The organism is Bacillus sp. ISL-47 (genome assembly GCF_018613175.1).
Classification (GTDB): domain Bacteria; phylum Bacillota; class Bacilli; order Bacillales; family Cytobacillaceae; genus Cytobacillus.
This window is the reverse complement of record NZ_JAGGQS010000048.1, coordinates 57,672-115,342: the sequence shown is the minus strand read 5'-3', so window position 1 is coordinate 115,342 and position 57,671 is coordinate 57,672. Positions and strand designations below refer to the sequence as shown.

Sequence of the window (57,671 nt, the reverse complement as noted above, 5' to 3'; positions counted from 1 at the left end):
TGTATCCTGATATTTCTGTTGTGCAATTTCCAGTATTTTTTGCAAAGTCTCCAGTTTATCGACCGCTGCTTTCAGATTGGCCTGGTATGCTTCAATAGACCGCAGATTTTCCGGTATCGTTTCAGTCATCCTTGTCAAGTTGCCTTTCTTTTCAGCATGGAGAATCGCGGTATCATTTATATGACTTTGCAGCGAGTCTATTTCTGCAGCCAGCACTTCCTTGTGTTGATGAGATTTTTCCATTTCTAAGGTGCATGCTTCCAGCCTGGTGCTCTTTTTCTTTAAATCATCCTGAATGTTTAAGAGATCCTTTCTTTGAGCAAGAAGAGTACACTTAATAACCGGAAGCTGTTCCTCTTCCAAATCTGGCTGATGTTTTTGTATGAGTTTAAATAGTTCACATAAAGCATTTTCAATAGATTTTACGTTTGATTGAGATTCATAGAACGATGACTCTGCTTTCGCTTTATCAGCTTCGATTTCAGCAGCCTGCCGTTTTGCTGCTTTTAAATCTTTTTCATCAGGAATATCCGTTTGCGATACAGCCGGATTAGGATGATGATCTGAGCCGCAAACCGGACAGGCTTCACCATGTTGCAGCTGATTTGCCAAGATGGATGCTTGTCCATGGAGCCATTTACGCTCCAACTCCTCAACAAGCATTCTGGCATCTTCCAGCCTGGATGTTGCCTGTTCAAAGTAGCTTTTCTTTTTTTCAAATACTTCGAGAGCTAGCAAATACTCGCCCTGCTGTTCTTCATATTTATGAAGCCGTTCTATTTCTTCAGTCATTTTTTCCAGCCGCCGGTCATTCTCCATAAGCTTTAAATGACACTTTTCAATATTCTGTTTTTCCTCAGCCAATACTTGAATTTTATGTTCAGAGTTTTTAATTGCTTCATCCTTATTCTTTTTTTGAAGACGGAGGTTTTCCAGCTTTTCTTCAAGCAAACGAACTTGCTTTTCTACTTCCGCATAAGAGTGGATATCCTCTTTCATGTTTTGCAGCCGGTTAACATTCTCCCCAGCTTGCTTTCTTTCATCTTCACGTTTCTTTTCAGCTTCCCATCTTTCTTCGTTTTCCGCTAATAGGCCGGCTAAGGAAGTAATGCTTTTCTTAAGTGCAGTAAGCTCCTCATTTGAAAGGTCTAAATCCTTTTTTATTTCGTGGCAAAGCTGCTCCTGCTGGCTAAGCAAAGCTGCTTTCTGTGCAAGCGAAATAAGTTTTTCCTTCCCTGCAAATTGTTCTTTTAACCCATCCAGATCATCTTTCCTTAGTTTCAGATCTTCTTTTGCCTTCAGCTGTTTAACTATGGTTTCAGCTTCATACAGCTTTTGCTGCAGATTGTCTCTTTTTTCTTTCTGCTTCTTGCCAGCATCCGTTAATTCCTCTAACCCTTCCGACATATGCACAATTTCTGCATTTACAAGAGGCAGCAAGATTGTGTCATTTACACTGCCAGCTTCCAAATATGCCTTAAGTTCCTCATTAAAAACTGCCTGCACCTGGAGTAAAAGCTGATCACGAAGCTTTACTTGGTCTTCAACTGTTCTTTTTAGCTCAGAAGCATACTCTTTTAGCTTTTCTTCAATCCGCTTATAAATCTGGGTGTGAAATAGCCGCTGAAGGATTACTTCCTTTTCCTTGCTCTCCGAGGTAAGAAGTTTCCTGAATTCACCCTGAGGGATCATCAGGATTTGCCTGAATTGGTTGCTGTCTATAATCATGATTTCCTTTATTTTTTCATCGACATCCCTGACATTGGACGCAAGAAGCTGCCGGCTGCCATTTTCATCATAAATGTAGAGTTCTGCTTTGGCACTTACTGTTGTTGTCCCATCGCCACGTTCTTTTTTCTTTTCCTGCTGAGGCGATCTGGTAATGTAATATGCTTTATTTCTTAATGTAAATTCAAGAGAAACTTCAGTCAGTGTTTCGTTTTTGGCAAACTGACTTCTAAGTTCTGGTCCATTGCGGTCCTCACCGCTTGCTTTTCCGTAAATCGCATAGCTGATCCCATCAAATATGGTCGTTTTTCCGGAACCAGTCTTTCCAGAAATAACAAACATCGTCCGGTTTCCAAGCTCTGTAAAGTCAATGTGCTCACTGTCTGCATAAGGGCCGAACGCTTGCATCTTTAATTTTAATGGCCTCATTTCAGAGCCTCCTCCCTCAGCACTTTTTCAATCACATCAGTCATTGCCTGTTGTTTATCTTTTGTAAATTCAGAAGTAGTCATCTGCTCGTAAAACTGCTTGAAAAGCTCAAGCTCTGACTTTTTCTCTTCCTTCATAGAAATGAAGGAGTTTTTTTTCTTCATATCTGTAATTGAAATCTTCCGTTCAAGGTGAAGTACATTTGGATACACCTGCCTAAGCTTATTGATCGGATCCAGTAAAGCCCCTTCATCCAAAAGTGTGATTTTTAGATAGTCATCCAGATTCTGTTTTTCATAGAATGATGGATCCATCAGCTCATCAAGATGGCCTTCGATTTCTCTTAAATCTTTTTTAGGCTGTAAGGATCGGGTACGAAGATCAAAATCACCATTTTCTTTCATTTCAATAATAGAGATCGACTTTTCCTGTTTCGCCTCAGAAAAAGAATACTTTAAAAGTGAGCCAGAATAACGGATTTTGTCATGTTTGATGGCATCAGGACTATGCAAATGCCCGAGTGCTGTATACGAAAAAGGATCGAAGCAATTAGAATGAACACAGCCTGAACCACCGACAGAAAGAGTCCTTTCCGAGTCGCTCGTCGCCCCTCCTAGTACAAAAGCATGCCCAACTAAAACATTGGGTTCATTTGGGTTCAGAGATTCTTCTATTTTCCCGACAATCGACTTCATAGCATCGTCATGTGAATGGACTCTGTCGTCATCAAGCAAATGCCTGACCATGCCTGGTTCTGCATAAGGTACAAGGTAAAAGTTAACACCATCTATATGTATAGGCCTGAAATCATTTACCAGCTTTCCTGATAAATAGAATTGGCTCTGTCTGTACCACGAACTGCCAAAGGAAAGCCTTTCGGCGCTGTCATGGTTTCCGCCAATTGCTACTACTGGCGTTTTAAGTTCTACATTTATTTTAAAAAGAATTTCATTTAATAATTCAACAGCATCAGTTGGAGGTACAGACCGGTCATATAAATCTCCAGCGATAACAACAGCATCCGGCTTTTCTTGTTCAACCACTTCAACAAATTGATTTAAAAAATGGCGCTGGTCTTCCGTCATGTATACTCCATGAACCAGTTTACCTAAATGCCAATCCGCAGTATGGATAAATTTCATATCAATCACCCTCTATTCCTACCATGATTAAATATATACAATGTTACCATTATAGCAAAACAAAAATTGAAGTACTTCTGCAAAATAAGGAAACTAAACTAGCAGAACATTCGTTCTTATTATATCAGGAAAAATTTCCAATAGATAGATTTTCAGGAAAAATAATAAGAGCCTATAACCTAGGCTCTTATATCTTTCATTATATATGATTCTTCTGGAACAACCTTTAACCCCGCGGAGCAGATTCCTCCAATGTGCTATTCTTTACCTCTTCATGCACTTTTAGTTTGGGGAAATTAATAAGAATGGCGATTACACCAGTGATTCCAATTAATAGTGGATAAATTGAGTATGGCATAATGCTCACCGGCGAAATTGCAGCGAGACCGGAAGCTGCCAGCATCTGTCCGCCATATGGAATAAATCCTTGTACGAAACAAGCGAAAATATCTAGTATACTTGCAGATTTACGCGGATCTATATCATATTGATCCGCTATATTTTTAGCCAGGGGGCCTGCAATGATAATGGAAATGGTATTATTTGCAGTAGATAGATTGGTAAGTGAAACAAGCGATGCAATACCAAATTCAGCACCCCTTCGAGAGTTTATTTTGCTTGTAACTATGTGCAGCAAATAATCAATTCCCCCGTTATAGCGAATAATCTCAACAACTCCGCCAATTAGGATAGCTATGATTGCAAGAGTTTGCATTCCTGCCATCCCTTCTGCAATCATTTGCAAGAAGGAAACCAGCGTGTAGCTTCCGTCAGCAATCCCAATCAGCCCTGCGAGCAAGACCCCGCCGCTTAGAACAAGAATAACATTCATTCCTAACAAAGCAGCAGAAAGTACCCCCAAATATGGAACCACTTTAAGCAAGCTATAATCCTGGCTTGTTACCGCACTTTCCTGACCAGCTGTTAAGAACCCTAGAATTATAGCAGTTGCCAGAGCTGCAGGCAGCACAATTAAAAAATTTACACGAAACTTATCCTTCATTTTTGTCCCTTGGGTCCGGACTGCTGCAATAGTAGTATCAGAAATCACAGAAAGATTATCACCAAACATGGCACCGCCAATAACAGCAGCCATTGCCAAAGCTACGGATATATCGGTTTCAGCAGCCAGTGCAACACCTATTGGAGCAAGCGCAACAACTGTACCTGTTGAAGTGCCCATTGATAGAGAAATAAAGCAGGCGATAATAAAGATCCCAACCATAAGCATATTTTGCGGCACATAGGATAATGCCAAGTTGACTGTCGAATCAACTGCCCCCATTCCTTTAGCCGTTCCCGAAAATGCACCTGCCAGTAAAAAAATTATAGCCATCAAAACAATATTGGGATTTCCAGCCCCTTTCGTGAATATATCAACCTTTTCCATAAATGGAGTCTTCCTGTTCATGGATAGGGCAATTCCTGCTGTTATTACCACAGCCACAATAATTGGAACTTTTTTAAAATCACCTGTTGCAAGGCCGCTCCCAATAAAAATCAGAAGGAATGCCAAAAGCGGGAGTAAAGCCCATGGGTTACCATTTTTGTTTGTTTTCATACTAATCCTCTCTCCTTAATTGGTTTTAATGACATAATAAAAAGACCTCTTCAAACAAGAAGAGATCTCTGCTATATTACAGTCCCCTCTTATCTGCCAAGCATAATGCTTGCTGGATTTGGCACAGCACTCACATGAGCCCGCTGCCGAGACATCTTAGGGCCAGTCCCTCCGTCTCTCTTGATAAGTTAAAAGTTATGAAGTTATTATTACTAACTCATGTCTGAAAATTATACAGGAAATTGATTAAAGTTCAAGCTTTTTTATATGCAATTTTAAATTTTTCTATTGATTTCCCATCAAGGTAACCACTTTCCCCGGCCGGTCCTGAGCCTCCTCGGCGCAGTGAGCCTGTGGGCTCATCCTTTGATCAGCACTCCAGCAAGCTTTTGAATAAGCAGCCTTGAATAAATATCGCACGAAGGAAATCGAATACATTTTCGGGCATCTAGAGCCTTCCGCCCCAATCAACAGGGTGCTAAAATCAACTTTTGGCTTTAACACAGCGTTTTTATAAGAAATCCTTGCCTGCTCTAAACTACACAAAAAATTAATAATTTTTTCCTTAAAATGAAATACTAAGGAAAAAAGGAGTGAAAAGATGTTCGATCGAAAGGTAATTCGTTTTTTGGTTGGAAGCACAATCTTATCCAGTATATTCAGTATCGGGATTGTGATCATGACCATTCTTCATCACTTACGAATACAGGAATTAATACTAGATACGAGGAGAAGCCTGCAAAACACCAACTCAGATTAAAGAAAAAGCCGCGAATAGTTAGCGGCTTCTTTAATTCCCACAATTTTTTATTGTGTATAAGATTCCAAATTAGTGCAGGTCCTGGGAGTGCGGCTGGGGATGTCCTTCTTTAAGTTCCTGGAAAATATCATTTGACTGCTGCGGGACAGGCTGCACAGGAGACTGTAAAATCATCCAGCCCATTAATCTTTTAAACTCGCCTGCTGTTAAAGGCTTTGCATCATCCATTAATTCGTATCCAAGCTGGCCATTAGGTTCAAGTGTTGCCATTTTCACATCTGAAATTTTTGTAATTCCGTTCGTCCTCAGTCTCATTTCCAATTGATCAGCAGTAAATCGGAGTTTTCTCATATTTGCGGGCTGAAGCTTCCCATTTTCAATTACGATTTTGGATTTGCCGGTTATAAACTTTTCTATAAAGTTAAACTTTACCTGCAAATACTCCATTAAAATTAATGATCCAATAAAAATGGCTGCAGCCACAATAGTTTTCCACACACTTGTCTCAATAATTGGCTGAATAATGATGGAACCAATTGAAATCATAACAACTGTTTGGGCAAGTGTCATTTGCGAAATAGATTTCCTGCCTGCTATGCGCAGCAACAAGACTCCTGCAAAAACTAATAGTAATGATTGCCAGGCAAAATTCATCCTGTAAATCCACCTTCCTTTTTCTTTTAGGATGTGGTAAAAACCGGACTAATATGCAATCTTTGCAAAAATAAAACAGCCTGGCCAATGGCCAGGCTGTTTTTCTATGGGTCTGTCAATTATAGTTTAGTTACGTTAGCTGCTTGAGGTCCACGAGCACCTTCAACAACTTCGAAAGAAACTTCTTGGCCTTCTTCTAAAGATTTGAAACCTTCAGATTGGATAGCAGAGTAATGTACGAATACGTCGTTTCCGTCTTCACCTTCGATGAATCCGAAACCTTTTTCAGCATTGAACCATTTTACTTTACCGTTTTTCATGAAAAAATCCTCCTATTGGCTTCAAAAAAGCCATGTGTAAATTCACCATATACACGCTTATAACTTTACGTTCATTACTCATCCAGACCATTGCCTAACGGTTGAAGAAGCAGCTAGCAAAATATAACACGATGCATAACGGCTGATTTAAATTTAGCACTATTAGATAGGAATGTCAACTAATTGCCATCCGAATGAAAGCACTATCAATAGGTCTGCAGCATGTTTAGCAAACAGGATTTGATCTGTTGAAGGTAAGTAATTTACCGCAGTAGATTCTTATTCAAACATGAGGAGAAGATTTGAATTTTTTTCCTTATTCAAATAAAGACTCTCAAATCTTCAATTTAAAATAGATGCTGAAAATCGGACAAGCAAACAAACGCCTTGGTAGAGACATTCATATAATACAGTGATATCACTTAGGAGGTGATTAACATGAACCTTTTTGATTTTTTGAGCCAAAATTATTATATGCTGGTCCCAGCATTATGGGTGATCGGGTATGCGCTGAAGCAAACACCCTCCGTTCCTGATTGGTCTATACTTTGGATCCTTGTCATTATCTCAGTCACTATTGGCAGTTTCGCATTTGGATTTTCAATAAACGGAGTCATTAATGGAATCATTGCGGCAGGAGTGGCAGTTCTCGGCCATCAAATGATGAAACAAACAATAGAAGGAGCTTCTGTGAGAAGAAAGAAATAATGTTTTTGATGTCCTCGTTTTGAGGACTTTTTTAGGCTGGGCATCTTGCATTTTATATTCATTTGACCCAGGAATGGAATCCTTTTATAAATATTATACCTGTCTTATAGCTATTTCCTATGTAATTGCATATAAAAAGAAGTTCAATCCTTTGAGGCTGAACTTCTTTTGGGAATATCTATATCTATTTTAAACATGATAAGACATTTTCAATATTTTCTTCAGTCATTTCCTGTGCTTTTGAGAAGCTATATACATGATTGGAAGACCAGTAATCGTAAAGCCGGGCAAGATCATTTCGATCATATACTTTATTTTCAAAAGTGCTGAAAAAATAAACAAGAAGGACATTAACGACATTAGGAGGCAGCTGCCTTCTATTTGCCAGAGTCCCCAATGCGATTTTTTCCAGCCCTCTAATATTGCCTCCTGTTAAATGCTCTACCATTTCAAGTGGGGATGCAGTTTCACAAAATTGCACAAAATTAGGGTCTTTTAATAGATTTATCATAGGTCTCTCCCCTTTACTATCTTCTATTTATACACTTACGGCAGAGAACTATAAACCCTTTTAGGTATCTTGTATCGAAAATGATACAAATAGGGGTTATTTGTTATATAAATGTTACTTGATTTTCTATTAAATCACCTGGGATTAAAGCCGGAGAAACCCTCCCTCGGAATGAATAACCTGTCCTGTTATCCACTTGGCATCCTCACTTGCAAGAAATGCTGCCAGATTAGCAACATCTTCAGGCTGGCCAATTCGTCCCATTGGAAACTTAGGCAAAAGGTGGTTTCTTATCTCTTCATTCATCCAGGTCGAATCAGTAGGACCCGGATTAATTGCATTAACCGTAATCCCCAAATGAGCAACTTCAACAGATAAAGAACGGGTAAATGCCGAAATAGCTGCTTTGGTAGAAGCATAGGCCAATTCACCAGGCATTGGACCTAGCTCCTGGCCGGAAGTCATGTTAATGATCCTTCCATAGGTTAAATTCCAGGAGGGGAACCTTCGAGCAAACTCTGCACACAGAAGAAATGTAGTTCTCATATTAACAGCATAATGCGCGTCCAGTGTTTCCCAATCCAACTCCATATAGCCGTCACGAGTTGAATGAGCAGCATTATTCACAATAATCGAGGGCTCGCCCAAATACAAGACCACCGAGTCAAGAACTTTCTCTGCGGCTCGGACATCTGATAAATCAAATTCCAGCCCTTTGCAGCTAACACCTCTACCCATAATATCCTTGCAAAATTCAGCTTCCCAGCCGGGAGCCGACTCCCAGTAAGTAAAAAAAATATTAAAATTATTCAAAGCAAGCTTGCGGCATATGGCCGCACCAATTCCTCTATAGCAGCTGACTCCAGTCACTACTGCATGCTTTTTATTTTGACTTGTCATTAAGTGTTCCCTCCATTTAGGGCAAGCTGTGATATTTAAGTCTCGGAGATGAAATTTGAACACAAAAAAGCAGATACACAACAAGGTATCTGCTAAGTGACAGGTTTTTGGACTCCATATCACCCATTCCTTGTATCATCATTTATTTAAAAATAGACAGACCTTTCCCCATTGTATTTAAAGAAAAAGCTATCTATTCAAATTCATTATGATAACAAGTTCAGCCACATATGGAATCTCAATTCCCCTTCCGCTCATCTCCTATTATGAGGATATCTATAACAATTATTAAAAGCAACTGATTTTTTTCAACAAGAGTTCATTTGGATGGGTTCCTCATAATTATTTTGTTTCACGATGCAAGGTATGTTTTTTTATCCGCGGACTGTATTTCATTAATTCAATCCTGTCCGGATTGTTCCTCTTATTTTTTGTTGTTATATAATTACGGTCACCCGTTTCTGTGCATGCTAATGTAATTTTTACTCTCATATTATTTCCTCCTTTTTTATAAATGGAAAGCTGGAAGCGGGTCAGTAAGCTTACTCCAATCTGTCTTCATCTCTTGTTCTGTTAGTAAGCATTTGTCAAGGCTTGACTCAATTTCTTCTTTATTCATGTCTATTTCAATTAAAACAAGTTCTATCATTCGGTCTCCAAAATCCTCATCCCATTTTTCAAGCAATTCCGGTTCCTCTTCAAGAATTTCAAGCCTTTCTTCTTCCGGATAGGCTGCAACCCACTCACCCGCTCCCTGCAATGTTATAGATGGGCCAGCTTGTGACAGCAATCCTGCCATATTATTCCGGGATGCCAGCCATATGAAACCTTTTGCCCTCACAATATCTACAGGCCAATCCTCCAGCCAATGCATAAATCTTTCCGGATGAAACGGTCTCTTTCTTCTATAAACAAAAGAGGAGATGCCGAATTCCTCTGTCTCAGGAATATGCTCTTCATTCAATTCCTTTATCCAACCTGCTCCGTGGCTCGCTTTCTCAAAATCGAACGAGCCAGTATCAAGGATTTCTTTCATATCTACTTCTGAATGCATGGCTTCAATAATTCTTGCATCAGGATTTAGCTTCAGTAAAACTCCTTTGAGTTCAGCCAAACTTTCTTTATCTACTAAATCTATTTTGTTTAAAACCACTACGTTGGCAAACTCGATTTGGTCGATTAATAGATCAACTACTTCTCGCGTATCATTTTCATCCGTTCCCTGTTTTCGGTCCAGGAGGCTTTCACCGGAAGCAAAATCATGCCAAAATCGATTTGCATCAACAACTGTAACCATTGTGTCCAGCCTGCATCTGTCAGAGAGATTTATTCCAAGTTCTTCATCAATATAAGTGAAGGTTTGGGCAACCGGAATAGGTTCTGAGATCCCTGAAGCTTCAATTAAGATATAATCAATCACCCCGTCCTTTACCAATCTTTCAACTTCAATCAGTAAGTCTTCTCTCAGGGTACAGCAGATACAGCCGTTCTGAAGCTCGACCAGCTTTTCATCTGTTCTTGTAAAGCCGCTCTTTTTTACCATGGAAGCGTCAATATTGACTTCACTCATATCGTTTACAATGACTGCAATTTTTTTATCGCCGCGATTATGTAATACATGGTTCAACAATGTTGTCTTTCCTGAGCCTAAATAACCGCTCAGAACAGTAACAGGGATTTTATTCACTTTCCTTCCTCTCCTCCTTTGAAAATAGTACTCATTACGATTTAAACTCTATAAGCATTAAATAATTCTTTGTGATGCCTGCCTTGCTCCCACGATATTCCTTGCAATCGGCCCCCATTTCCATCTCTGCCAGCGGCCCGGAAACATAAAGATGGGGACACCATTGAAGGATTTTATTAACGATTAGATTTCTTTAGCATGCAGTTGGCACTTGTACATCCATGGTTCCCTCCGCCAATTACCACCTATTTATACAGAAGGACTCACTTATTTAACAAATCGTAATTGTTACGGTTTACAGTTTAAATCTTAATAGAAATTTAAGCTGATTGCAAGCAGCAATTTAAAAATATTTTCCCCTCCATTTCTCCTAACCTCTCAAAATGTTCATATTCCCATTTACAATTTCATAGAATTAATATAAAGTTTAAAACGAAATCATTACGATTTTACATTTAGGAGGAAGTCATGATTCGAATATTTCGCAGCCATATTATCGATATTACAGGCATTTTTTTATTGGCCATTCTAGTTTATCTCATATCTTTCAGTTCAGGCCTTGATCTTTCTTTAGAAATTCCCGCCTCTCTACTAAACCTTAATGTTATTTTTATAAGTATTCTAATAGAAGCCCTGCCTTTTGTATTGATTGGTGTTTTAATAGCCGGGTTTATCCAGATATTTATTACAGAAGAACATATACAGAGGTGGATTCCGAAAAATAGAGCTGCAGCTGTAGTCATGAGCTGCGTAGTTGGGGCTCTATTTCCTGCCTGCGAATGCGGTATTGTCCCTATTATTCGCCGGCTCATTTCTAAAGGCGTACCTGTATATGCGGCAATTGGCTTCATGCTGACAGGGCCGCTAATTAATCCCATTGTAATTGCCTCTACATACATGGCTTTTGGAAACGATCTTAAAATGGCAGGTCTTAGAATGGGAATGGGTTTTTTAGTTGCCATTATCGTTGCTTTTGCAGTGAGCTTTAAATTTAAGTCAAATCAATTGAAGGATTCAATTCATTTAATCAATCAACATAGTAAAGCAAAAAAAACTTCATTCATAGACCAGGTTTGGTCCATGCTGACCCATTCCATTGATGAATTTTTTGATATGTCTAAATATTTAATTATAGGGGCTTTTTTAGCTTCAATTGTACAAGTCTATATGCCAGCAAAAGTATTCCTGCAAAGTGCCGATGACCCTGTTGTATCCTTGCTCATCATGATGGGTTTTGCCTATATTCTATCTCTATGTTCAGAAGCGGATGCCTTTATTGGAGCGTCCTTTAGCAGTATTTTTCCAAGGTCATCAATATTGGGCTTCCTTATTTTCGGACCAATGATTGATTTTAAAAATACCATTATGATGCTTAGTGTGTTTCGATTGAAGTTCGTCCTTGGAATATTAGCACTCACTGCTTCGGTTGTATTTATCACTTTGCTTATTTTTCAGAACGTTATTTAAGGGGGATTACGATGAAATTTCATTTTCAGCAGGCATTAAGGGCATTAATCCTGTTGGCTTTTTGTGGACTGATTTATCAACTTCACCATACAGGTGACATAACTAAATACATTAATCCAAAATACACTGGATTAAGCCAATCAGCATCGATTCTGTTCTTAATCTTGTTTTTTATTCAGATTACTAGAATTTGGACTTCAAAAAAAGAAACCGGGAATCATGATCATCATAGCCATTCATGCTGTCACAACAATCATGATCATGATTGCTCTCATGATCATGGAGATTCTCCGTTTACAGTAAAAAAACTGCTATCTTACTCAATAATCGTTTTTCCGTTAATGACAGGTTTTTTCTTGCCGGCTAAAACGCTCGATGCATCCATTGCTGATAAAAAAGGAGGACTAGCTATACTTGGGAATCAAAATAAAGAGGATGCCGGACAAGAAAATTTTGATAATATAGACGAAAGTTCAGCAGATGATTTTGAAGAATATTCCCTTGAGGATAATTTAGAAGATTTCGAGGAACAAATTGAACAAGACCCATCTGTTTATGAAGGTGAACAGGAGATTTCTAAGGAGGAATTTGAGCAATTAAAAAAGGAGTTAAATTCAAGCTCTGTTATAAAAATGGATGATTCCGTTTTTGGTTTGTACTACGAGGAAATCAGTAAAGATATCAATAAGTTTAAAGGCAGAGAAATTGAATTCCAGGGATTTGTTTATAAAGAAGAGGGATTAGATTCCAATCAGCTGGTCGTTTCAAGGTTTTTGATCACTCATTGCGTGGCGGATGCGAGTATGATTGGTTTTCTTTCAGAATTGGAGGATGCACCGAAACTTTATGATAATATGTGGATTAAAGTAACTGGGGTAATTGATACCGCAACCTATAATGGAGCAGAACTTCCACTTATTAAAATTAAAAAATGGGAAGAAATTGAGGAACCATTTATACCGTACCTTTACCCTATTAATATCAGGATACTATAAAAAACAACTTCTAAAAGAGACTTTGATTAGAGTCCCTTTTTTCTTTTCTTTAAAAAATAATTTATAATTAGTCAACTATCTGTAAAAATATACATACCTTATTTTTAGATAATGAATAGGTCTTCACTGCACTTTGATTAACTAGTCCTGCGGAAAACCTTTTTATATGGAGGTAATAATGGCAAATTCAATTTCCAGACAACATGAGTATCAATCAAAATTAAGTTTTAAAGAGACCCATATTGCAATTAAAAGCTGCAAAGATTATTTTGAAAGCAGCCTGTCAGAAAGCCTTAATTTATTAAAGGTATCAGCCCCCATAATCCTTAAAGAAGGAAAGGGATTAAATGATAATTTAAATGGTGTGGAACGGACTGTTTCTTTTGATGCTATCGATCTCAATGAAGAAAAAATTGAAATCGTTCAATCGCTTGCTAAATGGAAAAGAGTGGCACTAAGCGAATATGGATTTAACATTGGAGAAGGACTTTATACAGATATGCATGCGATTAGGCGGGATGAATCATTAGATTGCCTTCACTCCATTTATGTGGACCAATGGGATTGGGAAAAAGTCATTTCTCTGGAGAAGCGAAACTTAAGCACTTTAAAAGAAGAGGTTCAAAAGATATATAATGTCTTAAGAAAAACTGAAAAACATGTCCACCAGCTGTACCCTGAACTAAAACCCATGCTTCCTGAAAAGATTTTTTTCATTAGGTCAGAGGAGCTCGAATACTTATATCCAGATAAGGATCCAAAAGAAAGAGAGGATATCATTGCAAAAAAATATGGCGCTGTCTTCATCATGCAAATTGGAGGCCCAATGCCATCAGGAAAAAGCCATGACAGACGCTCTCCCGATTATGATGATTGGACATTAAATGGAGATATCATCCTATGGTACCCCTTATTAAATAGAGCAATAGAGTTGTCTTCAATGGGAATTAGGGTAGATAGAAGAGCCCTTTTAAAACAGCTGAGAATATCCAAAGATGAGCACCGCAAAACCCTTGACTACCACCAGGCTATTCTTAATGGAAGTTTACCTCATACAATTGGCGGCGGAATTGGCCAATCCCGCCTCTGTATGTTCCTGTTGAAAAAAGCCCATATTGGGGAGGTCCAGGCTTCCGTTTGGAACGAGACCATCATGAAAGAATGCAAGAAAAGGAATATATCACTTTTATAAGAAGAAAAAGGGCTTTCCTTTTATAGGAGTGCCCTTTTCATACATTCACCTATTTTAGCATTACAATTTGAAGCGAGAAACAACTACTTGCAGTTCTTCGGCAAGTCTTGCCAGCGAATCAGCAGATGAAGAGACTTCTTCCATTGTGGCAAGCTGCTCTTCTGTTGCTGCGGATGTTTCCTGTGAGGCAGCTGCATTTTCTTCGGATATCACTTTCACATTGGTAATCACTTCAATGATTTGACCACTCAGGGCTGAAAGCTCTTCGACAGAGGCAGAAACCTCCTCTACTTTGCTGGAAACATCCCCCATTGAATCGGCAATTTCTGAAAAGGCAACACTAGCTTCACTAGTATCTTCCAGCCCTTCCTTTACCTGCTCATTTCCCTTTTCCATTGCTTTAACTGCCTGCCGGGTTTCCTCCTGGATCAACCCAATCATTTCCTGAATTTGATCAGCAGATTGCTTGGAGCCTACAGCCAGTTTTCGGACTTCATCAGCCACGACAGAAAAGCCTCTTCCATGCTCCCCTGCTCTGGCTGCTTCAATAGCAGCATTGAGAGCAAGCAGATTTGTCTGCTCTGCAATATTAGTAATAAGCTCTACAATATTGCTGATTTCTTTGGAACGGGTTTCAAGTGTATGAATATACTGAGTGGCATTTCCCACAGAAGTATTTATTTCATTCATCTGCCTTACTACATTATCAACTGACTTTGTTCCTTTTTTTGTAAGCTGCTCTGTTTTTTCTGCTGCTTCAAGCATCTGCTCACTGCTGGAGGATATTTGCTGGATACCTAATGCTATTTCCTCTACTGTCGCAGAAACCTCGCGGAAACGGTGAAGCTGCTGTTCAATACCAAGGGCATTATTTTGCGAAATTTGAGCTACCTGTTCTGATGCAAGTGAACTTTGCTCAGCGCTGGCAGCTAACTCTTCGCTGCTTGTAGCCACTTGTGCAGAGGTATCTCTAACCTGGCTGACCACAGACCGCAAATCCTTTATTTAAGGATAAAATTAATTCCCCAATCTCATCGCTGTTTTTCACTTTTATATCTTCCTGGCTTAAATCTCCGCCTGCCACCTTATCAATCGTTGTAGCAGCCAAGTTAATCGGACGGGAAATTATCCTGCTGATATTATAAGCGATAAGCATTGCCGCAACAATTGCTGCAAGCGTAATGGCCAATACAAAAACCTGAACAAATTTAACATAGTCGGTTGTCTCAGCTATGCTTGCATTTAACTGTGATTCATAAAATTTTACTAGTTCATCCGCTTTTTGATTAAATTCCTGGCTTACTTGCTTGTCAGAAGTTTCAACTAATGACATATAGGCATTATTATCTTCCAATTTAAATTTAATTTCTTTATCAATAATGCTTTGGTAACGATTATGAAGAACTTCAAGCTCTTTAGACAGTTCTTTCTCCTCGTTTTGATCCGTTACTTTATGTAATTGTTCAATATGATGTTCCATTCTTTTTCTGGCACTTTCATAATCACTAAGATAAGTAGAATCCCCTGTCAATAAATAACCGCGAATCCCTCCTGCTTCATTCATCAGCTCAGCCTTTAAAGTCTTAACCAGAATAACTTCAGAGACATTCCCATCTATTAGTTTATTATAATTTCGATTAACGTTTCCAAGTTCGTAGTTAGAAAGGCCGGCCACTAATCCAAATAAAAAAAGGACTGATAAAAATCCTAGAATCAGCTTTTTTGCCACGGTAAATTTCATTAATCATCCTCATTCCCTGCTGTGATAGGAGTTTATACTTATAATTTAACATGAATACTCCTGGTAAGTCAGGTACTTTTTGGCTATTAAATCAATTATTTACAGAAAATTCTTCCCTTTTCGCTAATCTTCTCATTTTAGAACATAGAAAAAGCCGTTAATCCTGTTCACAGATTAACGGCAACTATGCAGACCAAAGATCTTTAGGGAGGAGATCTTCTATATTAGTGTATTAATTATTATTGAAATGGTGTGGACAAACCCCTCCGCTATTTTCTTATTTTTGATGCTTACCAGTGAAAAGTACCACAGATTAAAAGTGCACGATTGTTTTTAACCTTGCTTTTCCCTTCCTGCTAAAAGGCAAGACTCCAAATTGGCTGTGAATGCCTCTAAATCTTCAAAGCTTGAAATGTCTCTATCCAATAATGGCAGCATCAGTATTCTTTTATTGGAAAATACATCTTGAATTTCATTTAGGTATACTTTTTCGTTTTGCCGACGCTTCTCCATAAATTGCCCGTCTGCCTTTTCCGGAATTATTTTATTCACCGCCATAGTATGTACATGGATTTTATGCTGAGAAAGTGTATCAATCGCCTTTTTCGTCTCTATAATTGGGAGCCGTTCTGCATTCATTACAAATAAATATTCTGTTTGATCGTGATTAAGCAGGTAATCTCGTACCTTCATAAATCTATCTTTCCGTTCTATCAACTTTTCATAGATTGGATCTTCAACTGGTTCGCCGTCATTCATCCATTCTGCGTAATTTTTGTTTATTTTTTTCCGGCGATCCAATAGCCCGTCCATCCAGACTCCCATTAGCTCAGGAAGAGTCAGCAAGCGAATTGTATGACCAGTTGGAGCCGTATCAAACACAATGCTATCATATTGATGAATCGTTTCCAGAATAAGAGAAGTAAGCCGGTCAAACAAAGCAGCTTCCTCCGCCCCTGGAGATGCCGCAGCAAGGTCTATTTGTCTATGGACTTCATCCAGCATGGTCGATTTGACAAGCCCTTTGATATTATCTTTTACTCCATTGATATAACGGAATGTCTCCTTCTCTGAGTTAATTTCAAGAACATCCAGACCGGACCGGACAGATGTAATTTCTCCATCCAGATAGATTTGAAATAAATCTCCCGTATTATGTGCTGGATCAGTCGAAACAAGAAGGACCTTTTTTCCTTGCTTGGACAGCAGCAGTGCAAGTGCTGCAGAGGTTGTACTTTTTCCGACTCCTCCTTTACCGCCAACAAAATATATCTTCTTACTTAAAAGCTCCAACATTTATTCCCCTTTCTAACAGCAGCGGATTCCATCAAGCGGCGACTTTTCCATGCCCATCCGCAAATGCCAGTCGTGGAATCGCTCGATAATCATTGGGTACAGCTCCAGTGTGTAGTAAAACGCCGGGTTTGGAAGCCCGAGCATTTCGGAAAAACATAGAAGCATAAAAAGATCCTCTTCATCTCTTAATTCTCTGGCCAGTTCAGTCCTGTGCGGCTGTTTGAGGATTTCATCATAAAGGGAAATCGCTCTTTTCATCTTTTTCATTAGGCTCATGCTGCTGCTCCTTTCAAAATAACAATAGAGACCGGGTCACCCCGGCCTCCATAACTTTACATGTCCTGTGTCAAAGTTGGTGTATGATCTTTATTGAATGCGCTGAAGGCTTCTACAATGATCCAGAATACAAAGATTAGAATCATGCCGCCTAGAATAAAAAGCAGCATGTTGGCATCTGATGAACCGTAACCAGACCACTGGAATACAACTTGCTGAATCATAGCCCAGACGGTCATGAAGAATACGAATACCATCGGGACAAAAGTAACTAGGTAATTTCGTCCCTGGCGCTTCAGCCAGATGGAAATCAGCAATAAGCTGATGCCGGCTAGAAGCTGGTTGCTTGTGCCAAACAGCGGCCATAATAAATATCCGCCGGAGCCAAAACCATTAGGACCTTTTGGCAGCAGAACCAGTGCGGCACTGGAAGCCACAGCAATAGTTGTCGCCACATGGGTTTTGGTTAATGGCTTTAAATTGTATTCGCTTCCAATTTCAGCAATGATATAGCGCATCAAACGAACAGATGTATCAAGTGTCGTAGCTGCGAATGATACAACGATAACCGATACAATGGTGCTGGCAATGTCAGCAGGTATCCAAACCCCGGTTGCTAATTGGGCAGCCCCTTGAATGAAGACTCCTAAACCGCCGGAACTTGCTGCAGCAAAGCTCGAGTATGTGGATAAAAATTCACCCTGAGTAGAGAAGAATGTAACAACCGCAATAATTGCGATTAATGCAAGAACACCTTCTCCTACTGCGCCAAGATATCCGACAAACCGGGCATCTGTCTCTTTATCAAGCTGCTTGGAGGATGTTCCAGAAGAAACGAGGCCGTGGAAACCTGAAATCGCACCGCAAGCAATTGTTATAAATAATAAGGGAAACCATGAAATATCTGATGCAGCTGCATTTGTGGCCGGTGCTGTTACCTTCGGCTGCAGAAACACCAATCCAAGGTAAAGAATCAGCAAACCTACAACGAGCTGGTGGGAATTAATATAATCACGAGGCTGCAAAAGCTTCCATACCGGCAATGTCGATGCAATATAACAATAAACCATTAAAACAAGGATCCAGATGAAGAAAGCCATAGCCACACCATTCAACCCGAACAAAACATTGCTCTCTGCACCGCCAAAATAACTGACCAAATCAATTTGCAAGGCAGGAACACGGCTAGCCAAAACAGCTGTGCCATACATGACTGCCAATGCAATCAGCGATGGAACCAGCATGCTTGCTTTCCGCTTATAAACGGCATATCCAATCCAAATGGCCAGTGGAATTTGGATGAAGACAGGCAGCACGCTTGCCGGAAACTTGACAAATAAATTGGAAATAACCCAGGCAAAAACAGCGTTTACCATAAGTACAAGGACTAAAATAATAAATAAGAACAACATCTTCGCGCGCTTTCCAATTAGCCTATTAGTAATGGTACCGACCGATTGTCCTTTATTGCGCACCGAAAGTACCAAGGTGCCAAAATCATGGACACCGGCAGCAAACACCGTTCCCAAAATAACCCATAGGAACGCAGGCAGCCACCCCCAATAGACTGCGATTGCCGGGCCGACAATCGGCGCAGCACCTGCTACCGAGGTGAAATGATGCCCCCAAAGAACCTTCTTATTGGTTGGAACGAAATCGACACCGTCCTTAAATTGATGAGCAGGTGTTATATAATTCGGATCAAGCCTGTAAATCTTCTCAGCCACCCATTTTGAATAAAAACGGTAGCCTATGGCAAAAACAGTCATTCCTATGACAGCCAGCCAAATTGAATTCATAGGTAAATCCCTCCTTTTTAAGACCTGATATTACAATCTTATGATAAAAAAAGGATTCCTATTAGTCAATAAATTCAGAATTTTAATTCTCTGTGTTACTAAAAATTAATACGATTGGGTAGAATAAAAACAAAAAAGATTGGGGGATATCTTTATGGATAAAAAAATTATTAATTTAAAAACTGCTGTCTCTCATGAAAAAATTAACGAATTTATAGAAGCAATAACATTCACTAAAAACTTCCGGTCAGCCACTGCTGAGGAATGGTACCTCTTTCTTCCAGGCTTTCAAGATCCCCGTACTAAAGGGGCTGCCGGAAAAGCTATTATTCATTACAATCTATATGGTACAAAGGAAATTTTCATTAATACAACAATCATTTACGACGACCCCTGCCTCCATAAACCTGAAATGATGTACATCGTACAGGCCTTTTCCGAAGAAGTCATAAATAGACTCGTCGGTTACTCAGATACACTCCTATCTGTTCATGCCGGGGAAAATTCTTATGATACGGAATATTTGGATGGGGCGGATTATTGATGGTCGAACGTTAGTTTACATAAAAAAATTATGATGAATTAATACTCAATAGGAGATACCTTTCACACAATAAGAAAGGATCTTTTTTCATAGATTGTTGTTTTAGCTTACGGATGATACCCGTTGCTTTCCGCTGCAATCAACTCAATTGGTTAAATTTTGTCTTTTTAATGTTTTTATATTTACGATTAAAAAGACCTAACCTCATTATATAAGGTTAGGTCTTTACCTATTATTTACTTGAAACCAACTCAAATTGAAGATAGACATCTTTTAGTGCCGCCTGAATGGCCTGTCCGGCTTTCCCTCGGTAATGGCGCTGAACCTTTTCAATAAGTTCCTCAACCCCATCACCCAAACAATAACCTCTTAATAGCTGGCGAATATACTCCCTCCCATGCTCGGTTGCCAGTGTACATGACGAATCGACAATCACCCCATATTTAAAGTCTAATTCCAAAGTGATCGTAATGGAATCGTATAGATTTCTTGCAGCCATACCTTGTGGCAGTTTGGCATGCCCAGCTATAAAGTATGTGTTCATACTATCGTTCTCCTTTTTTTCACTCAAAGGTAAATGGGGTGATGTGCCGACTATATTGAATGCTATCCGTTTAACAACCGTTTGTTTTAATGGACAGAAACTTCTTCAAAAGGCCAAGCCGGCAATTGCTTTCGAAGCGGCTTATCCTCCCTGTAACCCAGAGTGTATTCTCCTTGCATAATGGTGTGAATTTCTCTTGTGCCTTCATAAATAACTGGAGCCTTGGAGTTTCTTAAGAAACGCTCTACTGGGTATTCATCAGAATAACCATATGCACCGTGGATTTGTACTGCATCATTGGCAGCTTCGAAGGCTGCATTGCATGAAATCCACTTAGCAAGGGAAGTTTCCTTTGTATTCCTTTTACCCTGGTTCTTTAGCCACCCTGCCTTAAAAACAAGCAATCTTGATATCTCTAAATTGGCACTCATATTAGCAATCATCTGCTGAACCAGCTGATGTTTTCCAATCTCTTTGCCAAAAGTTTTACGTTCGTGGCAGTATTTCAGGCTAGCTTCCAGACTTGCTTGGATTAATCCGACGGCTCCGGCTGCAACGGTAAATCTTCCATTATCCAGTGCAGACATGGCAATTTTAAATCCTTCCCCTTCTTCACCAAGCCTATTGGAAACCGGCACTCTGACATCTGACAAAAATACTTCACCAGTGTTTCCGGCGCGAATTCCCAGCTTGCCTTTAATTGCCTTTGATTCCACTCCAGGAAAATTACGTTCAACTATAAAGGCAGTTATCCCCTTGTGGCCTACATCGTGCTCCGTTTTAGCAAAAATGAGAAAGTTATCTGCTACATCACAAAGTGAAATCCAGGTTTTTGATCCATTTAAAATATAGGAGTCTCCATCCCGGATAGCTGTAGAATTCATGGCAGCAACATCTGATCCAGCATTAGGTTCAGTTAAGCCGAATGCCCCAATTTGTTTGCCCTGTGCTTGAGGCACTAAATATTTTTGTTTCTGTTCCTCTGAACCCCACTGCAGCAAAGTCATACTATTTAAGCCGGTATGGACAGAAACCGCTGTACGGTATGCAGTATCTCCCCGCTCTAATTCTTCACAGACAATAGCCAGTGTATTGTAGTCCATCCCTACACCGCCGTATTCCTCAGGGATACAAACACCCATCAATTGAAGCTCGGCTAATTTCTTTAAAATAGAAGGTTCAAAATGGCCTTGGCGGTCCCACTCTTGTATATTTGGTATGACTTCCTTGTCCACAAACTTTCTAACTAGCTTTTTTACACTCTGCTGTTCTTCAGTTAATTCGAAATTCATCATATTAATTCCTCCTAAATAATTTTATTTTGTTTAAATTTATTGATCTCGTCCGGCTGGTACCCAATTTGCTCCAAAATTGTTTCAGTATGCTCTCCATACATCGGCGGGTGGTGCCTCATCTTTACTGGTGTTTTGGTAAGTTTAATAGGAGAACCAGTTAATTTAAGATTCTCAATTACAGGATGTTCCATCTGAACAATCATTTCTCTCGCTTTCATTTGTGGATCATCAAACATTTCTCTTATTGTATTAATGGGACCATTAGGTATTCCTGCTGCATCCAAAATCTCTTTCCATTCTTTTTTTGTTTTTTTATAGAGCAGCTCTTCACAAATAGGAATCAGTTTTGCCTTATTCTCCAATCGGTTCTCATTATGAATGAACTCATCCATTTCAGCTAAATCCGGTCTGCCAAGAGCAGCTGCAAATCTTTTAAACTGTTCATCATTCCCAACTGCTACAACCAATTCACCATCCATTGCAGAAAACACCTGGTAAGGAACAATATTCGGGTGCTGGTTACCTAAACGTCCGGGTGTAATCCCACTGCATAAATAATTGCTAGCCACATTTATTAAAGATGAAACCTGGCAATCCATTAACGAGATATCAATTTCTTGCCCTTCTCCTGTCTGAGTGCGATGGTGCAACGCTGATAAGATCCCTATACATGTATAGAGCCCAGTAAGTACATCTGCTATGGCTACACCTACCTTCATTGGACTTCCATCTGGTTCCCCTGTAATACTCATAAGCCCGCTCATTGCCTGAATAATATAATCGTAGCCTGGCAGGTCCTTATATGGGCCGGTTGAACCAAATCCGGTAATGGAAGCCATAATGAGGGCGGGGTTCACCTCTTTTAAACTTTCGTATCCCAAACCCATTTTTTCCAGAGTTCCTGCTTTAAAGTTTTGAACGACGATATCACTTGAGGAGACAAGTCTCCGAAAAATTTCTTTTCCCTCTTCTGATTTTAGATTCAACGTGATGCTTTGCTTGTTGCGATTGGCGCATAAATAATAAGCGCTTTCTCCATTTACAAATGGCGGACCCCAGCCGCGTGTTTCATCTCCTGTTTTATAATGTTCTATTTTTATAACTTCTGCTCCCAGATCGCCAAGTATCATAGAGCAAAAAGGTCCGGCCAAGACGCGGGAGACATCAATAATCCGGATACCCTCTAGCGCACCGCTCATACTTTCACCTCTTACTTGTATTTAATAAACAAAAAGAGCCAGCAAAACATACAATGTCTTTAAACATTGAACGCTTCACTGACTCTTATCCATGGCTCGTCTTCCGGCAAGGAAGATCGAGTGAACACAGCCAATTTTAAAATATTCATTTCTAACTCAATTTCAAATTCAAATTCAAGCCGTACATGCAGCAGGGAAATTGCTGTCATCGGTCTGTTAAAACAATTATACTATATTTAATTGAATATTTCAATAATTATTTTATGAGTACCAGGCACCTATACCAATTGGCTTAACTGGTATAGGTGCCTGGTACCGGTTAAATTGCTTTTTTCAACATTCCCTCATACTGTTTCGAGGTTCTAAGTTCAATCGTTAATACACCATTCCCGAAATTGGCTTTTACCAGGAGCGGTACACCTGTTGTGTTTTCAAATCTGAAGTCTTTGCCTCCGTAGGAAACAGTTGCATCCCGCCCTTTGGGAACATAGCCTACGGTTACAGAATGATGGTGCTTTTCCACATAACTGACTCCAACTTTATCAACGGCATTGAATAAAGTCGAGGATGTCTGGCAGATCCCGCCGCCAATACCCATAACAAGCTTCCCATTAATCGCCTCTTCTGCTGGCTGATATCCATGGGCTTCGTCACTTGGCCCAACTGTTGTATTAAATGAAAAATGATCGCCGACACCAAGAATAATATTGTTGATTGCTTCTGCAGAAAGCTCGATGTTCTTCGTTCTGCCTGCCACTCCACTATTGAAATGGGTCGTATAAGATGCAACTACAACATCATCCAGGCCTGGGAGATCTTCAGGATTATATCCGCTTTCTGTTACATAAAGCGGTAGTTCGACATCTCCCCCGCTCACCGAGGATTCAAGGATTTTCTCAACTAATTCACTTTCTTCCAGAATGATCTCGGGCTGACCCTTTATGACCTTTCCGTCTGGCCCTATTTTATCCAGAATCATCCTTTGATCGTAGCCTAACTTCGTATCCGTACCCCTAGCAGTTTCTCTCGCCCACTTCTCAAGCTCTGCCTTATATTTCTCATCTTCTGATCCAAATCCCATCTCAGCTGGTTTAAAGGCTTTAAGAATCGCTTTTGTATTTGGGTCGATTACATTTACAGCAACTGGCTTTGCTTCTTTCTCCTTTTTCTCTTCTTTAGCTTGCTCTTCTAACTTAGCTTCTTTCCTGGCTTTTTCTTCTTCCTTTGCATTCTCTTCAGCTGCCTTTTCCTCTGTTTTTTTATCAACTGAAGTTTCTTCCGCACACCCAGCTAACCCTATTAAACTACCAATCAACAATAGTGAAAATCCCCATTTTCGCTTACTCATTTCTCCCCCAGCTTTTCTTTATATTCTTCCTTTATCTCTTTTTAGGAAGTCGTTTCCATTTTCTTATTGTATTCAAGGCAGGGAAAAGGTATTCCTGCATAACAGCTGCTCAGTTTGTACCTTTTTTCCTAAATTTAAAAGCGCCTGCATTTAAGCAGACGCTTTTATTATAATCCTCCACAGCCAGATGAATTTTCCGGCTGATTTTCAGTATGACTGGCTTCGTCTTTTGACACAGACTCCAACCCATACCCTGTTGAACTGATTTCCAGTATTCCTTCTGCTGTCTCACTTTCGAACGCTTTATCCTTGCTATCCAAATTGAACTTATCATTATCCCTTTTCATAAACAACCTCCAAAATTTCTTTGCCTACCCTTTCATTCCATGAAGCCATTCCTGGTAGCAATCTTTACAAAGAACTTCTTCCCTTTCATTATTAGCCACATCAAACGTAATCATATGCATTTGTTTTCCTTCAATCTCATCCGTGCAATAAAAACACTTTTCACCCATGATGTACCCTCCATTGTTGAAAGTGTTTTTATTTTGAAACCCCGGCAGCCTTTTTATACACAAAAAAGTACCAGGTACCTATACCAGCTGGTTTAAGTGGTATAGGTACCTGGTACCCGCTAGCTGCTTTTTTCCCTTCTATCAGTTTGGTCGTCGTATTTTATGACCCGGGCTATTTCTTCATTCATATGTTTATCGGAGTATTCAGTTCCGTATTTTGACATTGAGATCTTATAAAAAACAAATCCAAGGATAACCCAGGCAAATACGATTACCCATTCATATGGCCAAATAAGTGCTGAAGGCATGCCTGGCATATAAAGTATACTTACGCCCAATGACATAATAGCCGCGATCCATCCGATGGTTGAACCTCCTTGAAGACGAAATGGCCGATGCATATCAGGAGCTTTTTTACGTAAAATCACAAAAGAAAGCGCTACCATAAACCATGCTACAACTAACCCAAGTCCGCCTGCATCTACTAACCAAACTAACGCAGGTCTTCCAAGCAATGGAGCAGCTGTTGATAATACAGCAATTAATAAAATTGCTTTATGAGGGGTATTATATTTAGGGTGGAGTTCACCTAAAGATTTCGGCAGCATGCCTGCCCTTGCAAGCGCATAAATGGCTCTGCTTCCGCCAACATAAAATCCAATCCAGCTTGTTAAAATCCCGCCAATTCCTCCGAGAACAAGAATATTGCCCATCATTTGACTATTGAAAGCTTTTGCCATTGCGTCAGCTGTTACAAGATTGGATTCAGCAATTTCAGAAGGACTTAACACACGGGAGACACCGAAAATCACTGCAATATACCATACGATTGCAAGAATGACGGACACGATTAACAACTTTCCAATTTGTTTTTGTGGAAGCTTAATCTCTTCTGCTGCCTGTGGAATCACATCAAACCCAACAAACATAAAAGGAGTCATAATGACAACTGTTAAAATACCAGCCATTCCTTTTTCAAATAAAGGCTGCATATTTTGCCCGTTTCCTGAGAAAGAGCTGCCAGTTATTAATAATACACCAGCTATAAGAATTAATAATGTCAATATAAACATAGCAGCAGTTGAAAACTTGATTCCCCGATAATTAATCCACGCAATAAAGATTGAACCTATAATACCTACACCTGCCCAAGTGAGCGTTACATCCCAATCTGCTATTGTGTATAAGTAGCCTTTACTATAATTAGGAATTAAATACTCAAATACAGTCGGCAAAGCCACAGCTTCAAATGCTACAACAGAAACATAGCCTAAAATGATCGCCCATGTTGTGACAAAACTGGCAACCCTGCCCATGGCTTTAAAACTATATACATGTTCCCCTCCGGCCAAGGGAAGAGCCGATGCCAATTCTGCATATGTTAGTCCAACAAAAGTAACAAGCAAGCCACCTATAACAAAGGCAAGAATCGCACCAAGTGAACCTGCTTCCGTAATCCATAGTCCCGCTGTAACAACCCAGCCCCAGCCAATCATTGCCCCAAAAGCAAGAGCAAGGACATCCCTATTCCCAAGTGTTTTTATAAATCTGCTTTCACTCATTCATTTACCTCCACTCATTTTTAGATGACAACGTTTGAGAGCAAGTGAAAAATCAAAATATAATAAATATTCTGATATTTATGTCGAATCCAGTGCCTACTCAGATGAATAGGCACTGGATTCATAGTATATTAATCCTTACACACTCTGTAATCTTAAACTTTTTTCAACAACTTGAATCGCGTCTGAAAAGATCGATATCACTTTATCAATTTCTTCTTTCGTAATGATAAGCGGTGGTGATAGTGCAATTATATTTGTTCCGCCAAACGTAACAGATCGCACTATCAGTCCTCGGGAAAGACATTCTTCAACTAGCTTCTGTGCAGCCATATTCTCCGGTGCAAATGGAATCTCCTGCTCCCTATCCTCAAATAATTCAAAAGCCCCAATCAAACCTCTTGCCCGGGACTTTGTCACGGATTTATGCTTCTCTGTCAAATATTCAAATCCTTTGATTAGCTCTTTCTCCATCTTGCTTGCATGGGCTGGCAGATTTTCCTTTTCTATAATTTCGATATTTTTTAATGCAACCGCACAGGCAGTCGGATGACCGCTATAAGTGAAACCATGGAACAAAACATCATCTGATACTTCTGCGAGGCTGTCTCTTAATCGTTCAGTAATGGCAACCGCACCCAGAGGAATATAACCACTTGTAATTCCCTTTGCCATACACATGACATCAGGTACCACATTCCAATGGTCTACACCGAACATTTTTCCTGTTCGTCCAAAACCGCAGATAACTTCATCAGCTATCATTAAGATTCCATATTGATCACAAAGCTCACGAACAGCTTCTAAATAACCATTCGGAGGAATGATAACTCCCCCTGCCCCCTGTATCGGTTCAACGATTACAGCAGCAATCTTTTCGGGTCCTTCATTTTCAATAATTCCTCTTATGCTTCTTGAATAATCCGGATCATTTTTATCTCCTAATTCACAATTCGTTTTGTGAGCTGCCGCATGGAGAAAATCTGGCGCAAGCGAGGTTGTCATATTTTGAAATTGCTGAATTCCAGTTGCACTTGTGGCCCCCATTGTAATACCATGATAGGCACGCTCTAATCCGATAATCTTCTTTCTTTCCGGCTCTCCCTTCAACTTCCAATAATGTCTTATAAGCTTAAATGCAGTATCATTTGATTCGGATCCGCCGGAAGTAAAGAAAAACACATTCAAGTCACCAGGTGTTAGGCTTGCCAGCTTCTCAGACAGCTGAATAACCGTATCGTGCGAAAGATTATTAAAAGATGAACTATATGCAAGCTTGCCCATCTGTTGGCTGGCAGCCTCGCCAAGCTCTTTCCTTCCATGTCCTACATTGACATTCCACAAGGATGACAGCGCATCAATATAGCGATCTCCATTTACATCTGTTAAATATATCCCCTTCCCTTCAGTAAAAATTCGTTTCGGGCCGGTTTCCTGGTGCTGTCTCAACGAGGATGTTGGGTGTAAATAATGCTTTTTATCCAACTCTTGGAGTTTCTTGATTTGATCTTTATTAAACGTGGACATAAAGAATACCTCCTTATAATAGATGATTAATAAAAAAGTCCTTAAAAAGTATTCTGCAAGTTCTATGCCAAAAGTAGATATGTTCATTAGATGAAGAATCAATGATTCTTTAAATTCACTTTTGATGATTCCATGCATTACAAATAATGCACCCCTGCATTATTATATTCATTATTCTAAATATTATGAATTGTTGCTGTCTGCTTATTATGCTATTATTTCAATAACAGTTATTAGAACTTCATTTAAAAATGGAGGTGAATTGATGGAAGCAAGCGAGATTACACTTTACAAGACTTTAAATCATGAATTAGAAACGATTATTAATACCTGTTTTGATGAGATCTTCGTGACTGACGGCAATGGAAAAGTACTGCGTGTCAATCCGGCGGGTGAAGTATTTTATGGCATGAAAGCAAATGAAATAGTAGGAAAAAACACTGAAGAGCTTGCCAGAAAGGGACTGTTTTCCCCTTCGCTATTTCCTATCGTAAAAGAACGGAAGGAACGGGTATCTATGATTCAAAGAACAAGAACTGGCCATACAATCCATTGTATTGGGAACCCCTCCCTTGATGCTGAAGGAAATATTGACTTCATTATCTTTACTTCCAGAGACCTCACCGAAATCAGACAGCTTCGTGACAAGATTGAGCGGACCGAACATTTATTAGAGAGTTTCCAAGAAGAACTCGAAGAACTGCGGAGATTTCAAAATAAAGACCCGGAAGAATTTATCTCTTTTTCACCTAATATGCGTAAAATCGTGAAAATGGTAGATAAAATTGCGAAGGTAGATTCCACTGTTCTTGTTACAGGAAAATCTGGTGTTGGAAAAGGTGTAATCGTATCTTTAATACATAAAAAAAGCAATAGAAGTAAGCAGCCGTTTATCCATGTTAATTGTGGTGCAATACCAGAGTCTCTCATTGAATCCGAACTTTTTGGATACGAGTCCGGCGCTTTTACAGGAGCAAATAAAGAAGGGAAAAAGGGATTATTTGAGGAAGCTGATGGAGGCACTTTATTTTTGGACGAGATTGGTGAAATGCCCCTTAACCTGCAAGTTAAGCTTTTAAAAGCTCTCCAAGATAATGTAATTCAGCGGCTTGGGGGTACCAAACCAGTACATATCAATACAAGAATTATCGCTGCAACTAATAAGAACTTAGAATCAATGGTGGAGGAAGGTACATTTAGAGAAGATTTATACTACAGATTGAATGTCATACCCATTTATATTCCCCCATTAAGAACGAGGCAAGAGGATATTTCCTATTTAATGGATTATTTTTTAGATAAATTTAATAAAAAATACGGTTCATCCACCTATCTTTCTTTGGAAGCAGAGAATCAATTAATTAACTATAATTGGCCAGGAAATGTAAGAGAATTGGAAAACCTGATGGAACGCCTGGTCGTTACTGCTGATAAAAATGAAATCCAAATGATAGATTTGCCACAAAAGATCATAAACTCCAGAAATGATGACTCACAATATCTTATCCAGATCAATGACATATGCCCATTAAAACAAGCACATGAAGAATTGGAAGAACAATTAATCATTAAGGCTTATAAGAAATATAAAAGCTCCTATAAAGTTGGTGAGGCACTGGGAATAAATCAATCTACTGCTTTTAGAAAGATTCAAAAGTATATTAAGGATTAATGAGGTACAGCCTTAGATATTTAAAAATCTCCCGCTTTATAACCGGGAGATTTTTAAAGTTACATATTAATTCTATTAAGTCAGCGAGATTCTGCTTTTTCTTCTGAAGTTTGGATCGTTTTATCTTTAAGCAGTTCCTTAATTTTCGCCTCTTCATAGCCAAGCTTTCCCAAAATGTCTATCGTATCCTCCCCAAGCTTAGGCGGAGCTTGATTAATCTCTGCAGAAGAATTACTTAACTCGAAAGGCAGCCGCGGCAGCTTGAAGTCTTTGATACTTGTATGCGGGACATTCTTCCACATATTAATTGCTTCTGCTTGCTCATCCTCTACAACTTCTGAAATCTTTTTCACCTTTGAACTTGGTACTCCAGCCGCTGCCAAAAGTCCAACCCATTCATCAGCAGGCTTGGATTGAAGAATATTTTCAATAGCCACTCTTAAATTCTCACGGTTTTCAACTCGTTTGGGGTTAGTTTCATATCGCGGATCTGTGACCCATTCCTCTTTCCCAAGCACAGTGCATAAGCGCCTGAATAAGGAATTATTCGATATTCCAATCATAACAGGTGCATCGCTGGCATAAAAAGCCCCATATGGTGCAAAGGCAGTATGGCCGGCACCATTTTTCCTGGGTTCCTGTCCGGTTGCAAGCCAGGATAGCATATGGTAGCCCACCCAAAAGACACCTGTTTCATAAAGTGAAGTTGTGACCAATTGGCCCTCGCCTGTTTTTTCTTTATGAAGGAGTGCAGAGATAATACCAATTGCTCCCCACATCGCACTTCCCTGATCAAGAACCGAAACTGGCACCCTCGCAATCTCTGAACCTTCTGCTCCATTAATGCCAATAATGCCAGAATCTGCTTGGGCGATCGCATCATACCCTGATCTCTCACGCAAAGGTCCCTCCTGTCCATAAGCAGACAAGGAGCAATAAACAAGTGAAGGATTAATTTCTTTTAATTTCTCATATCCCAGTCCCATGTTTTCCGCTTTTTTATATCGGAAATTTTCAACAAATACATCAGCTTTTCCAACCAGATCATAAACAATTTTTCTGCCTTTCTCCTGCTTCAGATCTATAACAATAGAATTTTTATTTCGATTAATATGGAGAAAATATACGCCTTCTCCTTCCCAAAAGGGACCCATCCCCCTTGAGTCGTCTCCAGTAACCGGCCTTTCAATTTTAATGATTTCAGCACCTAAATCAGCGAGAATCATAGTTAAACTAGGTCCGGAAATGTTTGTAGTTACATCTACAACTGTTATACCTGTTAACGGTCCTGCCATTCTGGCTCCCCCTTTTTTAAGGAGAGGGCCCTTCTATTTAAGGCCCTCATTTCTGAATTGATTAATAAGATCGCGGCAAACCAAGAACATGCTGGCCTACAAAGCTCACAACCAAATTATTAGAAATTGGCGCTACGATAAACAATCTTGCTTCCCTAAACTTTCTTTCAATATTGTACTCTTTTGCAAAGCCATATCCGCCATATGTGTCCATGGCTGCATTTGCGGCACGCCAAGTAGCTTCAGAAGCAAGGTATTTTGCCATATTCGCTTCTGCACCGCAATCAACTCCTGCATCAAACATTTCTGCTGCTTTGTCCCTCATTAATTTTGCAGCCTGGATATCCATGTAACCTCTTGAAATCGGGAATTGAACACCTTGGTTTTGACCGATTGGCCTATTAAAAACAACACGTTCATTGGCATATTGAACGGATTTATCCACGAAATACATGCCATCCCCAATTGATTCAGAAGCTATTAATATACGTTCTGCATTCATACCGCCCAATACATATCTGAATCCCTTGCCTTCTTCGCCAATCAAGTTCTCGACCGGAATTTCGGCCCCTTCAAAAAAGACTTCAGTGGTCGCGTGATTGATCATGGTATCAATTGGGCGAATATCTATCTTATCTGCCTGCTCCTTCATATCAAGGATAAAGAGGCTTAAACCGTCCGTTTTCTTTTGCACCTGGTCTTTCGGAGTTGTTCTCGCCAAAAGCATCATTAAATCAGAATGCTCGGCACGGGAGGTCCAAATCTTTTGGCCATGTACGATATATTTGTCTCCCTTTCTCTCTGCAAATGTTTGAATGCTTGTGGTATCACTGCCTGCTGTTGGTTCAGTAATACCAAAAGCTTGAAGCCTCAATTCACCGCTTGCAATTTTGGGAAGAAATCTTTGCTTTTGCTCCTCGTTTCCGTGACGCAGCAAGGCCCCCATCGTATACATTTGTGCATGGCAAGCACCTGCATTTCCGCCAGAACGATTGATCTCCTCTAAAATGATTCCTGCTTCTTTCATTCCCAGGCCTGCTCCGCCATATTCTTCAGGAATGAGAACAGACAGCCAGCCCTCATCGGTTAGGGCCTTAACAAAAGCGGTCGGATAGGCATCTCTCTCATCAGTATCTCTCCAATATTCCTCAGGAAAGCGCTCACATAAAGTGCGAACGCTTTTTCGGATCATTTCGTGTTCGGTATTTTCCATTGTTTTTGTATTTGTCATCTTTACTGCCTCCAAATGATATTTTTTTGGTTAACTCTATTAAACTTGCCAGTTGAGTTCACTTCAATTACAAAGTACTAAAACAGCTTATGGTAAAAGGTTTTCTTTACTTCCCTTTCCATTCCGGTGGACGTTTTTCATTAAATGCATAGATGCCTTCCAAACGATCTTCAGAGTTTGCACATTTATAGTAAGCTTCCAGCTCGAGCACAAGCCCAGTTGCTAAATCTGTTTCCGTTCCTTTATTGACAGCTTTCTTTAAAGCTTTAAGGGAAAGTGGCGCATTCGCAGCGATGCTCTCTGCAAGTTTAACCGTTTCCTCTATCAGCGTTTCAGCTGAAAAAACATGATTGATCAATGCTAATTGCTTCCCTTCTTCAGCAGTAATTCGTTTGCCTGTGAAAAGCATTTCCTTTGCCAAACCTATTGGGAGGATACGGGCAAGCAGCTGGGTACCGCCGATTCCAGGTATAAGGCCTAATTTTACTTCAGGCAGTCCCATCCCTGCCTGTGGTGCAGCTGTTCTAATATCACAGCTTAGCGCAATTTCCATTCCTCCTCCCAATGCATAGCCATTTACAGCGCCGATTACCGGATATGGAAATTCACGGATTTTCTCAGTCACTTGTTCAAAATAATCATGCTGTTTTTTCCAATCCTTTTGAGACATACCATTCCGCTCTTTTAGGTCAGCTCCTACACAAAAGCTCTTTGTGCCAGCACCTGTAATAATTAAAACTCTGACATTTTCATCATATTTTAATTCATCCAGAGCTTCGATTAATTCCAATGCCATTTTTGTATTCAAGGCGTTCATGGAATCAGGGCGGTTTAACGTCAATAGAGCAATGCCTTGCTGCTGATCCGGGTTTTCAATTTTTATCGTTTCATAGGTTTGTACTAACATGTAACTCATCCCTTCAATCAATTAGTATGAATGCTAACTTGGCACCGGATATTTTCGGGAGCTCTTTCCTGCCTTCGCAACTTGCCCCGGTAAATCATGGCCAAGTATTTCTTTCAATCTATGAGAAGCCTGTATTAATGTATCCAGATCAATAGACGTTTTAACACCCATCTCCTCCAGCATGTGTACAACATCTTCTGTACTAACATTTCCTGTTGCACCAGGAGCAAATGGGCAGCCGCCAATTCCGCCAATGGAGGCATCATACATAGTAATTCCCGCTTCCATTCCGGCCAGAACATTCGCAAGCCCCATTCCCCTTGTATTGTGAAAATGGCAGCCAAATTCAAAGTTTCTCCATTCATTTACAACTTCTTTTGTTAATTCATAAACCTGCCTGGGATTAGCCATACCAGTTGTATCTGCAAGTGTAATTCTTTTAATGTTATGTAAAAGGAGGGTGTCTACTATATTCATGATGCGTTTCTGGGGGACCGTTCCTTCAAATGGACAGCCAAATGAAGTGGCAACTGTAACGTTTAAAGCGATAGCATTCTCAGATGCAAATTGGGACAAGATTTTAAAGCTGTTCAGTGATTCTTCTGTTGTTTGGCGTACATTTTGCTGATTATGCGTATTACTCGCCGATAAAACATAATTAACAGACTTCACACCATTCTCTTTTGCAATTTCAAGTCCCTTTAAATTAGGGACAAGCGCAACAAGCTCCATCTCTTGTTCATATTGTTGGATATGGGCATAAAAATTCGAAGTGTTCGCCATTTGCGGCACTAACTTTGGATGAACAAAAGAACCAAATTCAACTTCGGACACATTGGCTTCCCTAAATAAAGTAAAGATATCCAGCTTCTCTTCAACTGTTAAGACTTTTGACTCAAGCTGAAGTCCATCCCGGAGACCGACTTCATAAATCGTTACTTCATTTACTAGCTTCATAGCATTATTCCCCCATTAATTTGTTGGAAAAATCTTAGCTTTATATAAATAGGATACTGTATCCAATCCGCAATTTCAATAATTATTATGAATATTCTAAAGATTTTTAATGTCGATTCCTATTTCTTTATAAATGCTCCTAATATTTGTTCTTGGTTAAAATGGATCTGTTAAATCTGAATGTTGATTTTCACTGTAGGTACTCCCTTTCTTTGGGCGGTCCGACGCTCCGCCTGGGTCGCAGGGCTTTGAATAAGCATCTCTGAGTAAACACCGCACGAAGGAAATGCGATAGCATTTGCGAAAATCTCGTGTGTTCCGGTCCAATCAACAGTAAGCTAAAAAAACAATAAGTTTTGACAGAGCAATAAAAATAAAAAAGTAAAGAGTCATGAAGACCCTTTACAATTAGTATCGAATGTTTGATGTGGTATGTGCAATTGATAATCTTACATATATCTACTCAATAGATTGTGAATATCGCTTTTGTTAACCGATAAATTTTGGTCAATTAAACTCGATTTGCCTGAATTCCCTGGTAGTGACTCAGTAAATTCCTTTCGCTCTTTCCGGTAAATGACACCTGTAATAAACCCATTTGTTTGCTCAACTTTTTCAAAAGCCAAACTTCGGTTTGACACATCGTAGTCATTTTCATTGTCTAGGTTTATTAAATTCTGTTTAAACCAGTCATACGTAAATACTTTATTAAATGTTACGCAAGGACTAAATATATTGATGAAAGAAAAACCTTTATGCTGGATGCCTTGTTCAATTAATGAGGTTATTTGTTTTAAATTTCCTGAGAACCCTTGTGCGATAAAGCTAGCATTTGAGGAAAGGGCTACATGTATTGGAGAAACTGGACTTTCCGGATTTCCCTCTGGAGTAGACTTTGTTAAGAAGCCTTTAGGGCTTGTAGGTGACATTTGTCCTTTGGTTAGTCCATAAATTTGGTTATCCATTACAATATATGTTATATCGATGTTTCGACGGGCTGCGTGAACAAAATGATTAAGTCCAATTCCAAATCCGTCTCCATCTCCACCTGCACAGACAACTGTTAAATTCTTATTAGCTAATTTCACACCTTGAGCCAGTCCTAATGCACGTCCGTGCATAGAATGCATTCCATAAACATTTAGGTAGCCTGATATTCTTCCAGAACAGCCAATACCGGATTGAAGGACAAAATCTTCAGGCTCAATTTTCAAGTTGACTGCTGCCCTTTGAATTGCTGCTAAGACAGAAAAGTCTCCACAGCCTGGACACCAATTAGGCTTAATATCTACTCGATAATCTTTTAGAGTTGTCATATTTATACCAGCTCCTTATTACTAGACACATCAAAATGATTGTGAATGTAAGTAATAATTTCTGAAGTCTTGATGGGAATACCATTATATTTTAAAATGCTGTGTACTTTAGAATGAATGGCTACCTTTTGTTTAATTATATTCGCTAACTGTCCCGTTGAATTTTGTTCTATTATAAACACTTTTTTAGCAAGTCCTGTATAATTTGTTAGTTCATCTTTTGCTAAGGGCTGAAGCATGCGTATATGCGCATGTCCAACTTCAATCCCTGAACTGTGCATTTTTTTCCTGGCTTCATGAATTACTCCATATGTAGATCCAAAACCAATTAACAATATATCAGGATGTTGACTTCCTTCATATTTAATTGATTGATCTAGAGGAACATTTTCTAATTTCCTTTTTCTTTTGTCCATTTGCTCTTTCCTGTTGTTGGGATTTTCACTGGGATGTCCTGATGGCCCATGTTCGATGCCAGTCACATGATGCATTCCTTTCTTTTGACCAGGTATACTTCTTGGAGTTATACCATCCTCAGTTATTGCAAACCGCTCGTAAAAAGCTTTTTCATTTTCAAAAAGCTCTAAATCGCCGGCTAATTTTCCACGATCAATTTCTATTTCGTTTACCTCTTGGAAATCAAAAGTTTGTTTTGAAGTTGCCAGCATCAAATCCGAGGCAACAAAAACAGGACACTGAAATTTTTCAGCTAAATTAAACGCTTTGGGCATATCCGTAAATGCCTCTAAAACGGTACTCGGAGATAGGATAATCCTGGGTGATTCACCATGTGTACCTGAAAACATAGCATTTAGATCACTCTGTTCAAACTTAGTTGCCATACCGCTGCTGGGACCTCCCCGCTGACAATCTACTATTACAACAGGAATTTCCCCAGCACCTGAAAGTCCGATTGCCTCTTGCATTAAAGAAACTCCAGGGCCTGCAGTGGCAGTCATTGCACGGGCACCTGTATAGCCCGCACCTAAAACCATGGATATAGCTGCTAATTCATCTTCTGTTTGTACAACAACTCCTCCGTATTCAGGAATAATTCTGGTTAAATTCTCAAGAACTTCTGAAGCAGGTGTAATAGGATAACCTGCCATGAAACGACAGCCTCCCAGTACAGCCCCTAGCGAAATAGCGTCATTTCCAGACATAAAAATACGCTGTCCGGAAGTCGCTTTTTCAATCGGAAAATGGACTTCAATTACTTCCTTTGCATATTGGTACCCTTTGCGCAAAGCACCCAGGTTATTTTCGATTATTGACTTTCCCTTTTTTTCAAACTGTTCCTTTATGGCTGTTTCAAATTCTTCTATGGGCTGGTTCAATAATGAACATGCAGCACCGACAGCAATAATGTTTTTCATAATTTGACTTCCAAGCTCTGCTGCTAACTGGGTTAAGGGAATTTCGTGATACCGAATTTCCTTGCCGAGGTTAATATTATTAATATTTACTGTCTTTGGATCACACAAGATGATTCCATTAGCTTTGAGCGATTGCTGATGAAGACTGATCGTATCTTCATCAAAGGCTATAATGATATCCAAATCTTCCGAATTGTTAAATACCTGAACCTTACTAATTCTGAGATTAAAATCCGTATGGCCACCTTTAATACGTGATGAAAAACTTCTCGCTCCAAAAAGATGGTATCCTATTCTGCTCATAGCCTTTGCTAAGATTTCACCAACACTTTCAATACCCTCTCCTTGCTGGCCGCCTATAATAATGGATAGCTCAGTTTCTTCCATATTTGTTCCTCCTTTTTTATACTTAAAACAGGATACTTAAACAAAAAGTAATTTAAATATTCTAACTTTTTACATCATACCAAGAGAGTTAACTATTATAAAATGGAATATTATATTATTTAATATCATGTATTTTAATATTTTACATGTTTTTCAACCGTTTATGTAATATAATGGGAACTGTGAGTTATCTCTAAGATCCTATTGCTTTAATTGTCTTCGTTGAACTTGCCAAATGATTACTATCCTTTCTTTTTAGACTAGCCAGAAAAATATATGAGGTGATTAATTTTGGAATCTTCTGGAATACAAGCCTTTCTTGCCATTGTTCGCCATGGCAGTTTAACAGGAGCAGCCAGCTCTCTTTTTTTAACTCAATCAACTCTAAGCCACAGACTCACCCAGCTGGAAGAATTTGTCGGGATGACTTTAATCGAAAGAGGCCGTGGCATTCGTTCTTTATCTTTAACACCAAGTGGTGAAGAATTTTTAAAGATAGCAAAACAATGGGAGGAACTAATTCAGGAAACTAAGTACCTTAGATCCCAGAAAAAACAGGCTTTGACAATCGGAGCAGTGGATAGTATTCATAATTTTATTCTTCCCCCCGTTTATAAAGCACTTAATAGCCATTCAAATGAGATGAATTTAAGACTAATAACATATATAGGAGAAGAATTATACTCCCTTTTAGAACAGGATAAAATCGATATTGCCTTCGCTTTACTTGAAAAACCCCGGCCCGATTTAATAATTAAGAAGTTCTATTCAGAACCCTTGGTTGTCATAAGGCATGATTTCAATCCAGAGAAGTCCCACAAATATATAAACTTTTTAGATTTGGATCCTAGTAACGAGTTATACCATGAGTGGAGTCCTTCTTTTCAAGCCTGGTATGAAAGATGCAGGGAAGACAGAGAGTTTTTAGGAATCAGAATTGATTCAGCAGGATTAATTTTTAATTTTATGAGTTTCCCTAATAAATGGGTTATCGTTCCTATGTCCATGGCTAAAAAGTTTATAAAAATGGAAGGGTTTTCATTATATTGGCTTGAAACTCCTCCTCCGGATCGTAAGTATTACCGAATCCAGAGAAAACACCCCAGATCTAATACCATAGAAAGCTTAAAGATTCTAGATTCGTATTTAAGCCTGCTACACGAAAGCAGCCTGCTCGTAAAATAACTAAGCCTCTATATCGTAATTTTTTCGGCTTTTTATCAATTTTGTAATATATGGATAAAACAGTGTCATTACAGCCAATAAAATCAATATTAAGGATATGGGCCTTGTGAATAATATACTAATATCCCCATTTGACAGGACGAGAGATCTTCGTAAGTTAGCTTCTAACATCGGACCTAATATCAAAGCTAAAATAACCGGTGAAACTGGGAATTCATATTTATGCATAAAATACCCTACTATACCAGCAATCAACATAACCCAAACATCAAAAAAATTATTTCCTAAGGCATATGATCCTACGATACACAGTATAAGAATGATTGGTGTTAAAATAACCTTGGGAATGGTCAGGATTTTAGTAAACAAACGGATTCCCAGCAGACCATAAAATAGAATTAAAAGATTGGCTAACAACATCCCTATAAATAGGGTATATACAATCCCGCCATGGTTTGTGAATAACAAAGGTCCAGGCTGAAGCCCTTGGACCATAAGTGCACCCAGCATAACAGCTGTAACAGCATCACCTGGTATCCCAAGGGTTAATAAGGGAATCATAGCACCACCAGTACAAGCATTATTGGCTGCTTCTGAAGCTGATACGCCTTCAGCATTCCCTTTCCCAAACTCTTCAGGTTTTTTTGAAAATCTTTTTGCTTCATTATAGGCAACAAATGAAGCTATATCCCCGCCAGCACCAGGAATCATGCCAATAAATGTTCCAATGCCAGATGACCTTAATATAACTGTGATTAAACTTTTAAATTCACTCCATTTTAATTTAACCTTCTCGATGGCTTTAACGGAATTACTGCTTTTATAAATGTCTTCTACAGAACGAAATGCTTCTGAGGCAGCAAATAGCCCAATTAATACAGGTATATAATTTACACCGCTCATTAAATTTTCAATACCTAAGGTAAAACGCGGAAACCCGCCAATTGGATCAATACCTATAGTAGCTATTAATAACCCTGTCACCCCAGCAATTAATCCCTTAAGCAGAGACTTCCCCGAAATACTTGAAATAATCGCAAGTCCAAAGAAAGCAAGTGCAAATGATTCGGGAGCACTGAATTTTAAAGCGAATTCAGCCAGTTGAGGTGCAATTAAAATCAAGACTATTACACTTAGTACCCCTCCAATAGTGGAGGATAATGTTGAAACAGTTAAAGCTTTATAAGCTAATCCTTTTTTTGTCATTTCATAACCATCAAGGGCAGTTGCTGCTGAAGAGGGTGTACCAGGGGTCCTCAATAGAATAGCAGTGATTGACCCGCCATAAATCGCCCCAAAGTAAACCCCTACTAATAAAAGAATTCCCGTAACAGGTTCCATGCCAAAGGTTACAGGCAATAATAAAGCAACTCCCATAGTTGCAGTAAGACCCGGTAAAGCACCTAAAATGATTCCGATCGCTCCTGCCATAAATAGGATAAGGAGAACCTTTATATTAAGAACATTTAAAAATCCTTCAATTAATAATTCCATTTTCAAGCTCCTTTACTGAAAAATAATCCCAGAAGGAATCGGTACTAGAAGCAGTTTTTGAAATAATATAAAAACAAATAATACTATGCCTATAGGTAAACCAAAAAGGATTGAAAGTTTCTTTTCTTTAAAGATTTTTAAAAAACAAAAAACTGCTATAGGAGTTATTATGTAAAAACCAAGAATGGGAATTAGGAAAGTAAGAACAATAATTAAAAGCATAGTGACAAAAACTAGTTTTATACTAGACTTACTCCCATTTTCTGTATCATCGCTTTTTTTGGCGGAATTAATTATAAGAAGTAGTGCAAGGATAACAAGAACACCCGCATACAGATTTGGCATAAAAGCTGGTCCTGTATCCTGAACCGATATCTCTTTAAATTGAGTCGTCATAATAAAAAACAGTCCAGCAATGAAAATAGCAATGAAACTGCTAATTATATTCGCTCTTCTCATTTTCGATCCCCCTGACTTTATGCTATAAATGAATGAATGCAAAGTGCTGGGGAAACAGCTCTTTGCATTCATTATTATTTAATGAAAGAGTGCTACTGAGTTATCCCCAACTCTTTTAGTAGCCCTCCAAAGAATTCATGGTCTTTAGCAACTAATTCCTTATACTCTTCGGTACCTTTAAAAGCAATCCCCAGACCATTTTTATTCATAAAGTCAACAAATTCCTCATCTTCAACAGCCTTTGAAAAAGCTTCTTCCAATACCTTAACAACCTCAGGAGGAGTATCTGAAGGAGCATCAATTGCTCTCCATACACCAACATTTGCTTCGTATCCAGCCTCTTTGAAGGTAGGTACATCTGGCATGATGGTTGATCTTTCATCGGAGAGAACACCAAGTGTCTTTAATTCACCAGCCTCCACCTGGGCTAAGACCTCCGCGGGGCTGACCGTAATTGCTTCTATATGTCCGCCTAATAATGCAGTCTTTGCCGGTGCTGCTCCATCGAAAGGAACGTAGTTAAACTGGACATCAGCCGCTTTCTCAATTGAAGCTGAACCCAGATGCCATATCCCGCCTTTCCCCGTTCCTCCAACGCGAATTTTTCCTGGGTTTTCTTTCGCATAAGCTAAAAATTCTTCTAGCGTATCATATGGAGCATCTGCAGGGACAGTTAAAGCAGAAGGATCAAAATTAATATGAGCTACCTGTGCAAAATCTTCATAGGTAATTGGAGTCAGCCCCATATGCGGCAAAAGAGCTATCTCATTTGCATTCATAATGATGGTATAGCCATCAGGTTTGGCATTTGCTGCCTCGCTAATCCCAACTACTGCATTTCCGCCAGTTTTATTAACAACTCCTATTGATTGACCTAAATGTTTTTCAGCTGCTTTTGCTAAAGCTCTTGCAGTAGCATCAGTACCGCCTCCAGCAGCATATGGAACAATTAAAGTAATAGACTTTTCAGGAAAGCTGTTTCCGCCATCTTTATCAGACGCATTTTCTGCTCCTTCCTTAGTCGAAGCATTACTAGAACTGCTGCTGCAAGCAGCTGTAAATAAAACCAACGAAACCATTAGCACGAATAGGATCCATTTCTTCTTCATGTTAAGCCCCCCTATTAATTAAAGGAATTACGCTTTTACAAATACAGTTTTGGTAGCAGTAAAGAATTCAATCGCTGCCTTTCCTTGCTCCCTTGAATGGGAACTTGACTCCTTCATTCCTCCAAATGGAGCCTGAAGTTCAACTCCTGCCGTTTCTGCATTAATTCTGACAAGGCCTGCATCTATCTCTTTTATAAATGTCATCATCCTTCCGATATCTCTTGTAAATATGGCTGCACTTAATCCATATTTAACATCATTAGCAATCTCTAAAGCTTCTTCAATGGATCGGACTTTAATCAAGGCTAATACAGGACCAAAAATTTCTTCCTGTGCAATCACCATTGAAGTGGTAACGTTTTCGAAGACTGTTGGTTCAACATAGTATCCTTCCTTTAATTTTCCTTGCTCAAGTCTTTTACCCCCATAAAGAAGAGTGGCGCCTTCATTAATGCCTTGTTTAATATAATTAACAACTGTCTGAAGCTGTTTCTCACTTGAACATGGACCCATCCATGTGTCGGATTCTAAGCCACTTCCTACTGTAATTTCTCTTACCTTCGATAATAGTTTCTCCTTGAACTGATCAAACACATCTTCCATAATTATGACGCGGCTGGTACAAGTACATTTTTGCCCTGTTGATTTCAAACCTCCATTAATAGTTTGTTCAACAGCTAAATCCAAATCCGCATCATCTGCAACGATTACCGGGTTCTTGCCGCCCATCTCTGTCTGAAACTTAGCCCCTCTGCTCGCCGCACCAATTGCTACGCGTTTCCCTACATCATTGGAACCAGTGAAGCTTATTGCCTGAATATCAGCGTGGTCAATAATTCCTTGGCCTATTGTTGAGCCGGTGCCTGTTACCAGGTTTACTACACCTTTCGGAATACCTGCCTCAGCGATGCATTTTACTAGTTTTACAGCTGTAATACTTGTTTCTTGTGCAGGTTTAAAAACAACAGTATTCCCAGAAACAATTGCTGGCGCAATCTTCCAGGCTGCAATTGCAATAGGAAAGTTCCATGGAGTAATAATTCCGACAACGCCTAATGGAACTCTTGTTGTGTACATTAAACCATCACTTTCAGTGTGTGGAATGACGTCACCTATTTTATTCATTCCTTCACTTGCATAATATTTAAAGACCGAAATGGCCCTCATGGTTTCTCCTTTAGCTTCAGCTAAGGTTTTCCCCATTTCTTTTGTCATCGTTATTGCGATATCCTCAATATTTTCTTCAAGTACCTCTGCAATTTTATATAAGTATTGCCCTCTTGCAATAAATCCTTTGTTTCTCCAAGCTTTTTGGGCAGATTTAGCTGCCATGACAGCTTCATCAAGATCTTTTTCTGTAGATTTTTGAACAATACCAACTATTTCTGTGTTATCTGCAGGATTTTTACTTTCTATCTTTTCATTGCTGTTTGAGGACTTCCATTCCCCATTTATAAAATTATAATAAGTAATAGTTTCTGTTTTAAGCGACATCCCCTACCATCCTTTCCACAATGAGACTTTTAGATTTAAATAGTAATAGATGCACGAGTAACCTCACGCCTAGCGGACTTATCCAATGCTTCCGCAATATTCTCAAAAGGTATTTCACAATCAATCATCTTATCAAAAGGATACTTATCAATGTATTTTGATAAGAATTGTAAGGACTTCTTCAGATACCACGGTTTATAGCGTAAAACAGGAATGATTTTTATTCCTTTTCTAGTTAAAAGGCCTGGATCAAAGTCAATGTTTATTCCAGGCGAGATGTTTCCCATCGTTACATATCTGCCATTATTTCTAATGAACTGGATCCCTTCACCAAAAGCAGCAGGAACACCAGATACTTCTAACCCTAAATCAGCACCTTCCCCATTAGTGAAGGAGCGAATGACTTCAGCTATTTGTTCAGGACTTTCATAATTCCTGAAGTTTATTACGTGGTCTGCCCCAAACTCTTTTGCTGTTTCCAATCTGGATTCAACACCATCAATTACAATTACCTGTGCCCCCCGTTCCTTTGCAACAGCAGCTGCATTTAAACCAAGACCCCCAGCACCTTGAATAACAACAGTTTCCCCAGTTGCTAGCTCACCTTGATCTAAGCCGTAATAAACTTGGGATAATGCGCAGTTAGCACTTGCAGCAGCAACATCAGGAATATTATCAGGAACTTTATAAAAATATTGATTTGGGTGTATATAGTAATGAGATGCAAAGGCACCGTGAAAATGCGGATATTCCTCAGGACGTTTATTCCAAAATTCAATACTATTTTCACATGTATTAAAATCTCCTCGTAAACAAGCCTTACATTTTAAGCAAGTTCGAAAATAGCACGCTGCTACTCTGTCTCCTACTTTAATTGGCTGCCCGGCAAAGTCCGTGGTCAACTCTGGACCTATTTTTTCAATAACCCCAACCATTTCGTGACCTAGAACTCCAGTTTTCTTGGTAGGATGAAGTCCTTTCCAAATATGTAGTTCGGAACCACACACATTAGTCCGCAGCACTTTTACTAATAAAGAATTGGATGCCGGCTCAGGGATTTCAAACTCTCTAAACTCCAGCTTCATTGCTTCGACCATATTTGCAACTTTTCCATAGGTTACATTTTTATCTTCTACTGCATTTTTAAGTAATTCACTCATAAAATCACTCCACTCTATCTTTTTGTAAGCCCTTTCATAATACTCAAAACTATTGTTTAACCCTTAAGCTTATTCACCCCCTAAAACTATGAAAAGCTTTACTTTTATAGGAAAAAGCTATAAATAAAATGATATCAGATTTTTCTCAATCTTCAATACATTTAAAAATGGAATAATTTATTATTAAATATCGATATTATAAATAATTAAGTTTTCTCGCCAATGTTGACAGGTTGTCACTAGGTTATAAAAAAGCCAAAAAAACTTTTACCTAAGCAGGCAAAAGCTTTTTTTGAAAAATGATAAGTCTAGCATTTAAAATTTATTTACATCAAATTTAACTTTTATAGCAAACCATGACATTACCCACGCTTCAATATGTTTTAAGACAGAAACCAATGGATTAAACCTTTATCTCCACACCCGCCATCTCCTCAATAAATTTCGCAATGGCCGTATGATCCATCTCCCCTCCGCCCTGAGACTTTGCATACTGCCATAACTGAAAAACGGCGCTGGATATAAATGAAGGCACTTCTGCTCCTTCAGCTATGCCACTGGCAATAGTAAGGTCCTTGCACATTAAATCAATTGTAAAGCCCACATCAAATTTCCTCGATAATACTTGCTGAGGAAATTTGATTTCACTCGAGTGGCTTCTTCCACTGCTTGTATTAATTACTTCTAGCATTCTGGTAGGATTTAGGCCTAACTTTGTCCCAATGGCCAGGACTTCTGCAGTCGCAGCTAGAGTAGTAGCACAAAGCATATTGTTCAGTGCTTTTATTGTATGGCCTGCTCCTAACTCTCCCACATGTGTCACATGAGAGCCGATATCGTTTAATAAAGAAAAAGCACCTAAAAAAACTGCCTCATCCCCGCCAGCCATAATAGCAAGGGTTCCGTCTTCAGCTTTTTTTACTCCTCCGCTCACTGGCGCATCCAGCATTTGAATCCCATGCTTTGAAAGTTCAATGCCAATTTGTTTAGTGACTTCAGGTATTGAAGTTGTCATGTCAATTAAAGTACTGCCTTCCAAGAATCCCGACAAAAGACCATCAGGCCCAAGGGCCACACTTTTTACTATTTCTGCATTTGGCAGCACAGTTATTACGTATTCATTGTTTTTGGCCAGCGCAGAAGGAGAATCATATGGAATGGCGCCAAGCTCTTTAAAAGATTGTAATAATTCCCGATCCAAATCATAAACTGATAATTTGTAATCCTTATTTAATAAATTACGGGCAATCCTGCCGCCCAAGTTTCCTAAACCTATTAATCCAACCCTCATTGACACCACCGCTTCCCATTTATTACGAAAGTGTCTTAGGAGGCCCTGAGTAGGGTTTACTGATTATCTACAAACTTCTCCAAAACTGTCAGAGCCCGCTTTTCCTTTCGTTTTAAGGTTTCAAGTATTCTTGTGAGATCCTTCTCTTTTAAACCAGCCATTATTTCACTGTATTCCCTGATGGAATGTTCCATACTGGTTGGATAGGAAAGAGAAATATATCGAAATGGAATTAACTGGCTATTAATTCTCATATATAAATCTTCTAAAACTGTGTTTCCTGAGAAGACAAAGAAATCCTTTTGTAGCTCTTCCAACAGGTCAAAGCATTGCTTAACTTTATTGCCTTCAAGTGTCTCCTCCATTTTAATGATTAAATTTTCAATTTTTTTCAGCTGTACATCAGTTCGTGAATCCATCAGCTTAGTTAGGGCTATTTCTAATAATCTGTAAACAACCTCATACAGATCAAGCAACTCTTTTTTTGTCCTTTTTTTTACAAACACGCCTTTTCGGGGTACCCGTTCGACAATTCCGTCTTTTTCCAATATAAATAACGCTTCACGGATTGGAGCTCTGCTGGTGCCGAATTCTTTCGTCAGCTCTAATTCCAATAACCTGTCACCAGGTTTAAGGGCACCCTCTGATATTTTAATAGCAATCTCTTCAGAAATCCGCTGTGATAATGTTGTATTTTCAAAGCTCATTGTATAATTTTCCTCACTTATGACAGTATGATAGGGGAAGTTACAAACTATCCCATTTCTACATAAATCATACCATCTTTAACTTCCACAGGGTAGGTCTTAACTTTTCTATTACTTATCCCAAAGAGGGCCTCTCCTGTTTCCAGACTAAACTCCCATCCATGCCACGGACATCTCAGCACTTTTCCTTCAAGCCCAAACTCAAACTGTGAGGGCTTACTGGGAAGCATCGTTCCACAGACTGCCCCCTCACAAATGGGTGCCAATTTATGAGGGCAAACGTTTCTTACTGCATATATTTCACCATCTTCACAAAAGATTCCAATTGATGTTCCATTTATTTCTTTAATTAAAGCCTTTCCTGCTGGAATATGGATAATTTCACCAATGCAATATTCCATTCTTTTTACCTCCCTGTAATTTATTAATTTCTAATCTAGTTAAAATTAAATAGTTCAGCAGCATTATCATAGAATATACGCTGCTTTACAGCCTCTGGCAGGGTAGTAAAAGTGTTGTCAGGAAAATCATTATCCCAGTGAGGATAGTCCGTACTAAAAATCAATGTTTTTTCGGCATGCATCATTTCGAAAATTTGCATAAGATATTTGCCTTTCTCAGGTTCTTCTACTGGTTGAGAAGTAAAGCGGACATGGTCTAACAAATATTTGCTGGGTTCTTTTTCCAGCCATGGTACTTCCTTTCTAAAATTACGCCAGTTTTGATCCATTCTCCACATTACAGAGGGAACCCAACTGTAACCAAACTCTGCAGCTAAAATTTTGAGCTTGGGGAATCGAACAAATACTCCTTCAAAGACCATACTGACCAAATTTCCATATGCAACTTGCGGAAAATCTGTGTGCCTCTCAATATAGCTGGATGGCACGCCACCCGCCATAGCGACACTGGTCGAAAAACCGCCTTCAGTACCCGTAGGATGAATAAGTATAGGTAATCCTAACTCTTCTGCTGCTTCATAAATAGGATAATAATAGCTATTCCCCATCAAAATATTAAACAATGGCATAAAGACAGCAACTACACCCTTTTCATGCCCTATACGCCTAATTTCTTCTGCAGCTTTCAAAGGGTCGTGAACGGCGATACACATCGCCAACTTATAGCGTGGGTCTACTGTCAGCCACTCATTTAGAAAATAATCATTAAATGCCCTTGCTAAAGCAGTGGCTTCAGTTGGGTTGGGATACACAACTATTTTTCCCGCTTGGACGGATGTTAGAATGGCATGTTCAATATTGTATCGGTCCAGCAAAACCTCACTCATAAAGATTGGGTCCGATCCACCAGCACCTCCACCTGGCGGTTTTGCATCGAGTCTAATGGATGTTGATTTTTCCAATGGCGGACGAAGCGGGTGGTCAGGTAATGTCAAACGTCCATCGAAAACTTTTTGCATTGATTTACTTAAATATGGGAGCAAGCCTTTAATATCTCCGTTAATCCAAGGATGTACGTCCGCATCGATAATTTTATTTATTTTTTTTGCTTCCATGCTGTTCCCTCCTAAATAAATACGACGTCTCTAAAATATATTGTCGACAATCTGTTATTTATATGAACCTTACTCCTCGAAATTACTGAGTAAGGTCCCGTTTAATAAATCGGTTCTTGGTGGTTTTGGTTAATCATGGAGTAGTTTCTTCTATTTATATAGCTTAAAAGAATGACCTTTTAACTACCTTTATCAATATGATTCTATAGCATTTATTTTTATTTCATCTTGGGCAAAAGAATTAATTAGGGAAACCGTAGATGGCTTCAATGGGATACCTTCTTTTTCCCTTTTCTTCTTTAATTCAAATTCGATTTCCCCTGGCAAAAATATTCTTTCATGCCCTTTAGCTTTCGGGGATTCCCGTAAGGTTCGGCTTAAATAGGCAACTCTATTCTGAAAGGCATCTCCATTTCCAAACCTGTTTATATCAATTGCTCCAAATACATGTCCGCAGCCCCAGGCAGCCTGTTCATGGTTTTGCAGTTCACTTTCAGCAGGCCCTTTAGAAATTCCTCCAACTTCAAAAGAAAAAAGTGCTCCGGTTAATGCAGCAGATAATATCTCGTTAATAACAGCTATGCCATAGCCTTTATATCCGCCAAATGGCAATACAGTTCCTTCGACTGCTTCACGCGGATCTGTTGTAGGTTCTCCATCTTTTGTAATGGCCCACCCTTCAGGCAACGTTTCATTTTCCCGCGCCATCATTCTGATTCTTCCTCTGGCAGAAACACTGCAAGCCATGTCCAATACAACTGGAGGTTCATCACCGGCCGGGATAGCATAAGAAAATGGATTATTGCTTAGAAGTGCATCCTTTCCACCCCAAGGAGCCATAACGGCAGGGCCATTTGTCGTGCAAAAACCAATTTGATGATGGTGCAGCGCTTTCATTGTATAATAGGCAGCAGGACCAAAGTGGCTGCTATTTTTTACTCCTACAATTCCTATCCCATATTTTTTGGCACGCTTGATCGCACAGTCCATTGCAATATCAGAAGCCAGAACTCCCAAACTCCCTTGCCCATCAATAACTGTAATTGGTCCTTCATCTATATCTTCATGTGTGACTTCAAACTCAAGGTGCCCCTTTAAAAAGCCTCTTGCCCACCGAGGCAAATTTTGAACTCCGTGAGAGTGAACCCCTCTTAAATCAGCATCCACTAAAACGTCACTAACCAACAATGCGTTTGCTTTATTTAACCCCACTTTTATAAATGCGTCATATGCAAAGTTTCGGAGCGCTTCTGCACATACAGTAATCATTGTATTCCCCCTTTTTAATCTGGGCTCACTCTAAATCCTAATAGAATGATATTTTTCATTAATAATCGGGATTCCGCTTTTTTCAAGTGCAATACCCATATTAAAAATTTCATATGGCGTTTTGCCTTGAAGCAGGAGCTCTTTTATTTCTTTCTCTCGTTCAGCTCTTCTTTGGGCTTTCTGTAAAACTTCTTCAGCTTGTTCAAGAGGTACCACGACAACTCCATCATCATCTGCAACTATGATGTCGCCTGGGTTGACCAAAACTCCTCCACAAACCGCCGGTACATTTATTCCCCCAATTTTTTCAACACTGCTGGTTTTGGAGGAAATTGATTTTGCCCAAACGGGAAATTGGTTATCAAGTATGGCTTTCACGTCTCTTACAGCACCGTCAGCTATTACACCCGAGATTTTTCTGCCAATACCTGAAAGTGTCGCCATTTCTCCCCAAAGGGCATTATATGAATGAGTTCCGAGGAATGAAGTAACTAAAATATCTCCCGGTTGAGTAAGAGATAGTCCTAGGTGCATGGAAAGGTTATCTCCGGGTGTATTTATAGCAGTAACAGCCGATCCAGCAATGATCTGCCCTCTGCAGATAGGTGCAATGGAAGGATCCATTAGTGTTTCTTCAGCCATTGACTCGTATATTGTGGAAACACCCAGTTCTTTAAACTGTGCTATGAGGCTAGGATTTGCCCGTTCTATTTGAGAGTAAATTTTGCCGAAATTGGTCATTGAGATTTTTCCTCCTTTTTTACCTTTTATTTGCTTAGTGCATGCTCACTTTTCCGTGAAGAACGAGTACCTTTCCAATGTATAAGACACATGATCACGAAAAGACTAATACCAATTACATCTGTAATGTGACCTGGGAATAGCAATAATATGGCCGCTGCAAACGCTATTAATCTTTCAGCTATGTTAGCTTTATTTATCAAAATCCCCATTGTGCCTACCGCTAAAATAACAACACCAGCAAGGGCTGTAGCAACACTTAAAATAATGTCGATCGGTTCCCCTTTCATTAAAAGAACCGGATCAAGAACAAACATAAACGGTATGATGAAAGCCGTTAAACCGATTTTCAGGCTATATATTGCTGTTTTCACCCAATCTCCTTTAGATATTCCGCAAGCAACGTATATCGCTGCACATACCGGAGGCGTAATGGCAGATAATACAGCAAAATAAAGTAAAAACATATGTGCAGCAATACCCTCAATACCCAGGTTTATCAATGCAGATCCGATAACAGAAGCTGATAGTACATAGGCTGCCGGAGTAGGAGCTCCCATTCCTAAAATGATCGTAATAACCATTGCCAAAATTAAAGCCAAAAAGAGATTTCCTTGACTGAAGGACATGGTCACTAAAGAAAACTTCACTCCCAGTCCGCTTGTATTAATGGTTGTTACTAAAGTCTGCGCAGCCGCTATTAGCATGACAATGGTCACCATACTTTTTGCTCCGCTATCCAATCCAGAAATAATCCTTGTAATCGCTTCTTTAAATTCCTTTTTCGATCTTACATTGCATAAAAAATATAAAACGATCGTACCAATATACATCGTATATCCAGCTTTTCCTGCCGTGTATCCCGAAAATAACAAAGCTACTAACAATATCAATGGAACAAATAAAGGTATAAATGTTCTCCAATTAAACGCCTGTTTCCAAGTCGGAATCTCTTCATCAGATAGACCAGTTAAATGATTTGCCCGAGCATAAAAATAGATTGATATCATAATAGATACAAAAAATAATAAAGCTGGTATTAATGCTGCAATCATAACGTCCACGTAATTAAGAGCCAGTAATTCTGCCATAAGAAAAGCGCTGGCACCCATAACAGGAGGCATGATTTGCCCGCCGGATGATGCGACTGATTCAACTGCCCCTGCAAAGTTTTTGTTGTAGCCAAGCCTTTTCATGAGAGGAATAGTAAAATTGCCTGTTGTAGCTACATTTGCAACAGTACTTCCGTTAACGGAACCAAATAATGCACTTGTAACTGTCGCAAGCTGGGCAGCGCCGCCTCGCCACTTGCCTGTTAACTTAGAACCTAAATCAAAAATAGTATTTCCCAGGCCCAAACTAAGAATTAAAGATCCATACAAAACGAAAATCACCAAGATATTTGCTGAAATAGACATTAATTGTCCCCATATTCCCTGTGTTCCCAATAAAAAGGTTTGCATTAGCCTTTCATAACCAATCCCCGCATGTCTCCATATTCCAGGAAAATAGGGGCCAAGGACAGCGTATGTAATCCCGCAGATGACTAAAAAAGGAATAAACCAGCCTAGGACTCTTCTGGCACCTTCAAGAACAATCATTAACAGAATTGTGGCCATAATAATATCTGTAGTGTTATAAACCCCATGCTGTTCAATTATTCTTGGATAAATGGAAATAACATATACAGTAACAATACAAGCTAATAGAATGAATAAGAGATCAAGCCTCAAAAGCCATTTATTGTTTTTAAACTTAGTGGAACCTGAAAAAATAAGAAAACAGATAATCGTCGCACCTATTAAATGGAGAGATCGCTGAATAATGCCCGGTAAAGTCCCAAATCCCATCGTATAGATATGGAAAAGAGCCCATATTAATCCTACTGCGCCGACAAACACGAGATATTTTTTTGAAAGATTACGGCTATTCTTTTTTATCTCGGATTCATCTTCAGTAAATAATTCCTCTAATTGGTTTAATATTTTTGACATAGTAAACCTCCTTTCTTAATGACTTCCCTTGCAGAAAACCACTTTTCTGCAAGGGAAGAAGGGGACTATTAGGTTATTAGTTAACTTCTTTATATTCTGGCGGAATTATCTCATCTGGAACTTCATAACCATTTTCCTTTAAAAATTGGACAGCTCCTGCATGGAGAGGAATGGCTGAACCAAGCGTAAGTTCTGGTATATCAACATCAGCAGCTGCAGAAAATGAATTCAGCCATATTTTCTTCCCTTCTTCAGACCACATAGCTTTCCACATTTTATATCCAGTTTCTTGGGAAACAGAGCTATCCAGAAGAATACTCATCGTGAATTGTACTGTACTAATATCCTCATCAACTCCTTCATAGGAGCCTGCCGGGATCGTATTTGTTCCTATATAAGGAAGTTTCTCTGTTATGCTTTTGATTTGATCTTCCGTTAAACCAAGCAATTTAATTTTTTGCTCTGCTGCTGTCTTTTGAACATATGAATCAGGAGGAGTTCCTGTCTTTGTTAAGCCTACAATTCTACGGTCGGCAAAAGCAGCCTGTGCATCTGACATACTGCCAGCATAAGATTTTGGCTGAATACCAATTGTTTCAAAAACAGCAGTCGTCACTTTTTCAGTGGAGGTTCCTGAACCGCCAAAAGAAAAGTCTTTACCATTTAAGTCCTCAAAGCTATTCACGTTAGCTGAATCTGAGACAATAAAGTTAAATGGTGATGGGACAAAATACCACAAAGCCCGGATATTTTCATTTTTTATATCCTTAAAATCCCCTTCACCGAAATAAGTTTGATAGTCACTTGGAGAAGTCCCCAATGCCATCTTTCCTTCGCCTTTACTCAATCGCTGCATATTATCACTTGATCCGCCAGTTTCAACTACTGATACTTGAATTTCCGGATTTAATGTACTTATTGCATTTGCAATACCTACATTGTAGCCATAATAGGATGACGAACTATCTGTAGCAAATAAGCTAATAATTTCGCCCTTTCCATTGCTATTTTCTCCATCAACATTTGCAGAACATGCAACTAGAAATCCCAGAAAAAATATCACTATGATGCTTTTAAAAAATTTCATAAACTATGTCCCTCCTTAGTCTAAATACTTAATAAAAAAGTTTCACATTCCTCCTCTCTGTTCATGAGAATGATGTCTATTTTTCTAAGTCATTCTCCTTAAGGCCAAAAAATAAAATTTTAAAGCGTTTACAAATTCATTCAGAAGAAAATCATTTAGAATCTGAATTACAAAATAGAATATGAGAGTGAAGATAACTGAAGAAAATAGGCGGATAAATATATTGTCGACAATATTTAATTTAAGACTGATACTATCATATATTTTAAATATTGTAAATATTACAAATATATTTATTGTATTCATAATGCCTATAGTGTTATCGGTTTTTAAGATATTAAGAGAAAACAAATAAAAAGACCGAATAAAAGATTTATTCGATCCCAAGTTCTTTTAATTATGTACGAAAATCCCATACTTCTGGCATTTTCTTGTCAATGTAGATGCATCAACCCCAAGTTTTTTGGCAGCTTCTCTTAGACTGGAGCATTGTTTTAACATGTCTTCTATTATATCCCGCTCAATGATTTGCATTTTTTCTTTTAAGGTATAAGTGTCTTTACTGACTTTATCTGCAGCTATATTTGACGGGAGATCCTTAACTGTAATGGAGTTTTCATCTGTCATGATAAAAATTCGTTCGATCACATTTTCCAGTTCGCGAATATTCCCTGGCCAATGATAACTTTCAAATATTTTTAATACATCTGGAGATATTGTTTTGAGTGTTCCATATCTGGAGGATAGTTTTTCGGTTGTTTTTAAGATAAAAGGGATAATATCCTCTTTTCTTTCCCGCAATGGTGGAATAGTTACAGGAAGAACGTTTATTCGGTAGAATAAATCCTCCCTGAACTCCCCCCTTTCCATCATTTCTTTTAATGGACGGTTTGTGGCACATATGAGGCGGAAACTTACCTTCTTGGATTTTGTACTTCCAAGCCGCGTTACTTCGAAATCCTGCAGGACCCTTAATAATTTTACCTGCAGCTTTAAGGGCAGCTCACCTACTTCATCCAGAAATAAGCTTCCGTTTTCCGCAATCTCAATAAGTCCGGGCTTGCCTTTTTCACTTGCTCCTGTAAAAGCCCCTTTCACATAGCCAAAAAGTTCGGATTCTAATAAATCACCCGGAATTGCCCCGCAGTTTACCTTAATAAAAGGGCTGTCTCCCCCACTGCTTGTCTCATGAATAAGCCTTGCCAAAACCTCTTTCCCTGTACCAGATTCCCCCAGCAATAAAACAGGAGAATCCGCTTTGGAAACCTTAGGTATTAAATTAAGTATCTGTTTCATTTGCGGGCTATTTGCAACAATTTTTTCACTTTTAATATGTTCTTTATATAAGCTGAGCTCCCTTAGATACCTTTCAGATCTTTCCTGGGCATCATTTAATTGATTTTCGAGCTGGTTTAACTCAGATAAGTCTCTTGCTGTGATGACAATTCTAAAAAGCTTCCTGTCTTTATATACAGGTGTACCTGTAACTAAAACGTTTTTTCCGCTTCTGAATTTCTGAATTAATGAAACTACCTTTCTATCTCTCTTCACAATCACAGCTACAGCCTTAGAAATTGTTCCGTTCTTTTCTAGTTCAATACTTGTCTTGCCGATTAACTCATCTCCAGTAAGTCCAGTAATTCTTGTATAGGCAGAATTTAACCTGACACATCTCAGGTCTGCATCACAAATATAAATTCCTTCTTGACATGCATGAATTGCTGCTTCTAGTTCAAGACAGTCTTCAAAATTATTATGATGTTTAATCTGTTCAGTCTCGATCATCACTTATTAAAGCTCCTTTCTGTTGCGAAAACGAAAGTTCTGTTGCAAAAACGCAACGTAAATATATTAAAAAAGTAAATTCAGATTTATTTAAAATAATTTTATATTCTGTCGAATCATTGCTATCCTTATTATATCAAACACAAAATATTAAGTCAGCGAAAACTTTGGCACAAGACTTGCATTATTACAAATGAGAGCATTTTTAGATCCATTGATCAAGACCCATTTGATCAGATGGTTAAAGTCATAGGGAAAGCTTAAATTTGGAATAGTTGGCATCAATGACGGTTTTCTGTCCGCAGCACAAGCGCCTTTTGGCGGATTAAAGGAAAGCGGACTGGGCCGCAAGGGTGGACACCATGGACTTGATGAATTTTTGGAAGTAAAATATGTTTCAATAAAATTATAGGAATATAAAATATCTAAGACCCTAAACGTTAGCTTTGAGTCTTTTTTTATCAATTTAGTTATTTGAAAGAGTACTGCAGGAAATCTCAATAAGATTCCCATCTGGATCCCTAATATAGACTGACATTAAGGGGCCAAGTGCCCCTGTTCTTTCAACAGGTCCTTCTTCAATTGCAATATTGCAGCACTGTAAATGATTCATTACTTCACTTATTTCCGTTTTAGTAATAAAACAAAGATCTGCTGAACCTGGCAATGGATTGTGAGCTTTTGGCTCAAACTCATTCCCTTTTTGATGCAGATTGATTTTCTGGTTTCCAAACCGAAGAGCTTTTCTGCCTTCACCAAAGGTTATAACCTCCATCCCTAAAACTAATTTATAAAATACACAGGTGTTTTCAATACTTTGTACCGTCAGTACCAGGTGATCTAATCTTTCTATTTTCATACATCTTACCTCCTAAATTTAAATAAAAGGCTGTCTTCGCAAAGTTTGTTGCTTACAAACTAGTTTTAATTACTGAGTTGATTGGAGCGGAGGGNNGGTTCGCTGCGTGACTGGAGCGGAATTCAACGGGCGACCTTTATAGTCCAAAAACAACAATCTATACGAAAAGAGCCAAATAAAAAAACAAAACTCCGATTACCATCAGAGTTTCGTTCATTCGCAATTTATAATTTTTCACTGGTTTTCCTGCTCGTTAAATTGCTGTTTCCCCAATTGGTACCAGTCTGAGCCTTCACTATCAATAATTACAACTGCGGGAAAATTCTCAACGGTTAATTTGTGAATCGCCTCAGGGCCCAGATCCTCATATGCGATCACTTCCATCGCTTTAATAGAGCGGGCAATCAGTGCACCCGATCCGCCTATTGCGGCGAAATATACAGCTTTATTCTGTTTCATGGAATCTATAACTTCCTGGTTCCGATATCCTTTGCCAATCATTCCTTTTAAGCCTCGATCGAGCAAAGACGGGGTATATTTATCCATTCTTCCGCTGGTTGTCGGACCTGCTGATCCAATAACCTGTCCTGGCTTGGCTGGAGTTGGTCCAACATAATAGATTGTTTGGCCATTAATATCAATAGGAAGTCCTTGACCCTTTTGGAGTGCTTCCGACATCCTTTTATGAGCGGCATCTCTTGCGGTGTATATAGTACCGCTGATCAAAACCCGCTCGCCTGCTTTTAAATTTAACAATACATCTTCATCAATAGGGCTGATAACTTTAGTTGCTGACAACTGAATTCCTCCTACAGTCTGGCTTCTTTATGTCTGCTCGCATGGCAGTTTAAATTTATTGCTACTGGCAAGGCTGCGATATGGCAGGGCTCTATCTCAATTTTCACATCAAGAGCAGTAGTGTTTCCTCCCATGCCCTGAGGGCCAATACCCAGTTTATTAATTTCTTCCATTAGTTCATTTTCCAGCTGCGCGAGCTCGGGGCGATCACTGCGGTGGCCAATCGGCCTGAACAATGACTTTTTTGCTAAATAAGCGCATCTTTCAAAATTGCCGCCAATCCCTACTCCGACTACCAAAGGAGGACATGCATTCGGCCCGGCTATTGCTACCGTATCGAGGATATATTCCTTTATGCCCTCAAGTCCATCTGATGGCTTCAGCATCTTTAAGCTGCTCATATTTTCACTTCCGCCTCCCTTTGCGGACATGTGGATAATCATTTCATCACCTGGAATCATTTCAAGATGGATGATGGATGGTGTATTGTAACCTTTGCTTTTTTCCCGGGTAATTGGATGATCAACAATAGAATGCCTTAAATAACCTTCTTCATATCCTTTTTTGACTCCTTCATTTATCGCATCGTAAATACTGCCGCCGGTAATATGGCATTCCTGTCCAATTTCCACAATGAATACCGAAACGCCAGTGTCCTGACACATAGGGACCCTCTCGCTTTTGGCTATATCTGCGTTCTGAATCAGCTGCTCCAATATGTCTTTGCCAGTTTCAGATTTTTCATTTTTCAGGGCTGTTTGAAAAGCCTCAACGACGTCTTGCCCTAACTCAAAATTTGCTTCCTGGCACATCTTTGCTACCTGTTCAACAATCTCCCCATAAGTAATGATTTTCATCTTATCTTCCCCCTTTTCCATCTTTACGGCATTTCAGCTCTAGAAGCTGCAGGAGTAAATTGGATGCTTGTTTTGTGAATTCGATTTTTGCCTTCCCATTCCTTCTTTTCTTCCTTAATATCCTGAAGTTTATGAGCTCCGCGGCTCTCTTTTCTTGCTGCTGCTGCACTAGCAGAAGCCCATGCAGCCCGAACTTTATCACGCAGCTGGAGTGCCTGTATATTGATTTCTTTCTCTAAATTTAATGCAATCAGGTTTAGTTCATCAGCTGCTTCTTCCAAGGAACGGGAGGTTCTTTCAATTCCCACCTTTTTCCACATAATCTCTTTTACTTTTTTGATTATTTCAGATTCATCGATATTTGAAGGGTTATTAATTAATTCATGTATTTCAAAATTCATAATGCCCGAAATGTCTTCAGATGACTTCTCCTGTACAGCCATCTTTCCAGCACGGTAGCCGAAAACAAGTGATTCTGTTAAGGAACCTCCGCCTAGACGGTTAGCACCATGCAGTCCTCCTGTCACTTCTCCGCAAGCATAGAGACCCGGAATATTGGTTCTGCCCCATTCATCTGTTTGTATCCCCCCCATGCAGTAATGCTGCACAGGGCTCATAATCCACTCACCCGAATTCCCTTTTTGATATAGTCGATACAGATATGGACTGTCATGCTGAAGCACTTTTTCTGCCACACCAGAAAAATCAATCAGTACCTTATCTTCTTTATACATTGCATAACTGAGCGTATCTCTTGTTTCTAGCTCCTTTTTAGGAAACTTCTCCATAAACCGTTCGCTTTTCTCATTTACAAGAAACGCACCTTTTGCAAAAATCTTTGTCATAACATCCACATTTGCGGGCTGCTGAAGACGGTACGGATAAAATTGTACAAATTCCATATCAACTAGAATAGCCCCATGCCTCCAGGCCATGCCGATTCCTTCACCGGAAACATCCCTTGGATTATCCGAAGACTGGTAAAGACCGCCAAAACCGCCGGTTGCCAAAATAACTGCTGGCGA

Annotated in this window: 54 protein-coding genes, 1 pseudogene and 1 riboswitch (2 of these 56 cut by a window edge); of the genes and pseudogenes, 9 read left to right on the top strand and 46 right to left on the bottom strand. The window is 39.2% G+C overall.

Going from position 1 to position 57,671, the window contains the following annotated elements; translation table 11 throughout:
• The 3 genes from J7I93_RS16985 to J7I93_RS16975 all read right to left on the bottom strand — a co-directional run.
• Positions 1 to 2,157: the 5' portion of an AAA family ATPase gene (locus J7I93_RS16985; protein ID WP_214727099.1), read on the bottom strand. It extends 978 nt beyond the left edge of the window; 2,157 of the gene's 3,135 nt are visible here — the first part of the coding sequence; the start codon lies at positions 2,155 to 2,157; its stop codon lies off the left edge, out of view.
• Positions 2,154 to 3,299: an exonuclease SbcCD subunit D gene (locus J7I93_RS16980; RefSeq protein ID WP_214727097.1), complete on the bottom strand. Its 1,146-nt coding sequence runs from the start codon at positions 3,297 to 3,299 to the stop codon at positions 2,154 to 2,156. Before J7I93_RS16980 ends, J7I93_RS16985 begins: the two co-directional genes overlap by 4 nt.
• A 226-nt stretch (positions 3,300 to 3,525) precedes the next feature.
• Positions 3,526 to 4,860, bottom strand: coding sequence for a Na+/H+ antiporter NhaC family protein (locus J7I93_RS16975; protein WP_214727095.1), 1,335 nt, complete (start codon positions 4,858 to 4,860; stop codon positions 3,526 to 3,528).
• Between the two features lie 86 nt (positions 4,861 to 4,946).
• Positions 4,947 to 5,050, bottom strand: a riboswitch (SAM riboswitch).
• Positions 5,051 to 5,461: 411 nt separating this feature from the next.
• Between J7I93_RS16975 and J7I93_RS16970 the strand changes: the two genes are divergently transcribed.
• Complete coding sequence (locus tag J7I93_RS16970; RefSeq protein WP_214727093.1) at positions 5,462 to 5,620, top strand: hypothetical protein; 159 nt, start codon at positions 5,462 to 5,464, stop codon at positions 5,618 to 5,620.
• A gap of 69 nt (positions 5,621 to 5,689) precedes the next feature.
• Here the strand turns inward: J7I93_RS16970 and J7I93_RS16965 are convergent, their stop codons facing one another.
• Positions 5,690 to 6,274, bottom strand: coding sequence for a DUF421 domain-containing protein (locus tag J7I93_RS16965; protein ID WP_214727092.1), 585 nt, complete (start codon positions 6,272 to 6,274; stop codon positions 5,690 to 5,692).
• Between the two features lie 119 nt (positions 6,275 to 6,393).
• Positions 6,394 to 6,594, bottom strand: coding sequence for a cold-shock protein (locus tag J7I93_RS16960; RefSeq protein WP_009334826.1), 201 nt, complete (start codon positions 6,592 to 6,594; stop codon positions 6,394 to 6,396).
• A 438-nt stretch (positions 6,595 to 7,032) separates the two neighbouring features.
• Here J7I93_RS16960 and J7I93_RS16955 point away from each other — a divergent pair, with 438 nt between their 5' ends.
• Positions 7,033 to 7,302, top strand: a complete 270-nt coding sequence (locus J7I93_RS16955) for a phage holin family protein (RefSeq protein WP_214727091.1) — start codon at positions 7,033 to 7,035, stop codon at positions 7,300 to 7,302.
• A 184-nt stretch (positions 7,303 to 7,486) separates the two neighbouring features.
• On the opposite strand, the gene J7I93_RS16950 is transcribed toward J7I93_RS16955, so the two are convergent.
• From J7I93_RS16950 to J7I93_RS16935, 4 genes are all read right to left on the bottom strand, one after another.
• On the bottom strand, positions 7,487 to 7,813 hold the full coding sequence (locus tag J7I93_RS16950) for a hypothetical protein (protein ID WP_214727090.1): 327 nt from the start codon (positions 7,811 to 7,813) through the stop codon (positions 7,487 to 7,489).
• 144 nt (positions 7,814 to 7,957) lie between these two features.
• On the bottom strand, positions 7,958 to 8,713 hold the full coding sequence (locus J7I93_RS16945; protein WP_214727089.1) for an SDR family oxidoreductase: 756 nt from the start codon (positions 8,711 to 8,713) through the stop codon (positions 7,958 to 7,960).
• A 342-nt stretch (positions 8,714 to 9,055) separates the two neighbouring features.
• Positions 9,056 to 9,205: a 50S ribosomal protein L33 gene (rpmG, locus tag J7I93_RS16940; RefSeq protein WP_214727088.1), complete on the bottom strand. Its 150-nt coding sequence runs from the start codon at positions 9,203 to 9,205 to the stop codon at positions 9,056 to 9,058.
• Between the two features lie 16 nt (positions 9,206 to 9,221).
• Positions 9,222 to 10,400 carry a GTP-binding protein gene (locus tag J7I93_RS16935; RefSeq protein WP_214727087.1) on the bottom strand — a complete coding sequence of 393 codons (1,179 nt, stop codon included), beginning with the start codon at positions 10,398 to 10,400 and terminating at the stop codon, positions 9,222 to 9,224.
• Between the two features lie 468 nt (positions 10,401 to 10,868).
• Here J7I93_RS16935 and J7I93_RS16930 point away from each other — a divergent pair, with 468 nt between their 5' ends.
• The 3 genes from J7I93_RS16930 (at position 10,869) to asnA (ending at position 14,054) form a co-directional block, all read left to right on the top strand.
• Complete coding sequence (locus J7I93_RS16930; protein WP_214727086.1) at positions 10,869 to 11,867, top strand: permease; 999 nt, start codon at positions 10,869 to 10,871, stop codon at positions 11,865 to 11,867.
• A gap of 11 nt (positions 11,868 to 11,878) precedes the next feature.
• Positions 11,879 to 12,862, top strand: a complete 984-nt coding sequence (locus J7I93_RS16925) for a TIGR03943 family putative permease subunit (RefSeq protein ID WP_214727085.1) — start codon at positions 11,879 to 11,881, stop codon at positions 12,860 to 12,862.
• A 178-nt stretch (positions 12,863 to 13,040) separates the two neighbouring features.
• The gene (asnA, locus tag J7I93_RS16920) at positions 13,041 to 14,054 is read left to right on the top strand and encodes an aspartate--ammonia ligase (RefSeq protein WP_214727084.1); all 1,014 of its coding nucleotides are present in this window, start codon (positions 13,041 to 13,043) and stop codon (positions 14,052 to 14,054) included.
• A gap of 60 nt (positions 14,055 to 14,114) precedes the next feature.
• Here the strand turns inward: asnA and J7I93_RS16915 are convergent, their stop codons facing one another.
• The 5 genes from J7I93_RS16915 to J7I93_RS16895 form a co-directional block, all read right to left on the bottom strand.
• Positions 14,115 to 14,819, bottom strand: coding sequence for a methyl-accepting chemotaxis protein (locus J7I93_RS16915; RefSeq protein ID WP_251025880.1), 705 nt, complete (start codon positions 14,817 to 14,819; stop codon positions 14,115 to 14,117).
• A gap of 205 nt (positions 14,820 to 15,024) precedes the next feature.
• On the bottom strand, positions 15,025 to 15,795 hold the full coding sequence (locus tag J7I93_RS16910; RefSeq protein ID WP_214727081.1) for a CHASE3 domain-containing protein: 771 nt from the start codon (positions 15,793 to 15,795) through the stop codon (positions 15,025 to 15,027).
• Between the two features lie 333 nt (positions 15,796 to 16,128).
• Positions 16,129 to 17,088: an ArsA family ATPase gene (locus J7I93_RS16905; protein ID WP_214727113.1), complete on the bottom strand. Its 960-nt coding sequence runs from the start codon at positions 17,086 to 17,088 to the stop codon at positions 16,129 to 16,131.
• Between the two features lie 15 nt (positions 17,089 to 17,103).
• Positions 17,104 to 17,367, bottom strand: coding sequence for a cory-CC-star protein (locus J7I93_RS16900; protein ID WP_214727079.1), 264 nt, complete (start codon positions 17,365 to 17,367; stop codon positions 17,104 to 17,106).
• A gap of 56 nt (positions 17,368 to 17,423) precedes the next feature.
• Complete coding sequence (locus J7I93_RS16895) at positions 17,424 to 19,166, bottom strand: carbon starvation CstA family protein (protein WP_214727075.1); 1,743 nt, start codon at positions 19,164 to 19,166, stop codon at positions 17,424 to 17,426.
• A 154-nt stretch (positions 19,167 to 19,320) separates the two neighbouring features.
• On the opposite strand from J7I93_RS16895, the gene J7I93_RS16890 reads away from it, so the two are divergent.
• Positions 19,321 to 19,710, top strand: a complete 390-nt coding sequence (locus J7I93_RS16890; RefSeq protein WP_214727074.1) for a hypothetical protein — start codon at positions 19,321 to 19,323, stop codon at positions 19,708 to 19,710.
• Between the two features lie 232 nt (positions 19,711 to 19,942).
• On the opposite strand, the gene J7I93_RS16885 is transcribed toward J7I93_RS16890, so the two are convergent.
• From J7I93_RS16885 to J7I93_RS16850, 8 genes are all read right to left on the bottom strand, one after another.
• Positions 19,943 to 20,254 (bottom strand): DUF3870 domain-containing protein, encoded by a 312-nt coding sequence (locus tag J7I93_RS16885; RefSeq protein WP_214727073.1) that lies wholly within the window; start codon positions 20,252 to 20,254, stop codon positions 19,943 to 19,945.
• Positions 20,255 to 20,340: 86 nt separating this feature from the next.
• The gene (locus tag J7I93_RS16880) at positions 20,341 to 21,546 is read right to left on the bottom strand and encodes an acyl-CoA dehydrogenase family protein (RefSeq protein WP_214727111.1); all 1,206 of its coding nucleotides are present in this window, start codon (positions 21,544 to 21,546) and stop codon (positions 20,341 to 20,343) included.
• A gap of 14 nt (positions 21,547 to 21,560) precedes the next feature.
• The gene (locus J7I93_RS16875; RefSeq protein WP_214727072.1) at positions 21,561 to 22,748 is read right to left on the bottom strand and encodes a CaiB/BaiF CoA transferase family protein; all 1,188 of its coding nucleotides are present in this window, start codon (positions 22,746 to 22,748) and stop codon (positions 21,561 to 21,563) included.
• A gap of 319 nt (positions 22,749 to 23,067) precedes the next feature.
• On the bottom strand, positions 23,068 to 24,096 hold the full coding sequence (locus tag J7I93_RS16870; RefSeq protein ID WP_214727071.1) for a VanW family protein: 1,029 nt from the start codon (positions 24,094 to 24,096) through the stop codon (positions 23,068 to 23,070).
• Positions 24,097 to 24,263: 167 nt separating this feature from the next.
• Positions 24,264 to 24,443 (bottom strand): hypothetical protein, encoded by a 180-nt coding sequence (locus J7I93_RS16865; protein ID WP_214727070.1) that lies wholly within the window; start codon positions 24,441 to 24,443, stop codon positions 24,264 to 24,266.
• A 24-nt stretch (positions 24,444 to 24,467) separates the two neighbouring features.
• Positions 24,468 to 24,611: a hypothetical protein gene (locus tag J7I93_RS16860; protein ID WP_214727068.1), complete on the bottom strand. Its 144-nt coding sequence runs from the start codon at positions 24,609 to 24,611 to the stop codon at positions 24,468 to 24,470.
• 119 nt (positions 24,612 to 24,730) lie between these two features.
• The gene (locus J7I93_RS16855; protein ID WP_214727066.1) at positions 24,731 to 26,173 is read right to left on the bottom strand and encodes an APC family permease; all 1,443 of its coding nucleotides are present in this window, start codon (positions 26,171 to 26,173) and stop codon (positions 24,731 to 24,733) included.
• A 138-nt stretch (positions 26,174 to 26,311) separates the two neighbouring features.
• A complete protein-coding gene (locus J7I93_RS16850) occupies positions 26,312 to 27,700 on the bottom strand; it encodes an aminotransferase family protein (RefSeq protein ID WP_214727064.1) in 1,389 nt (462 codons plus the stop codon).
• A gap of 265 nt (positions 27,701 to 27,965) precedes the next feature.
• Between J7I93_RS16850 and J7I93_RS16845 the strand changes: the two genes are divergently transcribed.
• Positions 27,966 to 29,372 carry a sigma-54 interaction domain-containing protein gene (locus J7I93_RS16845; protein ID WP_214727062.1) on the top strand — a complete coding sequence of 469 codons (1,407 nt, stop codon included), beginning with the start codon at positions 27,966 to 27,968 and terminating at the stop codon, positions 29,370 to 29,372.
• 80 nt (positions 29,373 to 29,452) lie between these two features.
• Here J7I93_RS16845 and J7I93_RS16840 read toward each other — a convergent pair whose 3' ends face one another.
• The 6 genes from J7I93_RS16840 to J7I93_RS16815 form a co-directional block, all read right to left on the bottom strand.
• Positions 29,453 to 30,667 (bottom strand): CaiB/BaiF CoA transferase family protein, encoded by a 1,215-nt coding sequence (locus J7I93_RS16840; protein WP_214727060.1) that lies wholly within the window; start codon positions 30,665 to 30,667, stop codon positions 29,453 to 29,455.
• Between the two features lie 61 nt (positions 30,668 to 30,728).
• The gene (locus J7I93_RS16835) at positions 30,729 to 31,898 is read right to left on the bottom strand and encodes an acyl-CoA dehydrogenase family protein (protein WP_251025877.1); all 1,170 of its coding nucleotides are present in this window, start codon (positions 31,896 to 31,898) and stop codon (positions 30,729 to 30,731) included.
• Positions 31,899 to 32,004: 106 nt separating this feature from the next.
• Positions 32,005 to 32,805: an enoyl-CoA hydratase/isomerase family protein gene (locus J7I93_RS16830; RefSeq protein WP_214727058.1), complete on the bottom strand. Its 801-nt coding sequence runs from the start codon at positions 32,803 to 32,805 to the stop codon at positions 32,005 to 32,007.
• A gap of 33 nt (positions 32,806 to 32,838) precedes the next feature.
• Positions 32,839 to 33,762, bottom strand: a complete 924-nt coding sequence (locus J7I93_RS16825) for a hydroxymethylglutaryl-CoA lyase (RefSeq protein WP_214727056.1) — start codon at positions 33,760 to 33,762, stop codon at positions 32,839 to 32,841.
• Positions 33,763 to 34,211: 449 nt separating this feature from the next.
• The gene (locus J7I93_RS16820; protein ID WP_214727055.1) at positions 34,212 to 35,078 is read right to left on the bottom strand and encodes a 2-oxoacid:ferredoxin oxidoreductase subunit beta; all 867 of its coding nucleotides are present in this window, start codon (positions 35,076 to 35,078) and stop codon (positions 34,212 to 34,214) included.
• Positions 35,079 to 35,080: 2 nt separating this feature from the next.
• The gene (locus tag J7I93_RS16815) at positions 35,081 to 36,841 is read right to left on the bottom strand and encodes a 2-oxoacid:acceptor oxidoreductase subunit alpha (RefSeq protein WP_214727054.1); all 1,761 of its coding nucleotides are present in this window, start codon (positions 36,839 to 36,841) and stop codon (positions 35,081 to 35,083) included.
• Between the two features lie 291 nt (positions 36,842 to 37,132).
• Here J7I93_RS16815 and J7I93_RS16810 point away from each other — a divergent pair, with 291 nt between their 5' ends.
• A complete protein-coding gene (locus tag J7I93_RS16810) occupies positions 37,133 to 38,026 on the top strand; it encodes a LysR family transcriptional regulator (RefSeq protein WP_214727053.1) in 894 nt (297 codons plus the stop codon).
• Here the strand turns inward: J7I93_RS16810 and J7I93_RS16805 are convergent, their stop codons facing one another.
• The 14 genes from J7I93_RS16805 to J7I93_RS16740 form a co-directional block, all read right to left on the bottom strand.
• Positions 38,027 to 39,520, bottom strand: coding sequence for a tripartite tricarboxylate transporter permease (locus J7I93_RS16805; protein ID WP_214727052.1), 1,494 nt, complete (start codon positions 39,518 to 39,520; stop codon positions 38,027 to 38,029).
• A 12-nt stretch (positions 39,521 to 39,532) separates the two neighbouring features.
• Complete coding sequence (locus J7I93_RS16800) at positions 39,533 to 39,979, bottom strand: tripartite tricarboxylate transporter TctB family protein (RefSeq protein ID WP_214727051.1); 447 nt, start codon at positions 39,977 to 39,979, stop codon at positions 39,533 to 39,535.
• 92 nt (positions 39,980 to 40,071) lie between these two features.
• On the bottom strand, positions 40,072 to 41,088 hold the full coding sequence (locus J7I93_RS16795; RefSeq protein WP_214727049.1) for a tripartite tricarboxylate transporter substrate binding protein: 1,017 nt from the start codon (positions 41,086 to 41,088) through the stop codon (positions 40,072 to 40,074).
• A gap of 27 nt (positions 41,089 to 41,115) precedes the next feature.
• A complete protein-coding gene (gucD, locus tag J7I93_RS16790; protein ID WP_214727047.1) occupies positions 41,116 to 42,582 on the bottom strand; it encodes an alpha-ketoglutaric semialdehyde dehydrogenase GucD in 1,467 nt (488 codons plus the stop codon).
• Positions 42,583 to 42,617: 35 nt separating this feature from the next.
• Complete coding sequence (locus J7I93_RS16785) at positions 42,618 to 43,742, bottom strand: zinc-binding dehydrogenase (protein ID WP_214727045.1); 1,125 nt, start codon at positions 43,740 to 43,742, stop codon at positions 42,618 to 42,620.
• Between the two features lie 403 nt (positions 43,743 to 44,145).
• The gene (locus J7I93_RS16780; protein WP_214727043.1) at positions 44,146 to 45,033 is read right to left on the bottom strand and encodes an NAD(P)-dependent oxidoreductase; all 888 of its coding nucleotides are present in this window, start codon (positions 45,031 to 45,033) and stop codon (positions 44,146 to 44,148) included.
• 56 nt (positions 45,034 to 45,089) lie between these two features.
• Complete coding sequence (locus tag J7I93_RS16775; protein WP_214727042.1) at positions 45,090 to 45,740, bottom strand: GntR family transcriptional regulator; 651 nt, start codon at positions 45,738 to 45,740, stop codon at positions 45,090 to 45,092.
• 47 nt (positions 45,741 to 45,787) lie between these two features.
• Complete coding sequence (locus J7I93_RS16770; RefSeq protein ID WP_214727041.1) at positions 45,788 to 46,141, bottom strand: Rieske (2Fe-2S) protein; 354 nt, start codon at positions 46,139 to 46,141, stop codon at positions 45,788 to 45,790.
• A gap of 35 nt (positions 46,142 to 46,176) precedes the next feature.
• On the bottom strand, positions 46,177 to 47,256 hold the full coding sequence (locus tag J7I93_RS16765; RefSeq protein WP_214727040.1) for an amidohydrolase family protein: 1,080 nt from the start codon (positions 47,254 to 47,256) through the stop codon (positions 46,177 to 46,179).
• Between the two features lie 192 nt (positions 47,257 to 47,448).
• Entirely contained in the window at positions 47,449 to 48,525 is a 1,077-nt protein-coding gene (locus J7I93_RS16760) for an Ldh family oxidoreductase (RefSeq protein ID WP_214727039.1), read from the bottom strand.
• 30 nt (positions 48,526 to 48,555) lie between these two features.
• Positions 48,556 to 49,266 (bottom strand): 4-carboxy-4-hydroxy-2-oxoadipate aldolase/oxaloacetate decarboxylase, encoded by a 711-nt coding sequence (locus tag J7I93_RS16755; protein ID WP_214727038.1) that lies wholly within the window; start codon positions 49,264 to 49,266, stop codon positions 48,556 to 48,558.
• Positions 49,267 to 49,292: 26 nt separating this feature from the next.
• Complete coding sequence (locus J7I93_RS16750) at positions 49,293 to 51,260, bottom strand: TRAP transporter permease (protein ID WP_214727037.1); 1,968 nt, start codon at positions 51,258 to 51,260, stop codon at positions 49,293 to 49,295.
• A gap of 76 nt (positions 51,261 to 51,336) precedes the next feature.
• On the bottom strand, positions 51,337 to 52,347 hold the full coding sequence (locus tag J7I93_RS16745; RefSeq protein WP_214727035.1) for a TAXI family TRAP transporter solute-binding subunit: 1,011 nt from the start codon (positions 52,345 to 52,347) through the stop codon (positions 51,337 to 51,339).
• A 393-nt stretch (positions 52,348 to 52,740) separates the two neighbouring features.
• Positions 52,741 to 54,132: a sigma-54 interaction domain-containing protein gene (locus J7I93_RS16740; RefSeq protein WP_251025879.1), complete on the bottom strand. Its 1,392-nt coding sequence runs from the start codon at positions 54,130 to 54,132 to the stop codon at positions 52,741 to 52,743.
• Between the two features lie 256 nt (positions 54,133 to 54,388).
• Here J7I93_RS16740 and J7I93_RS16735 point away from each other — a divergent pair.
• Positions 54,389 to 54,544 (top strand): annotated as a pseudogene (locus J7I93_RS16735) (aldehyde dehydrogenase family protein); the annotation flags it as partial.
• 54 nt (positions 54,545 to 54,598) lie between these two features.
• Here the strand turns inward: J7I93_RS16735 and J7I93_RS16730 are convergent.
• The 4 genes from J7I93_RS16730 to J7I93_RS16715 form a co-directional block, all read right to left on the bottom strand.
• Complete coding sequence (locus tag J7I93_RS16730; RefSeq protein ID WP_214727032.1) at positions 54,599 to 54,991, bottom strand: VOC family protein; 393 nt, start codon at positions 54,989 to 54,991, stop codon at positions 54,599 to 54,601.
• Positions 54,992 to 55,225: 234 nt separating this feature from the next.
• The gene (locus J7I93_RS16725; protein WP_214727030.1) at positions 55,226 to 55,789 is read right to left on the bottom strand and encodes a Fe-S-containing hydro-lyase; all 564 of its coding nucleotides are present in this window, start codon (positions 55,787 to 55,789) and stop codon (positions 55,226 to 55,228) included.
• 11 nt (positions 55,790 to 55,800) lie between these two features.
• Positions 55,801 to 56,646: a fumarate hydratase gene (locus tag J7I93_RS16720; protein WP_214727029.1), complete on the bottom strand. Its 846-nt coding sequence runs from the start codon at positions 56,644 to 56,646 to the stop codon at positions 55,801 to 55,803.
• Positions 56,647 to 56,669: 23 nt separating this feature from the next.
• Positions 56,670 to 57,671 carry the 3' portion of an FAD-binding protein gene (locus J7I93_RS16715; protein WP_214727028.1) on the bottom strand. The gene runs 540 nt beyond the window's last position, so the window shows 1,002 of its 1,542 coding nt (coding positions 541-1,542); the start codon falls outside the window, past its right edge; the stop codon is at positions 56,670 to 56,672.

What these genes read in the sequence shown, in the direction of transcription:
- J7I93_RS16865 (WP_214727070.1), bottom strand. Translation starts at nt 24,443, where the DNA reads ATGAAAAGGGATAATGATAAGTTCAATTTGGATAGCAAGGATAAAGCG.
- J7I93_RS16765 (WP_214727040.1), bottom strand. Translation starts at nt 47,256, where the DNA reads ATGGAAGCAAAAAAAATAAATAAAATTATCGATGCGGACGTACATCCT.
- J7I93_RS16980 (WP_214727097.1), bottom strand. Translation starts at nt 3,299, where the DNA reads ATGAAATTTATCCATACTGCGGATTGGCATTTAGGTAAACTGGTTCAT.
- J7I93_RS16835 (WP_251025877.1), bottom strand. Translation starts at nt 31,898, where the DNA reads ATGACAAATACAAAAACAATGGAAAATACCGAACACGAAATGATCCGA.
- J7I93_RS16800 (WP_214727051.1), bottom strand. Translation starts at nt 39,979, where the DNA reads ATGAGAAGAGCGAATATAATTAGCAGTTTCATTGCTATTTTCATTGCT.
- J7I93_RS16825 (WP_214727056.1), bottom strand. Translation starts at nt 33,762, where the DNA reads ATGAAGCTAGTAAATGAAGTAACGATTTATGAAGTCGGTCTCCGGGAT.
- J7I93_RS16885 (WP_214727073.1), bottom strand. Translation starts at nt 20,254, where the DNA reads ATGAACACATACTTTATAGCTGGGCATGCCAAACTGCCACAAGGTATG.
- J7I93_RS16930 (WP_214727086.1), top strand. Translation starts at nt 10,869, where the DNA reads ATGATTCGAATATTTCGCAGCCATATTATCGATATTACAGGCATTTTT.
- J7I93_RS16965 (WP_214727092.1), bottom strand. Translation starts at nt 6,274, where the DNA reads ATGAATTTTGCCTGGCAATCATTACTATTAGTTTTTGCAGGAGTCTTG.
- J7I93_RS16855 (WP_214727066.1), bottom strand. Translation starts at nt 26,173, where the DNA reads ATGAGTGAAAGCAGATTTATAAAAACACTTGGGAATAGGGATGTCCTT.
- J7I93_RS16915 (WP_251025880.1), bottom strand. Translation starts at nt 14,819, where the DNA reads ATGCTTGAAGCAGCAGAAAAAACAGAGCAGCTTACAAAAAAAGGAACA.
- J7I93_RS16945 (WP_214727089.1), bottom strand. Translation starts at nt 8,713, where the DNA reads ATGACAAGTCAAAATAAAAAGCATGCAGTAGTGACTGGAGTCAGCTGC.
- J7I93_RS16970 (WP_214727093.1), top strand. Translation starts at nt 5,462, where the DNA reads ATGTTCGATCGAAAGGTAATTCGTTTTTTGGTTGGAAGCACAATCTTA.
- J7I93_RS16870 (WP_214727071.1), bottom strand. Translation starts at nt 24,096, where the DNA reads ATGAGTAAGCGAAAATGGGGATTTTCACTATTGTTGATTGGTAGTTTA.
- J7I93_RS16845 (WP_214727062.1), top strand. Translation starts at nt 27,966, where the DNA reads ATGGAAGCAAGCGAGATTACACTTTACAAGACTTTAAATCATGAATTA.
- J7I93_RS16960 (WP_009334826.1), bottom strand. Translation starts at nt 6,594, where the DNA reads ATGAAAAACGGTAAAGTAAAATGGTTCAATGCTGAAAAAGGTTTCGGA.
- J7I93_RS16910 (WP_214727081.1), bottom strand. Translation starts at nt 15,795, where the DNA reads ATGAAATTTACCGTGGCAAAAAAGCTGATTCTAGGATTTTTATCAGTC.
- J7I93_RS16950 (WP_214727090.1), bottom strand. Translation starts at nt 7,813, where the DNA reads ATGATAAATCTATTAAAAGACCCTAATTTTGTGCAATTTTGTGAAACT.
- J7I93_RS16890 (WP_214727074.1), top strand. Translation starts at nt 19,321, where the DNA reads ATGGATAAAAAAATTATTAATTTAAAAACTGCTGTCTCTCATGAAAAA.
- J7I93_RS16780 (WP_214727043.1), bottom strand. Translation starts at nt 45,033, where the DNA reads ATGAGGGTTGGATTAATAGGTTTAGGAAACTTGGGCGGCAGGATTGCC.
- J7I93_RS16755 (WP_214727038.1), bottom strand. Translation starts at nt 49,266, where the DNA reads ATGACCAATTTCGGCAAAATTTACTCTCAAATAGAACGGGCAAATCCT.
- J7I93_RS16840 (WP_214727060.1), bottom strand. Translation starts at nt 30,667, where the DNA reads ATGGCAGGACCGTTAACAGGTATAACAGTTGTAGATGTAACTACAAAC.
- J7I93_RS16975 (WP_214727095.1), bottom strand. Translation starts at nt 4,860, where the DNA reads ATGAAAACAAACAAAAATGGTAACCCATGGGCTTTACTCCCGCTTTTG.
- J7I93_RS16880 (WP_214727111.1), bottom strand. Translation starts at nt 21,546, where the DNA reads ATGAATTTCGAATTAACTGAAGAACAGCAGAGTGTAAAAAAGCTAGTT.
- J7I93_RS16785 (WP_214727045.1), bottom strand. Translation starts at nt 43,742, where the DNA reads ATGAGTGAATTACTTAAAAATGCAGTAGAAGATAAAAATGTAACCTAT.
- J7I93_RS16820 (WP_214727055.1), bottom strand. Translation starts at nt 35,078, where the DNA reads ATGACAACTCTAAAAGATTATCGAGTAGATATTAAGCCTAATTGGTGT.
- J7I93_RS16850 (WP_214727064.1), bottom strand. Translation starts at nt 27,700, where the DNA reads ATGTCCACGTTTAATAAAGATCAAATCAAGAAACTCCAAGAGTTGGAT.
- J7I93_RS16760 (WP_214727039.1), bottom strand. Translation starts at nt 48,525, where the DNA reads ATGATTACTGTATGTGCAGAAGCGCTCCGAAACTTTGCATATGACGCA.
- J7I93_RS16795 (WP_214727049.1), bottom strand. Translation starts at nt 41,088, where the DNA reads ATGAAGAAGAAATGGATCCTATTCGTGCTAATGGTTTCGTTGGTTTTA.
- J7I93_RS16895 (WP_214727075.1), bottom strand. Translation starts at nt 19,166, where the DNA reads ATGAATTCAATTTGGCTGGCTGTCATAGGAATGACTGTTTTTGCCATA.
- J7I93_RS16925 (WP_214727085.1), top strand. Translation starts at nt 11,879, where the DNA reads ATGAAATTTCATTTTCAGCAGGCATTAAGGGCATTAATCCTGTTGGCT.
- rpmG (WP_214727088.1), bottom strand. Translation starts at nt 9,205, where the DNA reads ATGAGAGTAAAAATTACATTAGCATGCACAGAAACGGGTGACCGTAAT.
- J7I93_RS16830 (WP_214727058.1), bottom strand. Translation starts at nt 32,805, where the DNA reads ATGTTAGTACAAACCTATGAAACGATAAAAATTGAAAACCCGGATCAG.
- J7I93_RS16900 (WP_214727079.1), bottom strand. Translation starts at nt 17,367, where the DNA reads ATGAGCCTAATGAAAAAGATGAAAAGAGCGATTTCCCTTTATGATGAA.
- J7I93_RS16770 (WP_214727041.1), bottom strand. Translation starts at nt 46,141, where the DNA reads ATGGAATATTGCATTGGTGAAATTATCCATATTCCAGCAGGAAAGGCT.
- J7I93_RS16805 (WP_214727052.1), bottom strand. Translation starts at nt 39,520, where the DNA reads ATGGAATTATTAATTGAAGGATTTTTAAATGTTCTTAATATAAAGGTT.
- J7I93_RS16815 (WP_214727054.1), bottom strand. Translation starts at nt 36,841, where the DNA reads ATGGAAGAAACTGAGCTATCCATTATTATAGGCGGCCAGCAAGGAGAG.
- J7I93_RS16750 (WP_214727037.1), bottom strand. Translation starts at nt 51,260, where the DNA reads ATGTCAAAAATATTAAACCAATTAGAGGAATTATTTACTGAAGATGAA.
- asnA (WP_214727084.1), top strand. Translation starts at nt 13,041, where the DNA reads ATGGCAAATTCAATTTCCAGACAACATGAGTATCAATCAAAATTAAGT.
- J7I93_RS16740 (WP_251025879.1), bottom strand. Translation starts at nt 54,132, where the DNA reads ATGATCGAGACTGAACAGATTAAACATCATAATAATTTTGAAGACTGT.
- J7I93_RS16730 (WP_214727032.1), bottom strand. Translation starts at nt 54,991, where the DNA reads ATGAAAATAGAAAGATTAGATCACCTGGTACTGACGGTACAAAGTATT.
- J7I93_RS16860 (WP_214727068.1), bottom strand. Translation starts at nt 24,611, where the DNA reads ATGGGTGAAAAGTGTTTTTATTGCACGGATGAGATTGAAGGAAAACAA.
- gucD (WP_214727047.1), bottom strand. Translation starts at nt 42,582, where the DNA reads ATGTCGCTTAAAACAGAAACTATTACTTATTATAATTTTATAAATGGG.
- J7I93_RS16745 (WP_214727035.1), bottom strand. Translation starts at nt 52,347, where the DNA reads ATGAAATTTTTTAAAAGCATCATAGTGATATTTTTTCTGGGATTTCTA.
- J7I93_RS16720 (WP_214727029.1), bottom strand. Translation starts at nt 56,646, where the DNA reads ATGAAAATCATTACTTATGGGGAGATTGTTGAACAGGTAGCAAAGATG.
- J7I93_RS16955 (WP_214727091.1), top strand. Translation starts at nt 7,033, where the DNA reads ATGAACCTTTTTGATTTTTTGAGCCAAAATTATTATATGCTGGTCCCA.
- J7I93_RS16775 (WP_214727042.1), bottom strand. Translation starts at nt 45,740, where the DNA reads ATGAGCTTTGAAAATACAACATTATCACAGCGGATTTCTGAAGAGATT.
- J7I93_RS16875 (WP_214727072.1), bottom strand. Translation starts at nt 22,748, where the DNA reads ATGAGCGGTGCGCTAGAGGGTATCCGGATTATTGATGTCTCCCGCGTC.